This is a genomic window from Leptotrichia hongkongensis (assembly GCF_041538065.1).
Taxonomy (GTDB): Bacteria; Fusobacteriota; Fusobacteriia; order Fusobacteriales; family Leptotrichiaceae; genus Leptotrichia; species Leptotrichia hongkongensis.
The window spans coordinates 1-57671 of record NZ_JBGORW010000009.1; the positions used below are offsets into that span (position 1 = coordinate 1).

The 57671-nt window shown below is 29.0% G+C and carries 49 protein-coding genes and 1 other RNA gene (1 of these 50 running past the window's edge); 10 read left to right on the plus strand and 40 right to left on the minus strand.

Translation table 11 applies throughout. The annotated features are described in order from the left end of the window. Positions 1–259: 259 nt before the first annotated feature. From ACEG17_RS07610 to tpiA, 10 genes are all read right to left on the minus strand, one after another. Positions 260–904: a peptidylprolyl isomerase gene (locus ACEG17_RS07610; RefSeq protein ID WP_372583229.1), complete on the minus strand. Its 645-nt coding sequence runs from the start codon at positions 902–904 to the stop codon at positions 260–262. A 37-nt stretch (positions 905–941) separates the two neighbouring features. Continuing rightward, positions 942–1295: a hypothetical protein gene (locus tag ACEG17_RS07615; RefSeq protein ID WP_299572261.1), complete on the minus strand. Its 354-nt coding sequence runs from the start codon at positions 1293–1295 to the stop codon at positions 942–944. Between the two features lie 32 nt (positions 1296–1327). After that, positions 1328–2248 (minus strand): manganese-dependent inorganic pyrophosphatase, encoded by a 921-nt coding sequence (locus tag ACEG17_RS07620; protein WP_372583230.1) that lies wholly within the window; start codon positions 2246–2248, stop codon positions 1328–1330. Positions 2249–2340: 92 nt separating this feature from the next. After that, the gene (locus ACEG17_RS07625; protein ID WP_372583231.1) at positions 2341–5622 is read right to left on the minus strand and encodes a UvrD-helicase domain-containing protein; all 3282 of its coding nucleotides are present in this window, start codon (positions 5620–5622) and stop codon (positions 2341–2343) included. Further along, positions 5606–8482: a PD-(D/E)XK nuclease family protein gene (locus ACEG17_RS07630; RefSeq protein ID WP_372583232.1), complete on the minus strand. Its 2877-nt coding sequence runs from the start codon at positions 8480–8482 to the stop codon at positions 5606–5608. Before ACEG17_RS07630 ends, ACEG17_RS07625 begins: the two co-directional genes overlap by 17 nt. A gap of 803 nt (positions 8483–9285) precedes the next feature. Next, entirely contained in the window at positions 9286–12759 is a 3474-nt protein-coding gene (gene cas13a / locus ACEG17_RS07635; protein ID WP_372583233.1) for a type VI-A CRISPR-associated RNA-guided ribonuclease Cas13a, read from the minus strand. A gap of 29 nt (positions 12760–12788) precedes the next feature. Then, positions 12789–13205, minus strand: a complete 417-nt coding sequence (locus ACEG17_RS07640) for a type II toxin-antitoxin system HicB family antitoxin (protein WP_315289501.1) — start codon at positions 13203–13205, stop codon at positions 12789–12791. 472 nt (positions 13206–13677) lie between these two features. After that, positions 13678–13860 carry a type II toxin-antitoxin system HicA family toxin gene (locus tag ACEG17_RS07645; protein WP_372583234.1) on the minus strand — a complete coding sequence of 61 codons (183 nt, stop codon included), beginning with the start codon at positions 13858–13860 and terminating at the stop codon, positions 13678–13680. Positions 13861–14099: 239 nt separating this feature from the next. Next, positions 14100–14306 carry a preprotein translocase subunit SecG gene (gene secG / locus ACEG17_RS07650; protein WP_006804864.1) on the minus strand — a complete coding sequence of 69 codons (207 nt, stop codon included), beginning with the start codon at positions 14304–14306 and terminating at the stop codon, positions 14100–14102. A 63-nt stretch (positions 14307–14369) separates the two neighbouring features. Next, a complete protein-coding gene (gene tpiA, locus ACEG17_RS07655; protein WP_147006136.1) occupies positions 14370–15137 on the minus strand; it encodes a triose-phosphate isomerase in 768 nt (255 codons plus the stop codon). Positions 15138–15401: 264 nt separating this feature from the next. Between tpiA and ACEG17_RS07660 the strand changes: the two genes are divergently transcribed. The 3 genes from ACEG17_RS07660 (at position 15402) to ACEG17_RS07670 (ending at position 16893) form a co-directional block, all read left to right on the plus strand. After that, positions 15402–16079, plus strand: a complete 678-nt coding sequence (locus ACEG17_RS07660) for a Crp/Fnr family transcriptional regulator (protein WP_372583235.1) — start codon at positions 15402–15404, stop codon at positions 16077–16079. A gap of 97 nt (positions 16080–16176) precedes the next feature. After that, positions 16177–16379, plus strand: a non-coding RNA gene (gene ssrS / locus ACEG17_RS07665) — 6S RNA. Positions 16380–16401: 22 nt separating this feature from the next. Continuing rightward, positions 16402–16893 (plus strand): hypothetical protein, encoded by a 492-nt coding sequence (locus ACEG17_RS07670; protein ID WP_372583236.1) that lies wholly within the window; start codon positions 16402–16404, stop codon positions 16891–16893. Between the two features lie 417 nt (positions 16894–17310). On the opposite strand, the gene tgt is transcribed toward ACEG17_RS07670, so the two are convergent. The 16 genes from tgt to ACEG17_RS07750 form a co-directional block, all read right to left on the minus strand. Continuing rightward, complete coding sequence (gene tgt / locus ACEG17_RS07675) at positions 17311–18492, minus strand: tRNA guanosine(34) transglycosylase Tgt (protein WP_372583237.1); 1182 nt, start codon at positions 18490–18492, stop codon at positions 17311–17313. Positions 18493–18990: 498 nt separating this feature from the next. Further along, positions 18991–19752, minus strand: a complete 762-nt coding sequence (locus ACEG17_RS07680) for a TatD family hydrolase (RefSeq protein ID WP_372583238.1) — start codon at positions 19750–19752, stop codon at positions 18991–18993. A 71-nt stretch (positions 19753–19823) separates the two neighbouring features. Continuing rightward, positions 19824–20426, minus strand: coding sequence for a hypothetical protein (locus ACEG17_RS07685; protein WP_372583239.1), 603 nt, complete (start codon positions 20424–20426; stop codon positions 19824–19826). Between the two features lie 41 nt (positions 20427–20467). Further along, entirely contained in the window at positions 20468–20947 is a 480-nt protein-coding gene (locus tag ACEG17_RS07690) for an S-ribosylhomocysteine lyase (protein ID WP_372583240.1), read from the minus strand. Between the two features lie 49 nt (positions 20948–20996). Then, complete coding sequence (locus ACEG17_RS07695; protein WP_372583241.1) at positions 20997–21923, minus strand: D-alanine--D-alanine ligase; 927 nt, start codon at positions 21921–21923, stop codon at positions 20997–20999. Between the two features lie 254 nt (positions 21924–22177). Next, positions 22178–23116, minus strand: a complete 939-nt coding sequence (locus ACEG17_RS07700; protein WP_372583323.1) for an Hsp33 family molecular chaperone HslO — start codon at positions 23114–23116, stop codon at positions 22178–22180. Positions 23117–23343: 227 nt separating this feature from the next. Beyond that, a complete protein-coding gene (locus ACEG17_RS07705; protein WP_372583242.1) occupies positions 23344–23922 on the minus strand; it encodes a GNAT family N-acetyltransferase in 579 nt (192 codons plus the stop codon). Continuing rightward, on the minus strand, positions 23900–24085 hold the full coding sequence (locus tag ACEG17_RS07710) for a hypothetical protein (protein ID WP_372583243.1): 186 nt from the start codon (positions 24083–24085) through the stop codon (positions 23900–23902). Before ACEG17_RS07710 ends, ACEG17_RS07705 begins: the two co-directional genes overlap by 23 nt. Before the next feature lie 174 nt (positions 24086–24259). Then, a complete protein-coding gene (locus ACEG17_RS07715) occupies positions 24260–24904 on the minus strand; it encodes a DUF4878 domain-containing protein (RefSeq protein ID WP_372583244.1) in 645 nt (214 codons plus the stop codon). A gap of 132 nt (positions 24905–25036) precedes the next feature. Continuing rightward, positions 25037–26038 carry a UDP-3-O-(3-hydroxymyristoyl)glucosamine N-acyltransferase gene (gene lpxD, locus ACEG17_RS07720; RefSeq protein ID WP_147006147.1) on the minus strand — a complete coding sequence of 334 codons (1002 nt, stop codon included), beginning with the start codon at positions 26036–26038 and terminating at the stop codon, positions 25037–25039. A 97-nt stretch (positions 26039–26135) separates the two neighbouring features. Beyond that, positions 26136–28475, minus strand: a complete 2340-nt coding sequence (locus tag ACEG17_RS07725; protein WP_372583245.1) for a BamA/OMP85 family outer membrane protein — start codon at positions 28473–28475, stop codon at positions 26136–26138. A gap of 8 nt (positions 28476–28483) precedes the next feature. Further along, positions 28484–33088: a translocation/assembly module TamB domain-containing protein gene (locus tag ACEG17_RS07730; RefSeq protein WP_372583246.1), complete on the minus strand. Its 4605-nt coding sequence runs from the start codon at positions 33086–33088 to the stop codon at positions 28484–28486. Positions 33089–33345: 257 nt separating this feature from the next. Then, positions 33346–33762, minus strand: a complete 417-nt coding sequence (gene accB, locus ACEG17_RS07735; protein WP_299572705.1) for an acetyl-CoA carboxylase biotin carboxyl carrier protein — start codon at positions 33760–33762, stop codon at positions 33346–33348. 106 nt (positions 33763–33868) lie between these two features. Beyond that, the gene (locus ACEG17_RS07740; RefSeq protein ID WP_372583247.1) at positions 33869–34873 is read right to left on the minus strand and encodes a 5-oxoprolinase subunit C family protein; all 1005 of its coding nucleotides are present in this window, start codon (positions 34871–34873) and stop codon (positions 33869–33871) included. Next, a complete protein-coding gene (gene pxpB / locus ACEG17_RS07745; protein WP_372583248.1) occupies positions 34873–35619 on the minus strand; it encodes a 5-oxoprolinase subunit PxpB in 747 nt (248 codons plus the stop codon). Before pxpB ends, ACEG17_RS07740 begins: the two co-directional genes overlap by 1 nt. A 20-nt stretch (positions 35620–35639) precedes the next feature. After that, complete coding sequence (locus tag ACEG17_RS07750) at positions 35640–36860, minus strand: NRAMP family divalent metal transporter (RefSeq protein ID WP_382403038.1); 1221 nt, start codon at positions 36858–36860, stop codon at positions 35640–35642. Between the two features lie 455 nt (positions 36861–37315). On the opposite strand from ACEG17_RS07750, the gene ACEG17_RS07755 reads away from it, so the two are divergent. From ACEG17_RS07755 to ACEG17_RS07775, 5 genes are all read left to right on the plus strand, one after another. Next, positions 37316–38608 carry an OmpP1/FadL family transporter gene (locus tag ACEG17_RS07755; protein ID WP_372583249.1) on the plus strand — a complete coding sequence of 431 codons (1293 nt, stop codon included), beginning with the start codon at positions 37316–37318 and terminating at the stop codon, positions 38606–38608. A gap of 269 nt (positions 38609–38877) precedes the next feature. Then, positions 38878–39504, plus strand: coding sequence for a MotA/TolQ/ExbB proton channel family protein (locus ACEG17_RS07760; protein WP_372583250.1), 627 nt, complete (start codon positions 38878–38880; stop codon positions 39502–39504). Positions 39505–39628: 124 nt separating this feature from the next. Next, on the plus strand, positions 39629–40045 hold the full coding sequence (locus ACEG17_RS07765) for an ExbD/TolR family protein (protein WP_006804489.1): 417 nt from the start codon (positions 39629–39631) through the stop codon (positions 40043–40045). 46 nt (positions 40046–40091) lie between these two features. Beyond that, positions 40092–41090, plus strand: a complete 999-nt coding sequence (locus ACEG17_RS07770) for an energy transducer TonB (protein WP_372583251.1) — start codon at positions 40092–40094, stop codon at positions 41088–41090. A gap of 420 nt (positions 41091–41510) precedes the next feature. Beyond that, positions 41511–42587, plus strand: coding sequence for a M24 family metallopeptidase (locus ACEG17_RS07775; protein ID WP_372583252.1), 1077 nt, complete (start codon positions 41511–41513; stop codon positions 42585–42587). 356 nt (positions 42588–42943) lie between these two features. On the opposite strand, the gene ACEG17_RS07780 is transcribed toward ACEG17_RS07775, so the two are convergent. The 14 genes from ACEG17_RS07780 to ACEG17_RS07845 form a co-directional block, all read right to left on the minus strand. Further along, on the minus strand, positions 42944–43597 hold the full coding sequence (locus ACEG17_RS07780; protein ID WP_372583253.1) for a DUF4240 domain-containing protein: 654 nt from the start codon (positions 43595–43597) through the stop codon (positions 42944–42946). 121 nt (positions 43598–43718) lie between these two features. Further along, positions 43719–44327, minus strand: a complete 609-nt coding sequence (locus ACEG17_RS07785) for a DUF2278 family protein (RefSeq protein WP_372583254.1) — start codon at positions 44325–44327, stop codon at positions 43719–43721. 167 nt (positions 44328–44494) lie between these two features. Further along, positions 44495–45385 carry an immunity 49 family protein gene (locus tag ACEG17_RS07790; protein ID WP_372583255.1) on the minus strand — a complete coding sequence of 297 codons (891 nt, stop codon included), beginning with the start codon at positions 45383–45385 and terminating at the stop codon, positions 44495–44497. Positions 45386–45589: 204 nt separating this feature from the next. After that, positions 45590–46078 carry a hypothetical protein gene (locus ACEG17_RS07795; protein WP_372583256.1) on the minus strand — a complete coding sequence of 163 codons (489 nt, stop codon included), beginning with the start codon at positions 46076–46078 and terminating at the stop codon, positions 45590–45592. A 21-nt stretch (positions 46079–46099) separates the two neighbouring features. Further along, positions 46100–46222, minus strand: coding sequence for a hypothetical protein (locus ACEG17_RS07800; RefSeq protein ID WP_372583257.1), 123 nt, complete (start codon positions 46220–46222; stop codon positions 46100–46102). Between the two features lie 74 nt (positions 46223–46296). Beyond that, the gene (locus tag ACEG17_RS07805; protein ID WP_372583258.1) at positions 46297–46875 is read right to left on the minus strand and encodes a hypothetical protein; all 579 of its coding nucleotides are present in this window, start codon (positions 46873–46875) and stop codon (positions 46297–46299) included. Between the two features lie 230 nt (positions 46876–47105). After that, positions 47106–48473 carry a bifunctional folylpolyglutamate synthase/dihydrofolate synthase gene (locus tag ACEG17_RS07810; RefSeq protein WP_372583259.1) on the minus strand — a complete coding sequence of 456 codons (1368 nt, stop codon included), beginning with the start codon at positions 48471–48473 and terminating at the stop codon, positions 47106–47108. A gap of 170 nt (positions 48474–48643) precedes the next feature. Continuing rightward, positions 48644–48913 carry a 30S ribosomal protein S16 gene (gene rpsP, locus ACEG17_RS07815; RefSeq protein WP_006804498.1) on the minus strand — a complete coding sequence of 90 codons (270 nt, stop codon included), beginning with the start codon at positions 48911–48913 and terminating at the stop codon, positions 48644–48646. A gap of 163 nt (positions 48914–49076) precedes the next feature. Next, the gene (locus ACEG17_RS07820) at positions 49077–49571 is read right to left on the minus strand and encodes a DUF441 domain-containing protein (RefSeq protein WP_372583260.1); all 495 of its coding nucleotides are present in this window, start codon (positions 49569–49571) and stop codon (positions 49077–49079) included. 621 nt (positions 49572–50192) lie between these two features. Next, positions 50193–51119 (minus strand): transketolase family protein, encoded by a 927-nt coding sequence (locus tag ACEG17_RS07825; RefSeq protein WP_372583261.1) that lies wholly within the window; start codon positions 51117–51119, stop codon positions 50193–50195. 81 nt (positions 51120–51200) lie between these two features. Continuing rightward, the gene (locus ACEG17_RS07830) at positions 51201–52019 is read right to left on the minus strand and encodes a transketolase (RefSeq protein WP_372583262.1); all 819 of its coding nucleotides are present in this window, start codon (positions 52017–52019) and stop codon (positions 51201–51203) included. A gap of 45 nt (positions 52020–52064) precedes the next feature. Continuing rightward, the gene (locus tag ACEG17_RS07835; protein ID WP_372583263.1) at positions 52065–53393 is read right to left on the minus strand and encodes an MFS transporter; all 1329 of its coding nucleotides are present in this window, start codon (positions 53391–53393) and stop codon (positions 52065–52067) included. A gap of 31 nt (positions 53394–53424) precedes the next feature. Further along, positions 53425–54378 (minus strand): alpha/beta hydrolase, encoded by a 954-nt coding sequence (locus ACEG17_RS07840; RefSeq protein ID WP_299575646.1) that lies wholly within the window; start codon positions 54376–54378, stop codon positions 53425–53427. A gap of 187 nt (positions 54379–54565) precedes the next feature. Beyond that, positions 54566–56047: a nucleotidyltransferase family protein gene (locus ACEG17_RS07845; protein ID WP_372583264.1), complete on the minus strand. Its 1482-nt coding sequence runs from the start codon at positions 56045–56047 to the stop codon at positions 54566–54568. Positions 56048–56224: 177 nt separating this feature from the next. Here ACEG17_RS07845 and ACEG17_RS07850 point away from each other — a divergent pair, with 177 nt between their 5' ends. Together ACEG17_RS07850 and ACEG17_RS07855 are read left to right on the plus strand one after the other, a co-directional pair. After that, complete coding sequence (locus ACEG17_RS07850; protein ID WP_372583265.1) at positions 56225–56932, plus strand: type 1 glutamine amidotransferase; 708 nt, start codon at positions 56225–56227, stop codon at positions 56930–56932. Between the two features lie 122 nt (positions 56933–57054). After that, positions 57055–57671: the 5' portion of a 2'-5' RNA ligase family protein gene (locus ACEG17_RS07855; protein WP_372583266.1), read on the plus strand. It continues 37 nt past the right edge of the window; the window shows 617 of its 654 coding nt (coding positions 1–617); it begins with the start codon at positions 57055–57057; its stop codon lies beyond the right edge, outside the window.

A 57671-nucleotide genomic window follows, 5' to 3' on the forward strand; every position in this document is an offset into this window, starting at 1 on the left:
ATGAAAGGTTTCTCCTTAATGTGGTTTGGTAGATTTACATTATATCAGAAACCTTTCTTTTTTTGTATATGCTTGTCACATATGTATTATCTCACAACATTTTTTTAGATTTTTGATAATTTCTTTTTAGGGTGTATTGTATAATCAAGTGCAATATTTAAAAATACCTTGAAAATCCTTTTTTTGATTATGTTTTTATTTTTTGTTTGTGAATATTTTATAAAAAAACTCTCAATTTACTGAGAGTTTTATCTGTATTCTATTCATGATTTACTGGTTTTTCTAGCTTTCTTTCCCATTCGCTGACTTCTTCAGAGAAATAATCTAAAAATTTATCAACTTTTCTACCTTTAATATCAATATTTAATATTTTATCATCTTGCCTTATTGTCCTTAATACACCTAAATCTTCACGTGATTTTGTTCCACCTATAATTGTATGTTTCCCATTTAAGCTGCTCATTGCCTGCATCGTTATAAAAAATTGACTGCTATTTGTATTTGGTCCAGAATTTGCAAAAGCAAGCATACCTTCATTATCAAAATTTAGCCAGTCAGAAATTTCATCATTTAGAAAATATCCAGCTGTTCCAGTGCCGTTTCCAAGAGGATCTCCCCCCTGCACTAGTCCATTAGGAATAACTCTATGAAAAGTTAGTCCGTTGTAAAAATTATTTTTTGCAAGAAACACAAAATTTGCGACATTTTTAGGAGCTGCTTCAGGATATAAGTATACAGAAATATTTCCTTTTGTCGTTTCTATTACTGCTTCAAGTTGAAAATCTTTCATTATTTTCTCAAACTTTTTATCTCCTATTCTTTTTTTGGCCTTATTTGATTTTGCATTTACAACATTAACCATTAAAAGCATTAAAACACTAACCAATATCACTATTTTCTTCATTATTTTACCTCTTTTTTTAATTTTTTAAATTAGGCACTTAGTATAGCCTTTTTATATGCTCTATCATTTCTTCAATTTCCATTTTCCCATTGAAATCAAATTCCAAAATTCTGAAATCTATGTCCTCGATTTCCAAATTATATTTCAGAAGCTCCTTTTCTTCCATAATATTATCATAAATTACAAGAACAGAAAACTGATTTCCAAATCCATCAACTAATTCTAATGTATTAATTACTCTATTTTTTTTCATATTAAGAGAATTTCTTATTGCTTCATTCGCTATTTTTTTACTTCTGACTTCCTTATAAAGTTCAGAAATTATTGTAGGCAGCTTTATTGCAAATAATATTTTTAATTCTTCTCTTTTCCTAAATTTTACTATTGCCATTTTTAAAATCCTTATTTTTTATTTTTATAAATTTACCCTTGAATTGCTTTTGTTAATGGCGGAATAATTTGTTTCTTTCTTGAAACTACACCTTTCAAAGTTACTAAGTTGCTATCAACTTTTTCTCCAAACGCTTTTTCGATAATATCATTTCCATCTCCTGAAACTAGAGCCACAGAATCATTTGATAAAATATTTGTAATTGCAAACATAAAAAATTTTAAACCTTCTTTTGTAATAATATTATCAATTTCAGAAAGTAATTTTTCTTTTCTTTCCAAAACTTCTGCTTCATTTACAGTATTAACTTGTGCAACACCAATTTTTGAACCATCAATTTCAAAGATTTTCATATCCATGTTTAACAGTTCTGCTTCAGATTTATCTCCAAGTGCAGTTCCAGCCTTTAACATTTCAAGACCATACTCATCCGCATTTACTCCAGCGATTTCAGCCAGTTCCTTACCAGCCTTTATATCACATTCTGTACAAGTCGGAGATTTGAACAATAATGTATCTGAAATAATCGCACTTAGCATAAGTCCTGCAGTTTCCTTGCTTGGTACAAGATTATTTTCCTTAAATAATTTTAAGATAATTGTCGCAGTACATCCAACAGGCTCTAATCTTGCATATAAAGGCTCATCCACATTAAAGTTTGAAATTCTGTGATGATCAATTAGTTCCAGAACTTTTGCTTCTTCAAATCCTTCAGCAGTTTGAGTTCTCTCATTATGATCTACCAGTATTATTTCTTTCTCAGCCACATTTTCCACTAATTCAGGCTTTTCAACTTTAAAATAGTTCAAAGCATACTTGGTTTCTTCATTAATTTCTCCAAGTCTTGCAGCCTTAACATCTTTTCCCAATTTATTTTTCAATTCCGCATAAGCAATCGCTGAACAAATTGTATCTGTATCTGGATTTTTGTGTCCAAAAACTAATATTGACATATTTTTTCCTCCTAAATTTTAATCATTTCATATTATTATAACCTATTAATCTTATTTTTGAAATAGAAAAATTCGTTTTTTTTAAAAATTCCCTAAACTTCCAATAATTTCACATCAATTTCATAATCTGCTGAAACTTTTTTGCTTAAAATATCCCTATACTCATTAATCTGTTCCTGATATTTCTCATTCGTTTCAGGCTCAAATCCAGTTTTGTAATCATAAATATAGATTTTCTTATTTTCCTCATCAATGTTAATTCTATCAATGATACGCTTTCTTCCTTCAGAGTCGTAAATTTCAAATTCTGTATAAACTTTGTATTTCTCATTATAAATATCGCTGTTTTTTTCAATAAATTTTTCCATTCGGACAATTAATTCTTCTACAATCTTTTTCCCAAGCATATTTCCATATCGGCTTAAAAGTGCAGATTTTGCAATTAATTTATCATTTTTCAGATTATTTAAAATATGTTCAAAGTAATAGTGCATTGCAAGCCCTTTTTTACGTTTAAATTCCTTTTCCAAAGTTATACTTGATTTTTTTATTTTAAATTTATCATCAGAAAAATAAGTTTTTAATATTTTATTATTTATTTTATTTTCTTCCAATTTAGCATTTTCTTTTAAATTTTCAGAATTTGACACAATTTTTCTTTCTGTTTCAGTAATTTCTCCAATTCCAAATTCTGTGTTTTCATCGTAAACATCAATTAATTTCTTAATTAAATCATCTGAATAGCCATTTTTTGTTATATAAGCCTCAAAGTACAATAGCAGATTTTTTTTAGCACGTGTCAAAGCGACATAATCGGCATTTATTTCTTCCATCTTTTCTTTTTGGACATTTTTTTCAGCGATTATTCCGTATTCTTTTATATTTTTCACATTTTTAGCATATTTTGAAAATGTTATTAAAAAATTAGTTACATTTGTAAAATTTTCATCGTAATCAAAATATGTTTCAAAAGTTTTAAAATTATTTCCGCCAGTTTTTCCTTTTCGATAATAGATTATCGTGTCAAATTCCAATCCTTTGGATTTGTGAATCGTCATCAAATTTATGGCGTTTTCATCCGAACTGCTTATTTGCTTCAAATTATCCTTTTCATCTTCAATATGTACAACAAATTCGTAAAGGTTGTCAAATTCCTTTAGAATATTGAAAAATTGAAAAATATTTTTTATATCGCTGTTTGTTGAATAAAAACTTGTTACGCCAAAATCTTGAATAATTTTTTTTGAAAAGTTTTCTTTTGCATATTTATCATTCAAATTAATTGAAAGTTTGTAAAGTTCCTTTATTTTTTCCAAAATTTCAGAAAACAAAAGTCCATTTCTTTCCATAAAATTAATATTTTTATATTCCAGCAAATTTTGTTTTTTTTCAAAATTTTCCAAGTTTTCTACAAAATATTCAAAACTGTTTTTACTTTTCAAATTTTTACTAGATAACTTAATATTTTTTGTAATATATTTTTCAATTAATTCCTTATTTTCTACCAAATATTTTACGTGATCATTTAGGCAGCCAATCAAATCACTTCGCATAAATTCCAATAAATAAATAAAATTATGATAAACAAAAAATTTTATCAGCTTATACAGCGGTTTAACAGCTCTGTAATCCAGAATCGAAGAGTTGCTTTCAAGCGTAAACGGAATTTTTTCTTCATTTAATCTTGTTGTAATTTCTGAAAGTTCCCTATTTCCACGGCATATTATACAGCTTTTCCCAAAATTCTGAATTTTTCCTTCCTTCAAGTTTCGTATCATTTCCTCATACGCTTTTTCAGGCTTTTCCTCGTCTTCATTATATCTAGACTTTCTTTCCTGAAAATAATATCCAAAATATCCTCTCTGATAATCCTCGTCATCACGATACAACGAATTTGTATATTTCCAGTTTTCATTATAATTAGTAAAAATTTTATTCACATTTTCGATAATCTGCTTGTAGCTTCGATAGGATTTTTTCAGATTCTGAACATTTCCGCCAATTAAATTTTCTAAATTTTCAAAAAGTTCCTTTTCTCCGCCACGCCAATTATAAATACTCTGTTTTTCATCGCCAACACAAATAATATTTTTGGCACTTGAAAGTAGTAATTCTAAAATTTTCCACTGCAAAATACTCGTATCCTGAAACTCATCAATCATAATCGTATCAATCTGCCCACCGATAAGTTCCAGAAAATCCTCCGTAACTGTGCTGCTATTGTTATTATCAGTCTTCACAAATCCTAATTCCTTGTCAAAAATAAACTTATATGTATACGTGGAGATATCAGTGTGAGTAAATCTTTTTGTACTTAATTTCGTATGTTCTGCAATATCGAATATAATTTTTGCCAATTCCTTTATTTTTTTGTCAGTTGGCAATACTTCCTCATTAAAAATATAATTTGAAACTTTTTCTCGCAAAATATCCTGCTCTTCCTTCATTTCATCCAGTAGCTCCTTAACATCTTTCCCACGAGTTTTTCCACCATCCCAAATATTTCCTGTACCAAAAATATCATCAGATTTCTCTAATATTAACTCAATTTTTTTATGTTGAACACTAGATGTATCAAAACTATCTTGATTCAATTCCTCAAACTTTTTGAAAACATCAGTAAATTTCACACTTAATATTTCAGTAGCAGTTTTTCCTTTTATCTCAGCAATTTTTTTCACATTTTCAAAAATATTTTCAAAATTCTCTACAAAACTTCTACTTGATTTATTATTTTTTAAAATTAAATTTGCTTCCTTGTAGTTATCACCAGCCAGTAAAAATTTCTCCTGCATATCCAATAACGATTTCACAATTTTCACATAAGTTGAAATATTTTTTCTGTCTTTTTCCTCATTCAATATAAACTTAAATTTTTCAAAATAATAGCTATTTCCAATTATTTTTATCAAAATATCATTGTAAAACTCATCTTCTTCCTTGTCAATTATTTCATAATTGTAAATACCAAAATATGGAGCAATAGTATTTTTAAAAATTCTGTTTGTAAATCCGTCAATCGTGTAAATCCTGATTTCATCCTTATTTTTTATCATTTCAAAATATACATTTTGTAAATTTTCCTTTAGTATTTCGCTGGCAGAAAATCCATAAAGTTCTTTTAGACTGTCTTTCAATCCTATCCAGTCATATTTTTCAAACGCAATCTGATACAGAAAGTCGTAAATCCGCTCCTTAATTTCCGCAGTAGCCTTTTTCGTAAAAGTCATTACAACGATGTTTTTATAATTTACGCCTCTTATTAAGTTTGCAATATATTCCAGCGATAACCTATAAGTTTTTCCAGTTCCTGCACTTGCCTTCAAAATAATCTTATTTTGTTTATTATCATTTCCGTTATTTATTTTCATCATTTAATTCGTCCTCCCTTCTGCATACATCCTTAAACGTTTGATAAGTGTAATTTTGTACATCTTTTACATCGCCAATATCATAGTAGTCAGTTTCATAATATTTTTTTACAACTTCCCGAATATTCTTTTCACTCAGAAATTCCTCTTCCTTTTCTCTTGTATCCCCAATTATATCACCGTCCCAAACATCTACCACAAATCTCTCTATTTCTTGAACATTTTTTTCAGGCAGCATAACAGAATAATAATCCAGCTGTTTAAAAGCATTTACGACTTTCTCTTTCTTTTCCTCCCCTTTTTTATTTTTCAAAATACCAGATTTATAGTCATACAAAATCTCCTTGTTTTTCAATTTTATATGTAAATCAATCATTCCATTTATAAAAATATTTTCATAAATTTCCTTTTCAGATTTCAGTTTTATTCTTTCTTCTGAATAAATTTCGATTTCTTCTTCGTTTTCCAACGTTTTCATTAACTTTGTCAATATTTTTTCAACAGATTTTACAATTTCCTCAAACGAAACTTTTTTATAAAATTCGAGATATTCTTTCGGAATTTTGTATTCAAACGAATTTAGAATACTTTTCAATATTTTCCTAATTTCCTCGTTATTTATAACAAATTTTCCTTTCTCAAGCATCTCCTTGTTTTCCATCACAATTTTCTCATAAAGCCCGTGAATAATATTTCCAAACATCAGATTGTCAACTTTGTCCTCAATTTTTTCAACTTCTGTATTTCCAATCATTTTTTTCAAATAATATCCATATTCAAAGTTCTGCATCTCCTCAAACGAATAATACCCCAAACTCACTTTTTCAGCCTTAATTTTATCCAAATCCTTTTTCAGCTTCGATGGAATAAATTTTCCAATTTCTCTTGATTCCCAAGACTTTTCCACATTTTCCAAAAAGTATTTCTTAATAAAGTTCAGTTCATCATTCTCATCTATTTTATTTTTTTGTGCCTCTATTGCGTATTTTAACTTAATTTCCTCAACAACTCCAGCAGAATCTATATTTTCATCTAGATTTTTTACATAAGACAGATATACATTTTTTGATCCTAAAATATTTTGATAAAATTTGAAAATCTCAATTTGCTTTTCATCATCACTTACAGGAAGTCCCATTTTTGCACGTTGAATTTTTGTAAATAAATAATTGTTTATGTTTATTTTGGGAAATGTATCCTGAATATTAAGAAATATCAGATTTTCCTTTTGTGTTTCTGAAATTGCTGAAAATGAATTAATTGAATATCTTGAAACATTTTCACTGTCCTGCTCATCGGTTTCCTCAAGATTTAGGCTGATTGCCTTTTTATCCAAATATTTCAAAAACAATTTCAATAAACTTGCCGAAATCCCATTTTCATTAAAAAATCCTTTCCAGAGATTATCAAATGAAAAGTCTTCCAGCACTACCATTTCCGACAATGCCTCAAAATATTTATCTCTTACATTCTTATCCATTTCTCCGCTTCTCTCAAAAATCTTTTCGAGATAATTTCCATATTCTCCAAGCGTCTGATATTCAAAAATTTTTTCAATTTCATCAATAAAATTAATTATTCCAGCAGCTTCAACATCTTTTAGATTTCTAGAAAATTTTCCATTTTGATTTTCCAGAATTCTGAAAATTTCATTTTTTGACATATATCTATAATCTTGTTCCACAAATTCCATAAAAAAATCATACGACTTTTTTAAGCCAAAAATTCTTAGAAAATCGTCAGATTTAAATCCAGAATACAAATCTTTCATTCTAATTCTTAAATCATTCCCAAAATCTTTTTCATCTTTTTTTTCAATATTTTCAAATCTCTCATTATTTTCCAATTTTTTTTCAACAATTTTTACATTTTCCAAAATATTACAAATTAATTCTAATATTTTGTAAATCTTTGTTTTCTTCATTGTAAGTTCCAAATTTGAAGAAATCTTTTCCTGCCTTAAAAGCTGATAATCTTTTTTTCCATCTTCTCCATTCTCCTGCAAATCATAAATTTTATAATTTACTCTATTTTTGATTTTTTCATCATTTTCACTCTCATCCAGTTTTTTTACAAGCCCTAAAACCTGTGAAAATTTATTTTCATACTCAAAAATCTCAATATTTGTCGCAAATTTTTCCAAAAACTCATTTTTCTCAGGCAATGAAAAACTATCCTTTATTTTTAACTTTTCCTCATTAAAATCATTTTCCGAAAGCTGCAAAATATTTTCTACAGCAATCCCTCTGTTTTCAATTTCTCCAATTAACTCCTTTTCAAATGGAGTAATTTTAACTTTATTCACAAAGCAAATTTTAGAAAACTTCTTCAAAAAATTGTCCGAAATATTTTCCACATTTCTAAGCATATATGGTAAAATAAGCCCTTTCTGCTGCACAACTTTTTTCATCTCATTATCAATCTCAACCAAAGTTCCAAAAGTTTCAACTTGCCATTTCTCCAGCTCAATTTTTTCCAGATCAATCTTATATTCCTGCAATTCTGCAAATAAATTGTAGTAATTATAGGCAACATCAATAATATCATAATAGTTATTTACTTTCATATCCTTTTTCAGTTTCTCAGTCAAAGCATTGTAAAACAGCACAACCTGTTTTTCTTCTTTTACCACAATTTTATCAGTAACAAATACATTCTCATAAAAATCATAACTGTTCATCATCTTAAAATTTTGAAAAATTCCCAATTTCTGCTGCATTTCCTCATTCTGTAAAAATTCCCTTTTTATCTCAAAAAACGAAGCCGAATTTTCAAATACAAAAAGCGTATTTTCATTCTTTTCAAACTCTTTAAACAATATATTCTTTAAATCAGAGCCAATCCCTTTATAACTAATTTTCATAATATTCTTTCTCCTTAAATTGAAGATTTATTATTATTATAACATTTTTTCTAAAAAATTGTAAAAGCATACCAAAATCATCTAAAAAGTTAAAAAATCAATTTTTATAAACTTCTATATCTGTTTTTATTGTGCAACTTCTAAATTACAAAACTATTTTAGCACGTATTGAATACGTGAAAATACTTATTTAAAAAATTTTTTATTGAAAAGTTAAACAAAAAAGAGCTTTACAGCTCTTTATTAAAATCAATATTTTTATTTTGTTAACAAACTTAGACAACATTAAATTTAGAAACCTATATATTTCAGCACTTTTCATTTTTGGGGTACTCTAAATTTTAACATTGAGTGGGGTGGAAATTGGAAAATGGTTTTAGTCCCCTTCATTTTTGGGGTACTCTAAATCTAAACATAATATGATTGAGATTGATACTAAGTTTTAGTCCCCTTCATTTTTGGGGTACTCTAAATCAGTATACAGATGAATTATCTAAATATGTAAAGTTTTAGTCCCCTTCATTTTTGGGGTACTCTAAATCAATTGAACAAATTCAACGAGTTAACTAAAAAGTTTTAGTCCCCTTCATTTTTGGGGTACTCTAAATCCCATCGAATTATGGGATAATATTTTATATTTTATTTACTTGTTTATTTAGAGTGTGCCGGAAAAAATTAAATGTATTTTAATAGTTCCCTGACACACTCTAGCGATTTAGATTACCCCATTAATTTATTTTATCATATTTTTACTGTTATTCCAAAATTTTTTTCTTTTTTTGAACTAAACTACTTTATATTTTTTAGTTTTCAGATTTTTTTTCTTCCATTTTATACTCAAACATAACTTTCACAAGTTTACACAATTCTTTTGAATTTCTATTAGTCGTTAATTTCTCTTTTTCTAAATTTTTCAAATGTACAATTTTTTCCGATTCTAAAGTCTGAATTTCTATTTTCTTATCTGCTCCTATTTTAAATGTTGCTACAAAACCATATTCCTTTAATATATCCACTATTGATTTCATAATTGCATTTTTTAGTTTTCTATCATAAGAAAGCAATTTTCTTAAATTTTCCAGCACTTCTAAAAGTGAAACTTCAGCATTTGGAATATAATTAAAATGTGCTATATAATTTCTTATATACAAATCTTTTTTCTCTTTTTTTAATTCTTTTACTTTTTTATCAGAATAGATACTTATTTTTTCTGTATCGTCTTTATATAATTCTTTATAAAAATTTATATACTTTTCAACAATCTGCCCATTTTTATATTTTACATTCTTGCTATTATCAAAATTAAATATTTCTTCAATATACTGATTTTCAGGAAATTCACCTTTTAATCTAAATCTTAGATCCCTTTCCCAAATTGAAGTATATCCTACAAGCCTATGAAGTATTCTTAATAGTAAACTTTGCAATAAATTTAATTCATTAAATTCAACTTTATTTTTCAAATGAGTATATTGCTGTATATTTCTGATTGCTTTCTCGTATTTTTTATAATCTTCATCAGTAAATTTTTCATCTTTTCTAGGTCTTGCATATTTTCTATGTAAATTTTCCTGGGTTGTATGATTTTTTTCTATTTCATTTTTTTTATTACTGTAATTTTTTAATTCTTCTATACTTATTTTATACTTTGCCTCATTAGATATTTTCTCAAGTAAATTTAACATCCCATATTTTTTTATATTATAAAAAGCTCTATGCTTTATAATATTTTCTCCATCAAAATATATTTTATTTATGTCAAATTTCTTCAATTCTTTCCTATCTTTTACTTTATTTCCATTAAAATCTAAAAACTTCCCAATTTCATCCGCTTCTAATTCAAAATCTTCTGTTACTCTATGATTATCTAAGTTTAAAAGATTTATAAGTTCAAGTTGATCTGAAAAAGCTTCTTCTTTATTTGCACTCTGATATTTTTCAAGACTTCCTTTCAAATTAGTCAATTCTTTATGATTAAGCAATTTTAAAATTAGATAAAACATATTCAAACTTTCAGTGTATTTTAATATCTTTCCTAATTTTATCTCTCTTACAAATTCATTTATTTCATGTGGAATTTCTTTATTCCTATTATATTTTTCATAATTTTTTAAAATTTTATCATATTTTTCTTTATTATCTTTTTTTATTTTTATTTTAGAAAATATATCATTATTATCATTATTATTATTATTTTCTATATATTTTAAATTATTTTTATTCAAATAATCTATAAAACCTTTTAAAAATATTTGTTGTATAAAATCAATGTATGTATTTTTTTCTTCTTTATCCTGATTATTAATCATCTCCCTACTTTGTATAATAGCAAGATATTCTACTGGTACAGTTTTTTCTATATTTTCAAATTTTTGATATTTATAATGTCCTGTTTTTTGATTTCTTTGTTTATTTATTTTTATTACTTCATTAGTTATTTTAAAAAAAACTTTACTATTTTTAACAAATTTATTAAGAAATTCACCATAATAAATATTTTTCAAAAGATATATTTGAGCATCTTTTTCTTCTTTATCCTTAGGAACACTCCAAAAAAATTTTAAAGTATTTCTTAAATCTTCTATTTTATTATATAATTTCGTAAAAGAAGGAACAAAAGGAATATTCTTATTTACAAAATTAAATTTTGTATTTTTTAAATATTTAATTATCACATCCTTTTCATAATAATTAAATACATTTGCACTATTTAACTGCTTAAATATCTTCAATTTCAATTTTTTCTCATTTATTTCATCTTGAAACATTTTCTTTGAAATTTGAGAAGGAACTATATTTTTAAATGTAAATATATTTTTCCCTTCTAATTCCAAATTAAAATGCACAATCCCATGTCTAATACTACTAATAGCTTCATCAATATTTGAAAAAAAATCTTCAATTTCATTTTTGCTATCCATACTAAAATCATAACTATAGAACATTTTCAAATTTTTTTTCACTTCATTTTGTTTATTATTATCATATAATTTATCAATTTCTCCAGAAATATATTTTTCTTCGCCCTTCTTATTTTTTACAGTATTTCCTCTCATTCTGCCTGTAATATCATTCTCATTTTCAGTTTCAAGAATATTTCTCAATGAAAAGTATGCAGCAGAAGAAACCCCAATTATATTTCGCAAAAATGCTTCATTTTGTCTATTCCCAACAATAAAATTACTTGTCGCAATTTCTCCATCCTGTAAATAAAAATTGTATTTTCCACAATTTCTTACATAAGTATCCAATTTATTTAGTAATTTATTTTCTATTAATTTTTTTAAACTTTGATATTCAAATATTCTTTTCACTTTATCATTACTTATATTACTTGGTTTTTTATATACATAATTTTTCAGAAGTTTACTCATTTCAATTTCTACAAAATGACAAAAAACATATTTTATATTTTCATCATTAAGTTTCTCTTTATTCAAATAATATTTATAAAATACTTGAGATTTTTTCAATTCACTTACATTTGGAACTTTCTCAATTAATTCTTTCATATTATTTACATTCTGTATTTCTTCATAAATAATTTTTGAAAAATTTTCTTTATCATTTTTTCTTCCAATTATTTTGTGATAGCATTCCCTTATTTTATATTTTTCATGTTTTTTTGAATTTTCTATTAAAAAAAATAAATTCTCAATATCTTCTTTTTTATATAATTTATCAAATGCTTCTTGTATATTATTTATGTAATCATTACGCTTTGCTGAGTCTTTGTAATAATTGTAAAAAATGTTTCTTTTGCTTTTTCCTTCAACTTTTTTTATATTATTTTCATTAATTTTTTGATAATTAGCTTTATTTTCTTCAAGTGAATATTTTAAAGAATTTATCTTATCCAATTTTTTATCAATATCTTTTCTAAACATCTCTAATTCTTCAGAATTTATATCTTCATTTAACAGTATTTTTTTTAAAACCGAAAAACTATTTTTGTTTTTTAAATCATATTCTGAAATATCTTGTTCAGAATAATTTTTACTCTGTACTGCATTTTTTTCTCTCCTATCCTTTAAATACAGAATACCATCTTTTAAATGCAATACTTTATTTGAAAAAAATTCTTTTAAATTTTCTCTTCTTGTTCTATTTTCTTGTTCACTTGCATTATCAGGATTTTTTATATACGTATCCAGTCTTATACTTAAAAGCTCTGACAATCTCTCATCAGTCTTATTTTCTTCACTCGTACTTTTTACCAATTTTCCTTCTTTAATATATTTTTTATGTGAAATTCCATCAATTTTTGTGATTTTCATATACAAAAAACCTCCTAATATTTTCTTTACTACTCAATACCTAATTCTTTTTTCAATGCTTTTTGTAAAATTTGTGAAAAATTCAGATTTTTTTCCTGTGCCAATATATCTAACCAAACAGGAATTGTTAAAGTTTTCTTTTTAAGTGCATTTGTAACTTTTGCCACTTCATATACTGGATCAACAGAAATAATATATAAATACTGATTTTCTTTCAATTTTATATCTTCTACTCTTGAAGGTTCAGGAAAATTTTTTCTTACATCCAGCAAATCAGCCAGATGCAATCCCAATGTTTCCCTTAAATTAGAAACAGCTTTCTCCATATTATCTCCAAATGTAGCATAATAATTTATACTTCCATCTTCAAACTTATCAAAATCAACAAGACAACTATAATAAATTCCATCTTCCTTAGTTATCACTGCTGGATAAAATACATCCATTTTAATTATCTCCAATCTGTATCACGTGTTAAACACGTATTTAAAAATATTTATAAAATTTTTTAGCATCTCTGCTAAAATAAAACAATTTTTTCAAATTTTTCTATTCCTTAATCACTCATTGTTAGTGATTCTTTTTTACTTGGACAATTTTTCATTTAATTTCTTTAATTTTTTTAAAATCACATCTTTTTAATTCTCCTTACTTTCGGGGTGCTCTAAATCTTAACAGGTTGGTTAAATAGAGTAGAAAGAAAGTTTTAGTCCCCTTCATTTTTGGGGTGCTCTAAATCAAGGTAAAGACATGAAAAGAAAATTTATGCGTTTTAGTCCCCTTCATTTTTGGGGTGCTCTAAATCCCAGCAAATAAACGGAAAATCCTTTTTCAAAGTTTTAGTCCCCTTCATTTTTGGGGTGCTCTAAATCCCATCTAAATTATGGGATAATAATTTTTAGTGAAAGCAAGAAGGGACTAGAATTTAATCCCGACTTGTTTTTGAATACTTCTTAATGTTCCTACAGGTATATCTTTTGAATATGGTACTGTGACCACACCTTTCACACCTGGAATCACCCATTGATAATGACTTCCTTTTATACGTACAACTTTTCCGCCTAATTTTCTAAATCTTTTTTCGATTTTTCTATATGACATAAATATCATTCCTTTCTAAAATAACGTTAATAATAACTTCTAATAGAAAGTATTTGAAAATTAGGGAGAGTTGAAAAGTTTTACAAAAAATCATTTTCAACTTACAAATTCATTATAACACGTATTCAATACATTGTCAATAACTTTTAAAAATTTTTTTAGAAAAAAATCACAGCCAATATTTTTAACTGTGATTTTAATATTTTTATAAAAAATCCAAAAAATTTACTTTTAAAAAATTATCTCACAATTTGGAATAAGATTGCAACAACTAGAAATAATGTTGCGACTATTTCAGTAAATTTTTCAATTCCTTCTTTTTCTTCATCCAAGATGTTAGCAGAACTTTTTGCTAAACCTTGGCTTCTGTCTGGCTGTAGTAAAATTACGCTTATCATGATGATTGATAAAATTACTAGAGCTATAATTAATAAATTTTCTAACACGTTATTAGTTCCTCCTATAATTTACAAAACAAGAGAATAAGCAATTAATTTTTTTCAAAATAATTATTTAGCTGCTGCATCTCCGGCTTTTATTATTACAGCGAATTTTTCAGGAATTAAACTTGCTCCTCCTACTAATCCACCGTCAATATCTGTTTGAGCGATTAAGTCAGCTGCATTTGCATCGTTCATTGATCCACCATATTGAACTGTTACGTTTTCTGCAACTTCTTTTCCGTATAAATCAGTTAATAATCCTCTGATGAATGCGTGAACTTCTTGAGCTTGTTCTGGAGTAGCAGTTTTACCTGTTCCAATTGCCCATACTGGTTCATAAGCTAGTACAACATTTGCCATTTCAGCAGCTGTTACATCTTTTAATCCACCAGTAATTTGAGTTTTTACAACATCATTAGTAGTTCCAGCTTCTCTTTCTTCCAATTTTTCTCCGATACATAAGATTGGTTTTAAATCGTGAGCCAATGCTGATTTTACTTTTTCATTGATGATTTCATCAGTTTCATGGTAATATTCTCTTCTTTCAGAATGTCCTAAAATTACATATTCTACACCTAAATCTTTTAACATCAATGGTGAAACTTCTCCAGTATATGCTCCGCTTTCTTTAGCGTTCATATTTTCAGCAGCAATTTTAATGTTGCTTCCTGCAGTTTCTCTAGTTGCTGTTTCTAATGCAGTAAATGGTGCTCCAATTACGATTCCTGCATTTTTTACGTCTGCTACTAAAGGTTTTAATTCATTGAAGAATTGTGCAGCCTCTTTTGCAGTTTTGTTCATTTTCCAGTTTCCAGCTACTATTACTTTTCTCATAGTTTCTCCTCCATTATTTATTTAATATTTTACATTTTCTTTTATTTTATCACATATTGCTTTTTTTATCAATGCCAATACACTGTTTTTTTCTCTATCTTTATGCTAAAACTATCTTAAATCCTAAATTTGAAATTAAGTAACTTTATTATACAATTGAAATTTTTCTTGAAATAATTAATTAAAAATGATAATATATACAAAATATTTTATATTCAAATTATTATAATGCAATATACAAAAATATAGAATAGAAGGTACCCTATGAAAATAGAAGATTTGTCGCTTTTTTTAACCAATGTATCACTCTTTAAAGGATTAAATCCTCAAGAAATTTCAGATTGCTTAAGAAAAGTTGACTTTAAAATAAAAGACTATAAAAAAAACGAGATAGTTTTTTTTCGTGGAGATATTTTAAAAAAAGTGATTATTATTATAAATGGAACAACACATGGAGAAATGCAAAAATTTAATGGAGATACAATCGTTATCAATCAGATGAAATCTGGTGAAGTTCTAGCTTCTGCATTCTTGTTTGGAAATGATAATATCTTTCCAGTTGATTTGGTAACATTGGAAAATTCCAAATTTCTTTTATTTGACAAGGAAAAATATTTAAATTTAATACAATCAGATAAAAGGCTATTACTTAACTTTATAAATGAAATTTCTAACAAAAGCCAGCTATTATCCAAACGTATATGGTTTAATTTCACACACAAGACTATTGAAGAAAAAATTCTTAGTTACATAAATGAAAATGCAAAAAACAATAAAATAAAATTTTTACCAAGCATCTCAGCTCTAGCAAAAAAATTTGAAGTAACAAGACCTGCTTTGTCAAGAGAAATTTCAAACTTATGCAAAAAAAAGATTTTAACAAAAATAGAAAACAATATTTACTCAATAAATTTTTCTAATTTTTCCAAAAAGAATGTTTGACATTTTTTCACATAACAGTTATAATATTGAAGAAATAGCATTACAATAAAATTGTAATAAATTCAAATATCTAATATAATACATTAAAATAAAAATTAGATTTCTGATCTATACGCCACTAACAACGAATTTTTGGGCTTTACTCTTTTTTAATGGGGTTATCCCTTTATAAATAGTCTCAGGAAAATCACGACTGCTTTATGTTTTGTACGGATTCTGTACTATTTATAAATATGACTACCACCTGTAACATTTTACAGGCAACCAAAAATTAAGTTAGAACGGTAGATCGGATTTTTTTATAAAATCTAGAAAGGAAAATATGAAAAATACAAAATTAATACAGGACTTTAAATATAAATCTAAACAAATCCTATTTGGCTTACTTGGTGCAATTTTGTTTTCTTTTATAGGAATTATCATTTACTACATTGCTTTTTATTTTAATAAAAATTTTATTTCACTAATTTTTAGCATTTCCATCCCAATTACATCCTATATCGGATATATGTTTTTTTCATATAAATTCAATGGATTCGCAGGATTTGGTGCTGATGATTTCTCGTTTTTTGACGCATTTTCATTATTTATAGTTACATTTTTGATTGTTTATTTAGTAAATACTTTTGATATTACAAATATGCTTTACAAGGAATATCATAATGAATTTGGATATTTTGAACTTTTTGCAAAATGTTTTCCACGACTGGTTGATTTGGAATGGATAAGTTTTAGAGTTGTTGTGAGTGAAATATTTGTTATGCTTTTTACTCTTTCAAATTATTTTCGGGGAGGTTTCTTCTTTATTCCATAATCATAGTAAAACTGCTTTAAAACTAAACTCAAAAGGCTATGATTATTTTACTCAAACCCTAAATCTATATAATTTTTAGCAGTTTAATTTTAAATAGGTTTGAGTATCTGTTAAACTCCGTTTAAAAATAGGAATAAATTTTTATAATAAAGTTATTTAATATCTAATTCATAATCACTCAATTAAATTGTTTTTTATTATTTTTTAGATATCTTGATTAATAAATATTTTTTCATATTACTATGTTTTTTCTTTTTCTTTTCGTAGGATTGCTCATTGCCGCAAATCCTACAACCTATGGCTAGACTACGATTTTTATTAGAAAAGTTTGTAATATTTTGTTATTTAAATGGGAGTTAGTATTAAATCTAAAAATAAAAAAAATTGCAAGGTTATTATTCCCTGCATTTTTTTATTTTATATCGATTTTGGCTTTATCCATTCACTTTCTTTTCCCATGGCATAGTTTTTCAGCACTTCTTCTTTATATTCCTTAAATCTTCCATCAATAATTGCCTCACGTGCGTTATCCATAAGTTTTAGCAAAAAATACAAATTATGATATGTTGCAAGCCTTTGTCCTAAAATTTCTCCAGCCTTGAATAAATGTCTTATATACGCTCTCGTATAATTTTTGCAGGCATAACAGTCACAACCTTCATCAAGTGGTCTGTCATCTCTTGAATAAATCGCATTTTTTATAACAAGACGTCCATACTTCGTAAATACAGTACCATGTCTACCAATTCTTGTAGGCTGAACGCAATCCATCATGTCAATTCCATGCTCCACAGCTTCAAGCATATCCACAGGCTCTCCCACTCCCATTAAATAACGTGGTTTATTTTCAGGCAGTTTTGGCGTGCTATATTTTAAAATTCTATACATATCCTCACGTGGCTCTCCTACCGCAAGCCCCCCTAAAGCATACCCAGCAAATCCATAGTCATATTCATACAGTTCTTCAAAACTTTTATCCCGTAAATCCTCATAAATTCCGCCTTGCACAATTGCAAAAAGCCCCTGCTTATCCTTATTTCTATTTGCTTCGATACAACGCTTAGCCCATCTCGTAGTTCTTTCAATGGATGGTATCAAATATTCACGTGTTGAAAGTCCTGGCGGGCATTCATCCAGCACCATCATAATATCGCTTCCTAGATTATTTTGAATCGAAATAGATTTTTCAGGCGATAAAAAATGTTTTGATCCATCTAAATGCGAACGAAAATGAACCCCTTCCTCTTTTATCTTTCTCAAATCTCCAAGACTAAACACTTGAAATCCGCCACTATCAGTAAGTATTGGCTTATCCCATCTCATAAATTTATGAAGACCGCCAAAATCATTTACCAGCTCATCTCCAGGACGTAAATACAAATGATACGTATTTCCTAAAATAATTTGAGAATTAATCTCTTCCAATTCCTCTCTAGTCATAGCCTTCACAGTTGCCTGTGTACCAACTGGCATAAATACTGGTGTTTTTATCTCTCCATGTGGTGTTTTTATAACTCCAGCACGTGCATTTCCATCTTTTTTTTCTAATTTATATTCTATTGGATTTTTAAAATCTTTATTTTCTTTTTCAATACACATTTTGTCTCCTACATTTAATTTTTAATACTATTTCCCATTTAAATAGCGAATATTTAATAAATTTTGAATTACATACTATTTAGTAAAGAATTAAAATTTTTTGTCCTTAACATAGTTTCCATTTTATAATGGGATTTAGTATTAGATTATTTTATTTAATATTAGTTTTTACTATTTTTGTTTGTTATGTTTTTTCTTTTTTTCGCAGGATTGCTCATTGCGGCAAATCCTTATCTTGCAGTAAAGGCTTATCCTAATAATTAAAATTGTGGCAAGATTGCTACGCAATACCTATGGCTAGACTACGACTTTTATTTACCCAACTCCAAAACTCCTCCTTACAGTCGTCAGACAATCGTAGCTGAACAAATAAAAGCTCCGTCGGTTTATTAAAACACAAAAATTATATTTTAATTATTTCAAAATACTAAGTTTTTATCCTTTGTTGGAAAAGTTTGTAATAAATTCATTATTTAAATAGGGATAATATAAATTCCATTATATTCCATAGATTTTCCTAGCATTTTCAGTAGTTATCTTAATAACTTCCTCTACCGAAATTTCCTTAATTCTAGCCACTTCTTCTGCTACATATTTTGTATAAATTGGCTCATTCCGTTTCCCTCGAAAAGGCACAGGTGTCAAATACGGACAATCTGTTTCCAGAACAATTTTTTCCAAAGGCAATTCCTTCACAAGCTCCTTTGTCTTTTTATTATTTTTAAACGTCAAAGTACCACCAATTCCCAAGTAATACCTATCTAAAAACGGTTTTGCCGCTTCTAAAGAACCTGGATAACAATGCAAAATTCCGCCAACATTTTTATAATCCTTCAAAACATCAAGCGTATCCTGCAAAGCTTCTCTTGTATGGATAACAACTGGTTTTTTTACCCTTTCTGCAAGTTCCATCTGCTTTCTAAATCCAGCAACCTGAACATCCTTCGGATCTTCCATCCAGTGATAATCCAGCCCAATTTCCCCAATTGCGACAACTTTTTTTTCAGTCAATGCCAATCTTTCCAGTTCTTTTTCTACTTCATCATTATATTTTTTTATATCCACAGGATGAACTCCAATTACTGCATTCACAAATGAATATCTATTCGCAAGTTCAATGCTTTTAAGTGAACTTTCCAAATCAAACCCAATGCTTACAATCCCTTCCAACTCATCTTCAATCCTTTTCATCACATCATCAAAATCATTTTCAAACTGTTTATCATAAATGTGCGTATGCGTATCAATTATTTTACTCATTTTAACAAGATAAAGTTATTCCAAAATTTCAGAATAACTTCATTTCCTTTCTAAATTTAATTTTTTTGATTTTACTGTTTTACAATCTTATCAAATATCCATTCATTATTTACTTTTTTCAAACTTATTGTTGCATTTTGATAAGTGAATATTTTTGTAGTCTTAACTTTTTCTATTGTAAAATCACTCATTAGTTGGAATAATGTTGAAACCCACTCAGGTTTTATATTTTTCTCTGGTGTAGTTTTTAAAATTTCTATTGGTTTCCCAGTTTTTTCTTTAAACCTCTTAGAAACTACTCTCATCATTTCATCTTCACTAAAGTTTCTACTATCTAATTCAGGAATCTTTATTTCAAGATCTAAATTAACTATGTCACTTGAAATATATTCAATTTTTTTTATGGAATATTGCGTATCATAAACAAGCTGTTTTGCCATCCCATCAGTTAACGCTATTCCAAGTCTTTGACTGCTTTGTGTAGTTAATTCTGCCTCTCTAATACCCGCAGCTTTCTGTTTTTCTACAAATTTTTCAAAAGCCTTTTCTATCCCTGCATTATTTTTCTCAATTTCTGACTGTTGAATTTTCACATTTGGATTAACTTCCACTTTGTAAGTTGCTGAAAATCCAAGACTTGCTGTTAGTAAAAATAATATAAATATTTTTTTCATAAATCTCCTTTTTATACAAAAAATTCAAACAATTTCAATTCCTACTCAGGATAATTTAAATTTTCTTCTCCCAAATTCTCCAACGTTTCCTCCAAATATTTCTTAGCCTCAAAGTTAGCCATCGGCAAGTTTTGATCCAAGTAATTTCCACATTCTATAGCAGTCGCTCCTGGGATTGCTCCTTTAAATTCTGCCATAAATTTGTAAAGTTCTTTCATTAAGTCAATAATGTCCTTTGATTCCAATTTTCCTTTTAAGATAAGATAAAATCCTGTTCTGCATCCCATAGGCCCAAAATATACGATTTCATCTTTCCAAGTTGGATGATTTCTCAAAAATGTTGCTCCCAAATGCTCCATTGTATGAAGTTCAGCAATATTTATTACTGGCTCTCTATTTGGTAATTTCATTCTTATATCAAAACTTGTCAAATAATTTCCATTAACTTCGTCTATTCTTGACACATAAATTCCTCTGTTTAATCTGATGTGATCTACTGTAAAACTTGCTATTCTTTCCATTTTTTCCACTTCCCTTTTGTATTTTTATTTTTTAAAATTTTTAATCCTTTTATCTTTCCACTTTTATTGAAGATTGTATTAACAAGTCCAATGTCTGTGAATAATCATAACCTTTTGAAGCTGTGCTTTTTGGCAATAAGCTGGCAGATGTCATTCCTGGCGATGTGTTTACTTCCATAAAATATGGTGTTTCTTCATTTACCACCATAAAGTCTATTCTTGCAAATCCTTCACATTTTAGCCCATAATAACTGTCTTTTGCAAACTTATTAATTTCAGCCTGCACTTTTTCAGGAAATTCAAATACATATTCATTTGCTCCACCTTTTGCATATTTTGATTCATAGTCAAAGTAATCTCCTGCAAGAGCCTCAATTCTTAGTGTCGGAAAAACTTCCCCACCAATCACAGGTACGCTTATTTCCACACCATGCAGAACTTCCTCAATCAATGCCTCCTTATCCATTCCAAAAACAAGTTCCAGCCCTTTTTCAAGTTCTTCCTGATTTTCCACAAAACTTACTCCAATACTTGAACCACCGTTATTTGGCTTTACTACAACACGATTTCCCAATTCTTTTTTTATTGTTTCAAAGTCAACAGTTTCACCTACACGTACACTTTTCCATTTTGCAATTCTAACTCCATATCCAGCCACAATTCTTTTTGAAAATTCCTTATCCATGCAGACTGCACTTGACATCACTCCAGGCCCGCTATAAGCCACTCCCAGACTTTGCAAAATCGCCTGTATTCTCCCATCTTCTCCAAATACACCGTGTAAAGCGATATAAACAAAATCCAGATTCAAGTCTTTTACTTTCTCAAAAACTTCCTTTTCTGAATCAATCACAATATCAAAAACCTCATATTTATCTCTATTCAAGTTTGCTACAATTTCACTTCCTGTCTTTAAAGAAACTTCCCTTTCAGTTGAAACTCCCCCACGTATTACTCCTACTCTTAATTTTGACATTTTCTCTTCCTTTCCAGTTTTTTTATTATAATAAATCTTCTTCATAATCAAATAACTGTTTGCTTTTTATAAAAATTTAAAATTTCTAACAACTACAATGTTTTTATAAATCTAATTTTTATCATTTTTCTCCAATATTTTTACGATAAAACTTTGATATTTTAGATTAAAAACACTGTATTCAGTTTGATTTCTGCATTATTAATTCTACAATTACCTAAAACAGTATAAACATAATTCCAAGCAAATCTATTTTATAAATTTTTAAAATCTTCTTTTCCAAAATCATATTTTTTACCGCAAAAATGGCATTCTACTTGAATTTTGCCTTCCTCTTCCAGAATTTTATCAATTTCTTCTTTTCCAAGCGTGATTAATCCCTTGTAAAACTTCTCTTTAGTGCAATTACATTTATACTCCAGCTCTGATTTTTCCAAAATTTCAAAATCTTCCACATAAACCTTTTTATGTGCACCATCAACATCAGTTTCTTCCTCAAATACAGAAATATCTTCATAAAGCAGTTCTACAATCTGCTCAAGACTCATTCCGCCTTCCAGAAGTTCAGTAATCGTCCTAATTTGCTGTAATTTATTTTCCAGTTTATCAATAAATCCGTCTTCCACACCTGGCAACAGCTGTATCAAATAACCTCCAGCCCTTTTTACTTCTCCATTTTCATCCAGTTTTACACCAAGTGCAACGACTGATTTTATCTGCTCTGATAAAAGAAAATAATGAGCAATTATATCTGCAATATCCTCTTCATTTATTTTTGTAACGCCAGAAAACGGATCACGCAGCCCCAAGTCCTTTATAACTTGCATTGTTCCATTTCCAATAAATCTCACTTGCCCAGTCTCATCTTTTATAAAATTTCCATTTTCGTCAATTATCTGATGAAATTTATCTTCAGGATTTCCAATATAACCTTTTACTTCCCCTTTCATATTCCCAGTCGCAAGCATATTTCCATAAGGTCCATCTCCATTTACTTTAACTGTCACTAAATCCTTCTCATTTTTCAAATCTTTCCCCATCATAGCTGTCGCTGTCAATAGTTTCCCAAAAATAGTTGTCGCTATCGGATCAAGTCCATGAATCTTCTTTGCCTCTTTTACAATCTCTGTCGTATCACAGACAAAAAATCTTGCACATTTGCTTGTCCCTCTAATTATTTCTGATTTTCCCATATTTTCTAACATCCTTCTTTATTTCAAAATTATAATTATTCCTACTCAAATCTAAATTCACTTAATTTTTATCAATTCAATCTCAATTTGATTAAAATTTATTTTTAAAAATTACATTATTAGAATATCATATTCTATACAAAAAAACAAGATAATTCATTTTCAAACCCAATAGAAAACAAAAAAATACCACCGTCTAAATCAACAATAGTATTTCTTATTCTCAATCAATTTTTCCTAACCAATTTCATCATCATAACAACCAATCCATCTTTAGAAATAAAATTATCTATCTTCTCAAAGCCAAATTTTTTATAAAAATCTATAAGTTTCTCTGAATTTTTACATTCTAACCATACATACCTAGCTGTCATAATTTTTTTTACTTCCAATAGTAAATAAAATGCCAAAGTAAGTAAATCTACACCTTTCACTTGAATTTCTTTCGGTAAATCATAATTTTTGCCTAATTGCCCTATTAAGTAACTATTTACAACTAAATGTCCATTTTCAAGTGTTTGTCCACTTTGCAACAATCTTTTCCTTTTACTGTTGCTTAATTTCTCTATTCTTTCTTTTGGTAAAATCAAACTTTTATTTGATAATGATAAATATCCAACTAATTTTTTATCATCAAATAACAAATGAGTTGTAGAAATAGACTTTTTTTCAATTTCTATTGCTTTATTATGTAAAAATTTTTCCACATCGTTATTTGTCAAACTTTTAAAACTATTCAAAAATTTATTTTTTATATTTTCTTCAGTATCATATCTCAACATTTCACTTAGTGTTATTATTTTCATCTATTAACCCCAATAATTCCTTTATTTCCCTTTCATCTGTTATTCTCTCCACTTTCACATCTGTTAAATTCGGTTTTCTGTCATTCTCTAACGCCTTTATTAAACCATCTATCTCCTCATCAGTCTTAAATTCTGGAAATCTAAAAAAACTCGATGTAGCCATTATAATTCCTCCCTTTTTTATTTTCTTACACTACAATTATACAATAAAAATATTTAAAAATCAATTTATTTTAATTTTTTTTTAATCAATATAAGAAATTTTTGTAAATAAAAAACAATCAAACTCACTTATAAAAGTAAAAGAATGATTGTTTCATTTAATAATTAAATTATTTTATTTATTTTGATTTCTAAGTTCTTCTGGTTTTTGTGATAATCCAGTTGATGGCCCTGTTTCTGGTAATTCTACTGCTGTTTCTTGCTCAGTTCCACCAAGTGTGTTTAAATTTGATAATGTTGTGTTTAATTTACCAAGTAAAACATCGATATTTTCTGCTGTTAAAACAATTTTTTCTCCATTTGCTGTTTTTTTAACTACAAATTTTGTAACATTTTTTGATTTTGGTTTTTCTTTTGCTTCAAGTTCTTCCTTAAATCTGTCTTCAACTGATAATGAATGTGTTCCATTGCTTGTAAAAGTCTCTTGTGTCATTTTTTTGAAAACTTGTAAGAATATTTTTTCAACATCTACATTTGTAACTTCAACAGTTACGATAGTAGTTTCATTATCTTGTTTTTCTGATTTAACTATTTTATATTCAAGATTTTTTAATAATGTCTTGAAAAGCAGTTCTTGAATTTTAGTATTGTATTTTATATCCAAATTTTCCTCAAAGCTGTCGTCTATTGCATATTTTGCCGCTTCTTTCATTTTTTCAGCCTTTACGCTATTAATAAATTTTGAAACTGTCGCATCAGGCCCTGATCCACAGCTAACTATACATAAAAGCATAAAAATCCCTAATAGTATTTTTTTCATCTATAACTCCCTTCTCTCTCTATTTATAATATTTTTTTATTATCTGTTATTTATTCTACATCATTTGAATTAATAAGTCAAGGAAGTTTTGAAATTTTGATAAGCGGTCAATAAATAAATTTAATTACCGTTCTATTTCCCAAATTCCTTTTCCAACTTTTTCATTCTCTTTACAAGTTCAGGCACTTTTCCCATGGCCATTTTCACTCTTAAATCTTCCATATGCTCACGAAGTGGATAACCAGACATCTGCTTTCCATCCGGCACATCATTAGTAACCCCAGATTTTGCTGCAATTACTACATTACTTCCAATTTTAAGATGTCCTGCCACTCCAACTTGCCCTGCAAGAGTCGAATTGTCTCCCACTTCTACACTTCCAGAAATACCAGTTTGAGCCACAATCAGACAGTTTTCACCAATAATGTCATTATGTGCAATGTGAACAAGATTATCAATTTTTGTACCTTTTTTTATAATTGTATCTCCAATTGCACCTCTGTCAACGCACGAATTTGCTCCAATTTCAACTTCCTCTCCTAATATTACGTGTCCAATTTGCTCAATTTTCACATTGTTTCCATTAATTTTTACAAATCCAAACCCGTCAGATCCTATCACAGCTCCCGGCTGCAAAATTGTACCTCTTCCGACTTTTGTAAATTCTCTTATAGTAACATTTGAATAAATTATGCAGTCATCTCCAATTTCAGTTCCTTCAAAAATCGATACATTTGGATAAATAACAACATTTTTTCCAATTTTTACATTGTGTCCAATATAAGTATTTATTTTTGAGACATTTGCAGTTTCATCAATTTTTGCAGAATTTTCTATCTGATTTTCAAATGGCTGCAATTTAGGCTTGAAATAATTCAGCAGTATTGGCATCAATTCTCTCGGATTACTTTTTACAACAATAAAGGTCTTATTTGCAGGTAAATTTGGCAAATCAGGAACAATTACAGCACCTGCATTACATTTATCCATATTTTTCAGCATTTTCTCATCCGCTGCAAATGTTAATTCCTTTTCATTTGAATGAAAAAATGGAGCAAGCCTTGTAAAATTTAATTCATCGTTTCCTCTGATTTCTCCGTTTATTAATTTTGCAATTTCTTTAATATTATACATTCTGGATCTCTCCTTTTTTATTTTTTATAAAATTATAGGGATGAAATTAATCACCCCTTATAATTATTTAAGTTTATATTTTTATTAGCTCAAAAAACTAGAATGATTGTCCAAAGCTAAAGTAGAACTTACCTTTATCTTTTTTCTCACCTTTTTTCTCAGGATCCATTGGCCAACCATAGTCAAATCTTAATGGACCAATTGGTGTATTCAATCTTACCCCAATTCCGTACCCTTTTTTAAGATCTTTGAAGTCATGAGCATCTTTTCTATTTGGTTTATAGATTTTCTTACCAGTACGAGGATCTCTTGACTCATTTTGCCAAGCATTTCCTATATCAAAGAACGCTACTAGTTGTAATGTATCATTAATTTTTGTTCTATTTTCGATTGTCGCATGGAATTTATCAAATCCATCAAATGCACTATAGTCATACCCACGTACAGATTCAGCTCCACCTATACTAAATCTTAGTGCTTCTGGAGTACCACTTCCTGTTGTTCCCCAAGCTGCTCTATACGCCATTACATTCTTATCACCAAAGAATGTTGGATGGTAGGCTCTTAAATCTACTTCAAACTGATCATACTTTCTAGGATCTTTTATAAGTTCTCCTCTTTCGTACGCCATTGTTCCATAGAATCCTTTTGTAGGACTAAATTTATTGTCTCTTGTGTCATAAGTTAATATTGGTCCCATTGCGAATAATTTATATTTATCATTTACTTTCTTATTAGCAAATAATTCTTTATAATTATCGAATCTTGCAATAAATCTTACATCAATATCGCTATTCAACCCTTTACCAATTTGCCAACGTGTTCCAATTTTTCTAACTTTTTCTACTTCATCAGCATCAGCATTATCATCTACAGATTGAGTCCAGTAAAACGATCCTCCAAGCTGAACTCTTTCAGTTCCTTTTAACCAAGGATCAAACCAGTTAAGCTCAAATGTCTTGTCTCCTTTGTTTGAAGCAGAAAGAGTAGCAGAAGCAGACTGTCCTCTTCCTAAGAAATTATCATCAGATAATTTAAGTTCTCCTACTAATCCAACAGATGTTCCATAAGAAATACTTCCATTAATTGTAGTAGTTGGACGTTCTTCTACAAGTAATTTTACAACTCTTGCATTTGGATCATTTTCTTTCCCTTCAAACACTGGAGTAATTTCAGTAAACATACCTGTTCTATAAAGCTCACTTATTGTAGATTTTATATTTTTAGTTTGGAAAACTTGTCCTGGTTTTATTTCCATATATCTTTCAAATACATAAGGTTTTGTTCTTAAAGTAGAACGTTTTGCAGATTGTCTTTCATTATCATTTTTTGAAGGAGCTTTCTGAACTTCTACAGAATCAACAATTCCTTCTGTTAAACCTATATTTACATTTCCTTCATTTGAAACATTTATCGTTTCAATTCTTGCAAGAGAATATCCATCTTTGTTATATAACTTAATTACTCCGTTTTCATCAGGATTCAATAAGTTTCCATTTAAGATTTCGCCTTTTTTTACACCCAATGCTTTTTCCAATTCTGAATTTTTGTAAAGTGTATTACCTTCAAAATTTATACTTTGAATAATTGGATTTTCCTGAACTTCGTAAACTATTGAAACAGTATTATCGGTTTTTCTATCAATTTTTGGATCAACTTTTGCAAAATATCCTGAATTAAATATTTTTTGTGCTCCTTCAAGTGCTTTTTGAGGTATAAAAATATCTCCAGGTTTTACTGGCAAGTCTTTCAAATATTCTTCCTTGCTACGTATTTTTGTTCCTTCAATATCTACACTTGATATTGTGTATTCTGTTTCTTTTTTCATTTCTTCCTGAACTTTTTGTCTTTCCAGAATTGCTGCCGCATTTTCAGCTTCTGCAACTTCAACTACTATATTTACAGAATTCCCCTGAATCTTTGGATAAACATTTGCTTCTGTTATATATCCTAATCTTTTAAGTGACAAGTAAATATCACTCAAGCTTTTATTCGAATAATTATCTCCAGGTTTTACTGGAATTTGTGATAACAGATATTCAGAAGATATTTCTTTTGTTTGTGAAATTTGAATTGAACCAACTTTTAAATCGTCTCTTGTTTCAGCTTGAGTTTCAAATATATTATTTTTTCCTTTTGCCTGACGAATCGAAGTTCTTTTACTCTTTATCTTCTTACCTTTCTCATCTCCTATTTCATTACCAATTTCTACCTCTTCAGGAATATATTGAATCTTATTAACATCTGAAATTTGGTCTTCGTTGTCTTCTTCCTCTTCCACTTTATTGGCTGTACTATTTTTTCCATTATCTGCCAATTCTTTTGTTTCAGTTATTCTGCTTTTTTCTTCAGCCTGCGTTACCTTATTTACAGATACAAATAAAGTTACCGCAATAATCAAAGCATAAATCTTACTTTTCAATTTTTGGTTTGACATTTTTCCTCCTATTTTTTTAATGTTTCAAGTTTTTTCTTTCTAAATATTTTTCTTAAAATATCTCCGAACGTATCAGCTCTTGTTGAAAAATCAATTCCAAAATAATAATTTATTCTTGATCCATTATTCATATTCGTACTTACTCTGCTTTTGTTTATACTTTCTCCTCCAACTCTTAAGTCTAAGCCATTTGTAACATTATAGCTCAACCAGGCGTTGTAACCAATTGGATCTTTTTCCTCAGAATTTGAACTCTGATATGGAAATTTGACTGATGCATTCCAAAATAGTTTATCCTTATATAAATTATCCTGTATTGTAAGTGTAGTTGCTGCACTATATTTTCCTGTTTTATTTGATTGTTTAAGATTTGTTGAAACAGAAAATTTAGATACTTTCAGTATATCTCTAATTTTACCAGTTACTGACGAAAAAATCAACTCATTTAATGCAGTATTTACCAAAGAGCCTGCAACGACTAATCCATCAGCTGAATTTTCATCATTTTTTTCACCTGGTTTTTTAGGGCTATTTCCAACTACAGTATTAAATGCAAGTTGTGATATTATTTCTTCCCTAGTTTTTCCAGAAGATGATGAAAATTTAATTTCAGGAGAATTTATATTTCCGCTTACATTTATATCTATTCTATCTCCATTTACTATTGTACTCGCATCAAATATTACAAAAGGATTTGATATAGAGGATGCTGTACCGTTAGTCGATGGAGTAAATCTTATTTCTGCACCATCTATTTTAAAATCATTTCCGTTTACAGAAAATGAACCTCTTGTAATCATATATTCTCCATCTATTCCGATTTCCTTATTAGTATATGTGATTTCAGAAGCTCCTTTTACAGTTCCTTCTATATTTCTTACAATACTTACGTTAGGAATATTTATTTTCACATGGTTTCCTGTCCGTACGTTTAGATTAACTGTATACTGCTTTAATATTTTGTCAATTACTTCTTCGACAATTCCTTCTACAATTGTTTTTTCTTGCTGTTTTTTAGCTTTTTGTTCTGCCGAAGCAGTTTTTGTTTCAGAATCCGTTCCACCGAAATTTGGCAATTCTCGAATTTCTGCATTATCAACGACAAAATTTCCAAATAGTCTATTTTCAGTAAACACTGCATCTCCAGTAAGTGCAAAGTCTATCCCTTTTCCATAATGAAGTCCAACATTATTAAGATTGGCATTTAATTCAAATTTTCCAAGTTCCAGCCTCTTCGTCTTCATAAAATCAGCAGGAATTGTTGGAACATCCAAATCTCCTGTTACTTTAAAAGTTCCACCATTATATCCACCATCTAACCGATTTACAACAAGTTTATTATTTTTCAAATCAATATTAGCATTTACATTGTCAACAAGTGTTAATTTATCTTTTGTCTTATAGTTAAATTTATCTAATAAAATATGCCCTGTTGTAGATTCACTTGAAATAACCGCATCTATGTTTGCAATCCCACTTGCTTGTTCTACATCTTTATTAAGTCCTAAAAAATCAAGGTTAAAATCTTTTGCTAGCATAGAAACATTATATTTTATTGGTGAAAATTGAACATATCCATTTACAAGAAGCGGATTATCTTCATATTCTAAATAAAATTGACCGATATTCAAGTTTTTTTCATTAGCCTGTAAATCAATGTCAACATTTTTTACTGGGAATCCACTAAGTTTAATTTCATCCGATTTTATCTGAACTCCTGTTACAAAATTTTCAAAACTTCCGCGATACATAAATCCGAAGTCAATGTCTCCGCTATATCCTTTATCCTTTAAATCTTGTACAGAATCTAGTGAAAACTTCTGTTTCTCTATCCTATAATCAATATCTACATTTGCTAGATCAAATTTAGTATTTGTCTCAAACAATGTTTCCTGGTTATCCCCAATAAATTTAAGTTTCTGCAAATTAAACGTTCCATATTTGAATAATTTATCTATATCTCCATTAGAATATTCAAGTTCTGCAACAACATGTGGAATTCTATAAGTTTTAAAGCTCATATTACCAAGAATTACCTGTCCTGCCAAATTAAAGTTGTTCAAATCACCCTTTAAACTAAGATCTGATCTTGTTCCAAATGTTAAATCCTTCATTTTTAAAAGTTTTGGAATATCAGGCTCATTTAAGCTAATCCCAATGTCTGAAATACCAGTCTTCAAATCATAAGTTCCATATAGGCTGTTTTCACGTAAAGTTACATTATCAAAATTTACAACTCCGTCTTTTATGCTAATTTTTGCATTTGTATCACCTACATAGTTTGAATTTATTGACGTTATCGCAGATGGCATTGTTATTGCTCCTGAAGGTTTATCTACTGTTCCTGATAAATTTGCATCCAATGTTCCAACTTTTAAATTAATTTTTGGTCCAGAAGTATTGTAAAGCACATAATCTTTCAATCCAGCATTTATGTCCATTTTACCAGTTTTTATATTAAACTTACCGCTGGCATTTAAATTTTCATTCTGAATACTTGTGATATTTACAATATTGTCTTTTATTCTCAGATTTCCACTTACATTTTTAAGCCTCTGGTAACCAAACCATAATTCATCTACATTTGTATTAATTGTTATATCCAAATTCGCTAAATCATTGATTTTACCACTAGCATTTAATTTTTCATATTCTCCTAGATATTCTCCATAAGGGCTGTAAAGATTGTATGTTCCAGAAATTTTATTTCCGTTTCCACTAATTTTTGCTGTAAGTGTTGCTGGCAATTTTGCCTTATCCAATCCTTTGAAATTATAGCCATTTGCTCTTAACAATTTTGCAATATCTACATTTTTAGGTAATTTTAATGAATAAGAATGTTTCATATCTGAAGTTGTAATTCCTGAGATATTTACCGTTCCGCCACCTTTTATTCCAGCTGTTCCACTAATACTGTAATTTCCATTATGTATTCTTATTTTAGCATTTACAGTGTTTACAAACGGCATTGACAAATCTTTTATTTTCGCATTAATATGTCCGGAACGCAGCACATTTTTTTCATTAAATTTTACAACTAAGTTGTCTACATCAGGATTTATTGTGTAGTTTTTCCCACCATAATTTACAGTGAAATAACTATTACTTCTAGCATTTACCACTACTGTCTGTGCTTTAGGATTTACAACATAATTTCCATTCAGTGCTTTTGACCTTACTGTTCCTGTTATAATGTTCTTAGCAGAAATTTGGGCATTTCCAGTAATTGTCTTGATGTTAAAATCTGACCCTAGATTATTTAAGACATAATCCCCTGTTCCAGTTTTCTTTTTCAAGTCATACACAAATTTTCCAATTTTAACATCTTCATTAACTCTGAATCCTGAAAATTCCTGATCAAACAAAAATGCAGTATCAGTCAAAGTTAGTTTTTCATCAGCAATTTTCATATTAGTTTTTATATTTTGAAAATTATAATTTGAAATTTTTATATTATCTGAAGAAAATTTACCATTAAGTGTAGTTTTTTTGTTTTTGGTATCAGCATTTACTTCAAGATTTCCTGTAACCAATCCTTCAGCCTTAATTTTTGAATCCTTGATTATTTTATACCGTGCAACTTGTTCAAAAGGAAGTTTATCTGTAACTAATTTTAAATTTAATTTCTGATTCTGCACAAGATAAGTTAATGCTATAGTTACTGGACTCTCATTTAATTTAGTATCGGCATTAACCGTAATCCTGTCTTTCTTCAAATCAATTAAAGCGTTTACATTATCAATATCGCCATCTAAATCTACATATCTTAGTTTACCATTTTTAATTTTGAGACTTCCTAATGCTTGTGTTGTTTTCTTGATTTTATCATTTTCTAACTTTAATACACCAGTAAGCAGTCCACCTTTTGCCTTAATCATTTCAAGCGGCACATATTGTCCCAGCTCTTCAGTTATGCCAACATTCTCAAAACTAAAGTTAAGCCTGAATTCCTTTCTTCTTTCATCACTGTTTTTTATTTTATCAAACATTGAATAAATCGACTGTTTAGACTTCAGAAGCTGTTTTAATTCAATTTTTACAGCCTCAACTGTTCCATCTTGATTTTTATTTCCAGAACCTTTTGCAACAAGTGAAAAACCTCTTGACTTAGCAGTTTCGAGTCTTCCATTCACTTTTGTCAATCTTTTTGATATTTTTTTATCAAAACTTGTATCTGTATAATTCAAAGTTGCATTATGAATGTGAAGTTTTCCAATTCTGCTTGTCGGATCATATGTTTGTTTCTTTTTAGGATCTTTTTTTATTACATAAAAAATATTAAAATCATTATTTTTTCTACGTTCCAGATTTACAGTCCCGTTATAAACATCAATTCTATTAAGCCGAGTTGGCATAAGCAAACTAATTCCAGCTGTAGTTCTTTTACCATCGATAACAACATTTCCAGCAATATCTTTAACCTTTAAATTGTCAATCTGAATTTTGTTAAATCCTATCAGCTTAACATCTTTAAATTCAACATTCAGTCCACTACTTTTCAAGATTGAAGTCAACATGCTATTAAAATTTTTAGTTGAAATATATAACTTTAATCCAAATAAAGACATCAAAAGAAAAATAAATACAATTAAAGATTTCTTTATGTATTTCATCTCACGTTTTTTCTACCTCCTCTTCTATTATTTTGAAAAGGATAATTATTTTCATTGTCCTAGTTTTCTATTCTAATTTTCTTTCATCATTTTGTATCCAAAAGAAAATATCCTTTTTATTTTATCACAATTTTGCATAAAAATCTATTATTATATGTGTTTTTTTCACTTAGAGTTCTATTATTCATTATTTTTGCTCTGCTCATAAAAAAAATAAGTATTTTCAACAATAAAAGTCAAAAATACTTAAATAATTTTTATATTTTTTTTACTCTGAACAATGGCTGTCCATATTCGACTTTTTGCTCATTGCTTACTAATACCGCTTCTATTTCACAGTCAAAGTCGCAGTTTATTTCATTCATCAGTTTCATTGCTTCTACAATACAAACTGGCTGCCCTTTTTTTACTGTATCTCCTACACGCACGAATGCAGGAGTTTCTGGAGAAGCCGCTGAATAGAAAGTTCCTACAATTGGTGAAGTGATAAAACTTTCTTCATCCGGTTCTTCCACAATTTCTGTTTTTCTTTCTATATTTTTTTGAACATTCTGAATTTCTGAATTATTTTCACGCTTTAAATTGATTTTTAAATTGCCTTCTTCTACAGTAATCTCTTTAAGCGTTGATTTTTCTATGATTTCTACTAATTTTTCAATTTGTTCTAAATCCATCTTAATTTTCCTTTCTGAAAAATATATTCAATTTTTCCTCAAAACCAAATTATAAAAATTAATAATTTAGAAAATTGAGTTAAAATAGCCTTACTTTTATAATAACTTATTCAAATAACGTCTTAAGCCTTTTGGACACAAATCTCACATCTAGCACTTCCTTGCAAGGTGCATGAATTTTTTTTCTAAACTGAGTAAATTCATTCATTTCTTCAATCAAAAGATTTTGTGCTTCTTCAACACTGATTGCTTTAAAACGAATTTTATGGTCTGCTTTTCTTTGCACTAATTTTGGCAAATCTACTGTTGCAACTGTGGCTATTTTGGGATATCCTCCTGTTGTCTGCCTGTCTGCCAGCAAAATAATAGGTTTTCCATGTGCAGGAACCTGTATAGCTCCCAATGCTATTCCGTCCGATATTATGTCAGCCGACTCTTTATGAGCAATATAAGGCCCTTCTATCCGGCATCCCATTCTGTCAAAGTCGTTTGTAATTGTAAATTCGCTGTTTAAAAAAGTTTTTTTACCTTCGTTTGTAAACAGATTATCTTGCGGTCCCATTATTACACGGATTACCTCATCTTCCTGATTAAATTCATCTAAATCAAGTGTTCTTGAAAGGAAATATGGTAAATACCGTCTTCTTATCCTAAAAGAAATATAATCCCCTTCTTTTAAATTACGTCCTTTAAAACCACCGATTCCGCACTTTATATTCGTAGAACGGCTTCCCATTATTACAGGGATATTTAAGTAGCACGAAAAAGCTATATAACCTCTCACACCTGTTCTTGCACCTTGAAATTCAAGCACATCGCCTTTATTAATATAAATTGCAGTATACATTGGAGCTGGTTTTTTATTGATTAATGGCTGAAAATCTCCACCCGTTATTGCAATTATTGTTTCGCTTGTAAATTCAAGCGTGGGACCAATCATTGTAAATTCAAGCACAGCTTCATTTTCAGGATTGTCAATAAGCATGTTCGCAATTTTAAAGGAACGCACATCCATAACTCCAGATGTTCCAAAACCTTGACTTTGATATCCTGTTCTACCTATATCCTGAACAGTTGTCAAAAGCCCTCCCTTTAACACACGAAATCCCATTATTCCACCTCCTCTTTATGCACAATGCATTCATATTTATTTTCTTCCACTTCTTTTTCAATTTTTTCAAATTCTGCTTCTGAAATTGGTACAAAACGTATATAATCTCCTGCTTCAAATAAAACAGGAACTTTTCTGTCAGAATCATACGTTTTTACTGGTGTCTTTCCAATCAATTGCCATCCTCCTGGTGATTCCAGCGGATAAATTCCAGTTTGAGCACCTCCAATTCCCACACTTCCAGCAGGGATTTTTATTCTTGGATTATCCAATCTTGGTGTATGAATCCTTTCATCAAGTCCACCTAGATACGAAAATCCTGGTAAAAATCCAAGCATATAAATCAAATAATCCTTTGAACTATGAATTTTTATAACTTCTTCAATTGAAAGACCTGCATTTTTAGCAACAAATTCCAAATCCGGCCCGTATTCTCCGCCATAACAGACTGGAATTTCATATACTTTTTTAGTTTTTGACTTCATATCCAAATTTAATTTCATTATTTTATTCACTCTATTCAATAACTTTCCATAACTAATAACACGTGGATCATAATGAATAAGGAGCGAGCAGAATGCGGGTATCATATCCATCACCCCTTCTATATGCTGTTCCTTTATAAGATGTGCGAGTGAAGTAATTTTTCCATTTATCTCAGGCGATATAGTTTTTGGGAATTCAATTAAAATTGCCGAATCTCCTTCAGGAAGTATTTTTATGCCTTCCGACTGTTTCCCTGTCATTCTTATACCTTCTTTCTGTTTTAACTAAATAATTTTGTCAAGCTTCCCAGTGACACTACTCCTAAATAAGCTGTAATTAACACAACTATTATTCCCAGTATCAGCAATACTTTCGGATGTCTGTAATTTTCACCCATAATTGATTTATTTTGCGAAGCAACTAAGCAAATTCCTAAAGTTACTGGTAAAATTAATCCATTTAATGAACCTGCTAAAATTAATAATGTAGCAGGATTCCCCGCAATTGCCATAATAATTGTAGAAACAACAATAAATCCTATTATTACCCATTTTTCATGTTTTTCAATATTCTTGTTAAATGTTTTTAAAAAGGACACTGAAGTATATGCTGCACCAACGATAGAAGTGATTGCTGCACTCAACAGAACCAGACCAAAAAATCTATATCCAATTTCTCCGGCTCCTTGACGAAACGCATCTGCCGCAGGATTTTCAGCTGCCAAAGACACTCCTTTAACTACCACTCCTAATATTGCCAAAAATAGCAGAACTCTCACAAGAGTTGCAATTCCTATTCCCATAATTGAGCTTCTATTGATTTCATCTAGATTTTCTTCTTTTGTAATTTTTGCATCAATTAGTCTGTGTGCCCCTGAAAAAGTAATATATCCTCCAACAGTACCACCAAGAAGGGTCAAAATTGCAGGAATTAAGTTTGAAATACTTTCACTTGGTAAAAAAGTATCTTTAACAGCAAGCCCAATTGGCGGTTTTACAATTAAGATAACAATAAATATTACGATTATCATACATCCACCAAGCACTTTTGTAAGTGTATCCATAGCCTTTGCCGCATTCTTTAATAAGAATATTGTTATTGCAACGCCGCCAGAAATAAAATATCCCGCCATTTTAGGAATACCTAGCAATGTATTAAATCCCAATGCGCTTCCACCAACATTTCCAATATTAAATACAAGTCCACCTAAAGCTACAAGAAATGCTACAAAATATCCAAGTCCTGGCAAAAGTTTATTTGCTATATCCTGTCCACGCATCTCACTTACACAAAGCACACGCCATACATTAAGCTGAACAATCATAGAAAGCAAAACTGATATTAGCACTACAAATCCAAAGTTTGCCTTATAGCTATTTGTAAACTTGGCAGTTTGTACTAAAAATCCAGGCCCAATTGCAGATGTTGCCATAATAAAAGCCGCCCCTAGTAATACACTTGTGTTTTTGCTTTTTTGCATTTTCACATTTTCTCCACTCATAATTCTTACCACCTTTTCTAAAATTTTTTAAATATTCAAGACTAAAACCTACGAATCTTTTAACAATTTCATACACAGTTTACTGGACATTTTAAACTGCTATTATTTAATTGATAAAATTCTTTCACTAAATTTTGGTCACAGAATATTTGGTATAATATGTTACAATTATAGTATATAAATTATATATTGTCAAAGGTTTAATAATATATTTTTTATATGCTTGATTGGCTTTTTATAATACTTAATTTTTCTTTATATAAAACTTTAATTTATTTAGCTAAGTTGTTTATTATAAAAATTTATACAATAAATAATTTTGTAATCAAAATAAATTTGTTGACTTTTTATATAACGCGTGTTATATTATGATGTACTTAGATTTTTATTATTAAATTTATTTAACTTACATCTTTAAATATGATAAAATTATATATATAACAAGGAGGAATCATATGAAATTAAAAATAGTTATTATGTCGATTTTGACTGCCATTTTTGCAAATGCTGCAAGTATTGACTATTTGTCAAACAATTCGGCTTCATATTTTCAAAATCCATCTCAAACAGGAAAAATTTCTGTAGAAGGTATATTTTATAACCCTGCGGGAACTGCTTTTTTAGATGATGGAACTTATCTTAATGCAAACCTTCAAAACTCAATGGTTGATGAATCAATGACATTAAATGGAAAAAAATTAAGATCTCACAGATATGCAGGTGCACCATCATTCAATGTTTTGTACAAAAAAGATAATTATTCACTTTTTGGAAATTTAAGTGTTATCGCTGGTGGAGCCACTCTTCGTTATAATAATGGAGTTGCTGGAATCGAACTTGCTGGAGAAACATTTAACAATATTACAGGTGGAAGACTTAGAGCAAAGGTTGTAAAAAACCGTTTTACTGGGCAAAATCGTTACTATCAATTAATGCTTGGTGGAGCTTATAAATTTAATGACACATTCTCAATGTCAGGTGGCCTTAAATATGTTTATGCCCATAGAAAATTAGATGGAGAAGCACAATATGAATACAATACTTTAGTTGGTTCAGCAATTGGTCTTAACAAAAATTATCTGTCAATGAATTCAAAACGTGATGCAAAAGGTATTGGCGGAATTATAGGATTTGATTACAAGCCTACTGATACTTTAAATTTTGCAATAAGATACGAAACACCTGTAAAATTAAAATTTAAGTCAAAAGCACAGGAAGATAACAAGATGATGTTAAGAGGACGTCCTTTAGGAATTTCATTCTTTTATCCTGAATATGCAGATGGATTCCAGTCAAGACGTGACTTGCCAGGAGTCTTAGCATTAGGAGTTTCAAAGGATATTAACAAATGGACTTTGTCAAGCGGATACACACACTACTTCAATAAATCTGCGAAAATGGATAGATTTAAATATAACGATGGATATGAAATAAACTTTGGAGTAGATTATAGAATTAATGAAAAATTTACTTGGCATGCTGGATTTAACTATGCAGATACAGGAGCAAAAAGAGAATCATTCTCTGATGTGGAGTATGCAATAAACTCACAAATCTACGCAACAGGACTTACATATAAGCCAACAGAGTCTTCAGAATGGAAATTTGGAATTGCTCACGTAAGCTACAATTCAGCTAACGGAAAACGTGAACAAACTTCACTTCCTAGAATCTCCATTGATAAATCAAAAGTAAAATATGACAAAAACGTAAACGTATTCACATTGGGATACACACACAAATTCTAATAATTTTAAAAAGCTTTCTCTAAAATAAAGACAAATATATAAATTCTAGCCTGAAACAAGAATAAAGAGCTAGACTATAACTACAACCAATCCATTTTTTAGGTGGATTGGCTATAGAACTCTAAAACAGCCATTAAACTATCAATTTTGGGCTGTTTTTTTATTATTTTTTATTCTACAAATAACTTTTTTAGCAATATTTGACACAAAAATATTTTTATAGTAAAATAATTTTATATCAAAAATAATAAAAGAAAGAAGGACGAATTATGTTAAAATACCTTTTTGACGGCGGAATATTTATGTGGGTAATTTTACTTGCCTCAATATCTGGACTTGCTGTTATTATTGAAAAAATGTATACTTTTCTATCAAAAGAAAAAAAATTGTCAGAAAATGAGAAAAATCAGCTTTATAAAGCACTTAGAACTGGAAATAAGGAAGAAATTTTAAAACTTTGTAAAGATAAGACTGATTCTGTTTCTAAAAGTGTGACAAAAATTGTTTCTAATATGGATATTAACTTTGATGAGCTTGATAATTCACATAGACAGGTTATCGAGGGTATCATAAGTGAAAGTATTTTAGAGCAGACTACTGAACTCGAAAAAGGTATGAGTTTATTGGGAACAGTTGTAAATGCTGCTCCTCAACTGGGACTTCTGGGAACTGTTACAGGAATGATTGCAGCCTTTTCAGCCCTTACCCGAAATGGTACAAGCACAGCAAAAATAGTGGCTGGTGGAATTTCAGAAGCACTTTACACAACTGCGTTTGGATTAATAGTTGCAATACCTGCATTAGTCTTTTATAATTATTTTAACAGACGGATTGATGTTATTGTGGCGGAAATGGAAAGAGCGGCATTGCAGTTTTTGAGTCGAGTAAAAGATTGATTTTTACAACCTTTTATTCTAATCTTAGATTTAAAATCCAAACTAATTTTATCTGATTTAGATTAGTTTAACTTCAAACAAATTATAAGTAAAATTTACAAATCAAATTTCTTAGGAGAAAAATATGAAATTTTCTAACAGACGAAAACGTCAAAATGTTGATATATCAATGTTAAACTTAATTGATGTAATTTTTATGCTGCTAATATTTTTTATGCTTGCAACTACATTTAACAATTATTCCCAATTTCAGCTGTCAGTTCCCAAAACATCAGCACAGCTTGAAAAAAAGGAAGATACAAAAATAGAAGTAATCGTAAATAAAGACAAAAAATACTTCTTAAAAATAGATGACAAAACTAGGGAACTTTCCCAAAATGAAATAGCTTCCGAATTTTCAAAATTACCAAAGGAAGCATTAAAAAATATAACTTTAACTGCCGACGAACATTTGGAATATAAGGACATTGTGGATACGATGAGTATTTTAAAAAATATGAACATAGAAAATATAAGTTTAAATATTCAAAATAAAAATTAAAACTATATAAAATTAGATATTTAAAGAAAACGAATGAAGGTGAAAAATGAAATATTACATAATTTCAGCTGCAATAAACTTGGGAATACTCCTTATTCCAATTGCAACTCCAGTTTTAAAACAGAAACTTGAAGAAAAAAAAGAAAAGCAGACTATTGTTGTTGACTTAAAAAACAGCATTTTAGAAGAAAATAAGACAAAAAGCACAGCTGATACGGATAGCAATGAGGAAAGTAACGGAACGTCTGGGTTACAAAAGGGAAATCTACCAAATAAAAACAATGCAATTTCCGAAGCTAAAAACATAGAACCAAGTAAACAGCCTAAAAATCCAAAACAGCCCGAACTTTCACCATCACAACCAATACAGCCAAAACAACCACAGCAAACATTACCACAACCTCCCAAAGTACCCCAAGAGACCATACCAAAAGAACAACCAAAACCTACATCACACCCAATTATCCCACCAGTTACCTCCACCCCTAAAAATGCTACACAACCAGTAATTTCACAATCCACAGGAAATTCTGCCAGCACAAAACCAGTACAAAACACCATAACTGCTTCAAACTCCACTATTTCCAGTAATTCTGGACATAAAAACACTCTCTCAAATTCAGGAGTTTCACATGGAAACAAAAATGGAAATACTGCTAACGGAAGCTCTACAGGTAACAAAAACGGAAATGGAACAGGAACAAGCGGAAATTCAACTAGTTCTGGAAATGGAAACGATAAAAAGTCTGGAAATACACGAGGTGGTGGATGTCATGAAGGTACTGATTTTTCAGTTTCATACAGAGAAACATTGGAAATGCCACAAGGCAGTCAACGTTTAAACAGAGAATTTAATGTTGTTGTAAATGTTACAGTAAAATTTACTAGAGGTGGCGGCATCTCAGTAATTTCAGCTTCAGGAGCAAGTTCTATTTTTCTAAATGAAGCCAAAAGAGCCGCTAAAGGAATAAGAATAAATTTCAAAACTAACAATTGCTCATCTGGAGTAATAACAAAACCATTTAGATTTAGAAAAACTCACTAAATATATTTCAAGCAAAATTTCGTTAGAAGAAAAATAGCTGTTTGAGCTTTTGAAATAAACTTTAAGTTAAATAAAATTAATTGGATTAAAATAATTTGTATTCAAAAGCGAGTTCTATTTTTCTTTTATAAGAAAGTTTTGCGTAAAGTGGGGTAGTTCGTAGAACGTTTCGCCATTAATCTCTAAGTAGTAGTAAACTATACATGTAAAAATAATTTTTATTGCGAAAAACGGCATGGCGTCTGATGCCCTTACGTTAAAAAATATAAAAATTATAAATTAAAGAAATAATTATTAATCAAACTAAAAATAGAAAATTAAACTTTTTCTTAATATCATTTATAAAAATAAATAGAAAAAATTTTGAATTTGTGTTACACTTTAAAAGTAAAAAAATTTTAATAAAAAAGAGGAAAAAACATGGAAAAAAGAACTGAAAAATTATCAAGAATTTTAAATGAACTGAATATTGATGGATTGTTTATTACAGATTTGTATAACCTTCGATATTTTACTGGGTTTACTGGGACGACTGGAGTCGCTCTTGCGACAAAAAACGGAAATTTTTTCTTTTCGGATTTTAGATACAAGACACAAGCGACTAAACAAGTTAGTGAAATGGGATTTGAATTTGTGGAAGTTTCACGTGGTTCACTTCAGACAGTTGGAGAATATATAAAAAAATTTGGGCTAAAAAATGTGGGATTTGAAGATGTGAATGTCTCATTTTCTCTTTATCAAACGATAAAAGACATTTTCAAAGTGGAATTAGTGCCAGTTGGAAATAAACTTGTAATGGAAAGAATGGTAAAATCAGAAGAAGAAATTGCACTTATTAAAAAAGCTGTAGAAATTAGTGATGTGGCTTTTTCAGAAGCTTTAAAAATTATAAAGGAAGGCGTTTCTGAAAAGGAAGTTTCTTCATATATGGAATACATTCAAAGAAAATTAGGTGCTGATGACCGTTCATTTACTACAATTTTTGCCAGCGGATACCGTTCAGCTATGCCACACGGAGTAGCTTCTGACAAAAAGATTCAAAAGGAAGAATTTATTACAATGGATTTTGGGGCATATTATGAAGGATATGTATCAGATATGACAAGAACTGTTTACTATGGAGACAATATTTCTGATAGACACGTAGAAATTTATAATACTGTTCTAGAAGCACAAATATTGGGTGTCAATACTATAAAAGAAGGAATAATGTCAGATGATGTTGACAAAGCTGTTAGAAACTTTTTAACTGAAAAAGGATACGGCGAATATTTTGGACATGGACTGGGACACGGAATCGGTGCTGAAATTCACGAATTACCTTACTTATCAAGTGCTTCACACATTGAACTAAAAGAAAACATGGTTGTAACTTCTGAACCAGGACTTTATTTTGACGGATGGGGCGGAGTTAGAATTGAAGATGACGTTGTAGTTAAAAAAGATGGTAGAGAAATATTAAATAAAAGTAATAAAGAATTAATTATTTTACGTTAATTTTATTTTCCATTTACGTAACGAATTTATTACAAACTTTTTCAATAAAGGATAAAAAATTAATATTTAAAGATAATTTTAATAAACCGACGGAGCTTTTATTTGTTCAGCTACGACTGTCTGACGACTGGAAGGAGGAGTTTCGGAGTTGGACAAATAAAAGTCGTAGTCTAGCCATAGGTTATTGCGTAGCAATCTTGCCATAATTTTAATTATCAGGATAAATCTTTATTGCAAGGTAAGGTTTTGCGGCAATGAGCAATCCTGCGAAAATAAATAAAGAAAAGACATATAAAATACTAAATCTCATTAGAGAAGAGGGAATGTCCCATAAATTAAGGCACTCCCTTATTTTTTTAAAAATACATTTTTTTAAATAATGTTGGACACACTTCTTTCATACTGTTTGGAAATTTTGCACACCAGTGAAATATTATTTTTGGATACTTTTTGTTAATATAGCCTATTTTTCTTTTATAATTATTCAATTTTTTATTATAATTATCAATAAAATTATCTTGAAAAATAGTTTTACTATTAACTTTGTAACTTTCCTTGTTTAAAATATTGTGCGAGCAGTTTTTTCTTGAAAAAGCATAGGCTGGAATAAAAGCAAAGTTTTCATTTTCAAAATAATTTGTCATAAATTTTGCTTCAAAAGATATGTTTATATATTTTGATAAATTATCCTGATTTTTTATAATTGAATGATATATTTTTTCTCCCTGCGAAATCAACCATAGCCTAAAAAAATCAAAACTCCAGCTCGCTGTGTCGCCGTTTACAAGATACGAGGCACACCACAACTTTTCATTATAACTTTCACGCATTAATTCAAATGTAATTATTTCAAAATCAAAAATTTCCTCATCTGTTTTTTTTGATAGAATATCTATTAAATAGTCTACAAACTCATTATTATTTTTGGCTTTTTTATGCGATATGGAAATGTATTTCCAAAACTCTTCACGTTTCATTTTAAGTTTTGTAGCAAAATTTCTTATAGACATCTTTGTCACACCTCTTTTCTTTTCTATCTTTTATATTTCCCCATATTTTATTAATTATTTTTATAAAAATTTATTTTAAAATCAACCTCATAAATTCCGTCTAATTTTTATTAATCTGACTCTAAACACTTTCAGGCATATTCAAACTTTGAGTAATAAATGCAATAAATACAGCTGTAATCTTATTATCTCGTCTATTTCTAAAAAACAGCCCTCCATCAGAATACGAAGCATCATTTTTCCTAAAATTATCCACACTTCCCTGATTCATATGAATATCATGCAACCCTTTCCCATTCGCATAAAGCCTTCCAAACGCAATCACTTCATAATCATCATTATTCATAGCCTGCACAACATTCTTTTCAATAATCCCAGTCAAGTAAATACTTGTTACATCAAACCCCTTCATCTGTATCATCTTTTCGTGTGGAAAAAGTTTCATTCTAATATAATCCAGATATAAATCCTTGTGACATTCTGTAATGGCATTTTTTTGCAATAGCATTTTACGGACAATTCTCTTTCGGCAATTATAATTCTCATCATAATAAACCTTCAAATTGGAAGAAACTATCTCATTCATCTTCTCATAAATACTCCCAATATTAACCGCCAAATCATATCTTTTCCCCTCATCATCCATCGCCACAATATGATAATGTGCCCTTTTATCAAAGTCGTACCATTTATCTATAACTTTTCCTCGAAACATCACATATTTTTCCATATTTTCCTCTTTACTGCATATCTGAACTTTTACTTTTTCTCATTATAAGTATAACATATTTTTTATGAAAGAAAAGGGATTGGGAATTTTATTAAATAAATTTTTTAAAATTACAAACAAAAAAAATAATCGCTGTCTTTTACAACAACGATTATAATTTTTTTTATTTAATTAACTGGTATAACTATTGAATAATCTTCTGTCCATTCTGTCCATTTTTCAGGTGTCAATGTTACCAAATCTATTTTTTTCATAAAATCGTATGGTTCTTCATAACTTTGTAGTGAGGTATTATCAATTAAATTTTTAGGAGCCGTTTTATCATTAATTCCTAAGTCAAATCCATGTAATAATGCTATTTTAGAATACATTAATACATAAATATTCAAATAAAAACTATAATTAATATCTGTATCAAAAAGAATTTTTTTAGCTATTTTAGGTTCTAATAATTTATGTATTGCTCGTTTCATTTTTTCTGTATTTTTATTTACTAATGCTTCAAAAAACATAAAATCATATTTTGTATATGCATAATAACTTTTATTTAATGGTTCTTCCAAATATTTTTTGCTTCTTTTTTCTACTTCTTCAAAATCTCCTAATAGTGCTAAAATAGTTGTTTTTGATAAAAAAGAATTTCGATGTAAATATTTTGATTTTATATAGGTGTTCTCTTTTGAATTAAAATCATTTGAAGTTATATAGTTTAAATTATTTTTTAAAAAACTTATCCATTCTTTATTATTTGACATAATTAATCCAAATAAACTATAGCTAGCCTTATAAAGTTTTGATTCTTTAGAAGTTCCTAAAATTTTTAATTTTTCTGAAATATGGCAGTTTAACCTAAAAGAATTTAAATTATTTTCTATCAATAAATTTTTTGAAGCAAGTACTTTATACTCTGATGATAATGTTCTCATACAGGATAATTGATTTCCCTTTTTACTTTTAATGTAATCTATACATCTTTTTTCCATTTCAAAATCAAATTTATAATCAGATAAAATTTCATAATTTTCTTTGAACTTTTGTTCATCAATTAAAATATTCATTTGTATTCTCCTCTCTAAAATTTATTGGGTAAAAAGTTGTTTTAAAAATCCAAATTATATGCGATATAGAAAAAATAACCGCTGTCTTTTTCAACAACGATTATTTAAGAGAATATTTGAAAATAGAAAACTCAGTATTGTATTGAAAACTTAATATAAAAAAAATTGATTTTCAAATTATTTGTTCAAAATTTGGGGTATACTCTAATATTTTTTTAAAATTTCATTCGCTTCATCTGCAACATAAAGTTTTATTTTTTTAATTTGACCATTATAACTAATTTTTAGTATATCATCCATATCACAAGTATTTCCTTTTGAATCTTTACTATCAACACAATCAAAATTGTTAAATATTTCAAAACTTATTTCTGTATTTTTTCTCTTTAATTTTATTTCAATTCCTTTCATATCCTTAAGATCGCTAGATACTTGCTCTTGAAACGGAGAAACATCGTAATTTTTTCCTGTAAAAATTTCATTTATTATCTCCTTTTCCTTACCTTCTATTTTTTGATTTTCTAAATATATTTCCGTATCTTTTTCATTAATATATTCTAAAATTTTATCTTTAATATTTTTAACATCAACATCTTCTTTAAAAGCACCTAAACTTATTAACATAATCAAAATAAATAAAAAACTAAAAATCCAAATAAATATAAAAATTTTTGTAAATGAACTATTATTCATTTTGTGATAGCCCTCCACTCATTAGATGAATTTGGTAATAGATTTTGTGCTATCAGGAACTTTTATTGTTTTTGAATCATTAATTTTACTTAACTTTAATTGACTTTTTATTGCATTTTCTATTCCTTTTTTATTTTTTTTCATATTTTTATCCTTTCCTTACCATAACTCTATCTAAAAAACTATGGAAAACTATCCTAGTATAACTCAGATATTTCCTACAAATTTTCCATAAAATCTTTATAAAATTTTTCTAAAATAGAAGAATCATCGTCTTTAACAGATAGATATATGTATATGTCTTCAGATATTTTCTTTATTAACAGCAGTTTCTCAGATTTTTTATTTTTTATTTTATAAGTTGAAACACCTTTACTTATTGATATTAGTTCACTAATATATCTTTGGCTTTCTTTTCCGTTATAGACTTGCTTTATGTCATAATCATTATCGACATAAATAGGAAATCCAATATTATTTATTTTATCATAAAAATATTTATAATTACTATATTTTTTTAAAATAAATCCATCAGGAACATTTACAGATAATCCTTTTTGTATCTCGAGTTTATGTCTTTTTCTTAAATTTAACGAATTAATATATTCTTTAAATCTATTCGGTTCTTTTTCTTCATAAATTTTTATTCCAAACTCTTTATCTTTAGTTTCTCTTATGTTATTGCATCCATTTTCTCCACAAAGAGCAACCGCTGTCCCTATCAGTGCAGAAGTTATACAAGAATTTAGACAAAATATTGAAACTATTCCTAATAATGCTAATCTTAATTTTCTCATCTTAATTACCTACCCTATTTCTCAAGTTATTTAAAATATCTTTCATTTCTTTTGGATTGTCATTTCCCTTTTTAGGTTCAAAAATCCTATTTTACTATATATTTTTTTATTATATCATATTTCTACACATCCGTACATTCTAGCCCTTAACTTTTCAAATCTTTCATTGTGTGTTTATTTTTTAATGTCGTGTGAAACAATTCTATACAGGCATTAAATAATTCCCTTTTCTACTGTAAAAAATGCTCATCTCTTTTTCCACAAAGTTTCTTAAATTTCGCAATTTCATAAAAAGAGCCACAAACCACTATCGCCTTATACTGACTATTCTTTTCCAAGACCATTTCTTTTGCTTGATTATAGGCATCTAAAATATTGTCTTCAAAAATAATATTATTTGTCAAAATATTTGCATTTTCCAGATTTTTCTTTATTTCATTGGCAGAAAGTCCGTAAGTAACCTCTTTTAGAGAAGTTATAAAAATTTTGTAATTTTTTTCCAAAATTTTCTCAAAAATATTTGCAATGTCCTTTGTTCCAAGTATCGAAAGAATAAAAATTACTTCATCGTTTTTAAAAAGTTCATTCAAACTTTCTACAAGAACTCTTACAGAATCATCATTATGAGCCACATCCAGTATTGTAGCTGGATTTTGTGAAAAAATCTCAAACCGTCCAGCCAACGAAATTTCATCAAGCCCTTTCTGAATAATTTCGTCGCTGATACCATAAATTTTAGCAACTTCATAAGCAATCAAAAAATTATTTGCCTGAAATTTTCCAAAAAGTGGCAATATAAATGTTTTTCCCAAATTATGTTTATTTTTTTTATCTTCAATATTTTCAAATTCTTCCAAATTTTCACTTTCCAAAATATTCACAATTGTCTTATAATTTTTAGTATCCAGTTCGACTTTTAAATTCTGATACTTTTTCAAGACATTTACCAAATTATCAGTTTCTTTTTTTACTGCATTCTCCAATTCAGCCAAATTCTGGGCGTAAATGCACAGTTGCCCATCCTTTATAATACCAGCTTTTCTGTCTGCAATTTTGTCAAGAGAATTTCCCAAAAGACTGACGTGATCAAAACTCACATTTGTTATAGCCGCAATTGTCGAGTTTATGACATTTGTAGCGTCGTATCTTCCGCCAAGACCAGTTTCTAGAAATATAAAGTCAGGATTTTTTGCCTCAAAATAAAGTAAAGCCATAAAAGTCGTTATCTCAAAAAAATTTATCTGCAACGAATTTTTTTCCAAAATATCCATAACAACTTCATAATACTTCACAACATCCTCATCAGAAATCATCTCTTTATCCACCAAAATTCTCTCATTAAACCGTAAAATATGCGGTGAAGTAAACTTTGCAACAGAATATCCCGCTGCGAAAAAAATACCCTCTAAAAATGTGGCTGTCGAACCTTTCCCATTCGTTCCTGCAATATGAATAATTTTCTTATTTTTACACGGCTCTCCCAGCAACTCATAAATTTTTTTCAGTTTTTCATTATTTTGATTTAAAGATTCGTCAGTTATCCTCTTATCAATCGTTCTCATATTAAAAATTTTTTCCAGAACTTCGTCTATTTTCATTATCTAATTTTTCCTTTCACTCTAGCATTATATCTTATTAAAAAATCAAATCTTTTTAACAACGAGAAGAATTCCTTCTTATGAAAAGTGTATAATTCAAAATTTATAATAAATTTTCTTAAATTTAGGTAAACAAAAAGACACCAATACAAGTGCCTTTTTATAAATAACTATTTTTTCTTAGTTTCTTGGAATTTTGCCCAGATTCCTGCTTTTGTTAAAATGCTTTTAACAGTTTCAGTCGGTTGAGCTCCGTGTGATAAGTATTTTAAGATTTCTTCCTCTTTTAATACTACTTGTTTTCCTTCTTCAGCAAGTGGATTGAATGTTCCTAAGTAAGCAACTGCTTTTCCATCTCTTTTTGATAAAGCTTCCATAGCTGCTATTCTATAAAAAGGAACTTTTTTTCTTCCTAATCTAGTTAATCTTAATTTTAACATTAAATTTTACCTCCATTTATTTAATAACTTGAAAATTTATTATTTTAAGTATGTTATGATTATACTAAAATTTTGACAAGTTGTCAAGTTTTTTTTCCTTACAAAATATGAATAGAAAATTACAAACTTAAATTAATCAAAAACAATTAATTAGAATATTCTATTATTTCCTAAAAAACAATTCGATTATTCTTAAAATGCAAAATGTAATTCCGCCAGCAATAACTGGCCCTGCCGCAATCCCTTTGAAAAAAACAATTCCCATTATCGTTCCAAGTACAAGGGCTACTGTAATTTCAGGCTGTCCTTCAAGAAGTCCTACTCCCTTGGAAGATAAAATCGAAACAGAGATTCCGCTTATAATCGCAACCCAGCCAATCGGTGTTTTAAAAGCACTTAGCAAATGTGAAAACCCTATTTCTCCTGTCGCAATTGGAATCAATATGGCGATAGTAATTATCAAAACTCCCCAATTTATCCCTTCTTTTCTAAATTGTGCCATCATATTTCCAACATTAATTCCTCTTATCTTGTAAAATTCAGTAATATTAAATATTGACTTCAAAATTAATACAAAAATCGTTGCCTGAACAATAGACTTATTTTGTGTAATTATTCCAATTAATAAAATTATTCCTAAAAAAATAAAACTTTCCAAATTCTTCTCCTTTAAATTATAATTTTTTATTAAACAATAATAGACATTTAACTTTCTCAATTTTATGAAAATAAAAATGAAAAAATATTTATTAATCAAAATATCTAAAAAATTATTCCTATTTTTAAACGGTATTTGGTATTATACTATTCTCCGTTTGAATGGTGAATATTTCTAGTCTCTAATGTGCTTTAGTATAAGATTATTTTGTTTAATAATGGTTTTTACTGTTTTTATTATGTTTTTTCTTTATTTATTTCTGCAGGATTGCTCATTGCCGCAAATCCTGCACCTATGGCTAGACTACGACTTTTATTTGCTCAACTCCGAAACTCCTCCTTTCAGTCGTCAAACAGTCGTAGCTGAGCAAATAAAAGCTCCGTCGATTTATTAAAGCAAAAAAATATTTTAATTATTTTAAAATACTAAGTTTTAATCCTTCATTGGAAAAGTTTATAACAAATTCGTTATTTAAATGGGATTTAGTATTAGTTTTCAACAACATAAAAGATACCCCAATTCAACATCAAGGTATCTTTTTTGCTATTTTTAATCCTAAAAAATAATTCTATTTTTACGAATTTATTCCATCACAGGATTGTTGAATTAATAATTAATTTTTTACATATTTTTCAAAACAATTTCCGCAATATCCTTCGCTCTAAGCCCATAATTCGTAAGCATAGTCTCTCCATCTGCACTTTGTCCAAAAACATCCTGTATTCCATGTTTTACAACTTTTGTCGGATGAACTTCTGATAAATATTCTGAAACTGCACTTCCAAGTCCTCCTATTACAGAATGCTCTTCACTTGTTACAATGAATTTACATTCTTTTGCCGCTTTTAGAACTGTTTCTGTGTCTAACGGCTTTATCGTAGAAACATTTACCACTCTTACTTTTATCCCTTTTTCTTCCAGTAATTTCGCCGCCTCAAGAGCTTCTGATACCATAAGGCCAGTCGCTAATATTGCTACATCGTTTCCTTCTCTCAAAGTTGCAGCTTTTCCTATTTCAAATTTATAGTTTTCATCAAATAATACCGGTATATTCAGTCTTCCAAGTCTTACATACACAGGCCCTTCATATTCAGCCACTGCAAAGACCATTTTTTCTGTTTCTACTGCATCTGCTGGCGATAGCACTACCATTCCTGGAATTGCACGCATTAATGCCACATCCTCAACTGACTGGTGTGAACCTCCATCCTCTCCTAACGAAACTCCTGCGTGAGTTGGACAAATCTTGACATTTAAATGCGGATACGCCACCGAGTTTCTAACCTGGTCAAAGGCACGTCCAGCTGCAAAATGTGCAAAAGTTGAGGCAAACGGTATTTTCCCAGTCGTTGCAATACCTGCCGCTGTTCCAATCATATCAGCCTCTGCAATCCCAACATTTATATGTCTTTCTGGAAACTCTTTTTTAAAATATGCAGTCATTGTTGATTTTGACAAGTCTGCTTCCAGTACCACCACATCTTTATTTACTTTTCCCAATTTAACTAACGCTTCTCCATAAGCCACTCTAGTTGATTTTTTTTCCATTCTCATATTCTCCTATTTTTATATTAATATTTAGTTATTTTTAAAAGTTTATAATATCCTGTTAGCACAGCAATTTTAATCTTAACTCAATTCTTCCATTGCCTTCTTGTATTCTTCATCATTTGGAGCAGCCCCGTGGAATCCAGCGTTATTTTCCATAAACGAAACACCTTTTCCTTTTACAGTGTTCGCAACAATAACTGTCGGCTGTCCTTTAACTGTTCTTGCTGTGTCAAGAGCATTTATGATTTCTTCATAATTGTGTCCGTCAATCTCGATTACATTCCATTTGAATGCCTTGAACTTTTCTCCAATCGGAGCAACATCCATTACATCCGAAACTTTTCCATCAATTTGCAAGTTGTTATAGTCAACTATCGCAACTAAATTGTCAAGCTTGTAATGTGCCGCAGTCATAGCCGCTTCCCAAATTTGCCCTTCCTGAAGCTCTCCATCTCCTAAGATTGTATAAACTCTGTAGTCATTATTGTAAATTTTTCCACTCAAAGCCATTCCGTTTGCTGCAGACAGTCCTTGCCCAAGTGAACCTGTTGACATTTCAACTCCAGCCAGTTTTTTCATGTCAGGATGTCCCTGAAGCGGAGAGTGCCATTTTCTAAGTGTTGGAATAAGGCTCTTTCCTTCATCTCCTAAAAATCCTTTTTCAATCAAGGCTGCATACAGTGCAGGAGCAGCATGTCCCTTACTAAGAACTAATCTGTCTCTGTTTTCCATTTTTGGATTTTTTGGGTCAATATTCATTTCCTTCCAGTAAAGCACAGCCAGAATATCAGCAATCGAAAGTGAACCTCCCGGATGTCCTGATTTTGCCCTGTAAATCATCTCAATAATATCTTTTCTCAATATTTTTGCCTCTTTTTGCAAATCTTCAATTTTCATAAAAACCTCCATTTTTTATTTATAAATATTAATAATTAACTAAAATTAATCCTCTTTTTTCAAATTATAGAAAAACAGCGAAACGCCAAACAACGCTAATGCTACGACAAGTGTCACTTTAACTCCAACTTCAGTTGCACCTTTCACGCCATTCTGAACATTCTGATTCCCTAAAACAAGTAAAGTTGACTGAACAACTTGCTGCACTAGAAACGCCAATTTTAAAAACATTCCCTGTATTCCAAACATAAAGCCTTCTAAACTTACTTTTTTGGTTTCTGACAGTTTTGCAGAAATTTCACTAAGCATTGCCTGTGGGAAAATAAATGCTGCACCACTTAATCCTGTTCCACAAATTACAAAAAGTAAATATGCAAAAATTGAATTATTTTTATTAATAAACAATAGACCAAAAGTACCGATTATCAAAAGCAGCATATCCACAATCAATATTTTCTTGTACGAATATTTTTTCCCAAACTTATTTGTAATTGGAAAAAATAGCCCCGCCATTCCAAACAGCACAACTGATATTACAGTCAAATATTTAATATCCTTTTGCATTACAGCACTCAAATAATATGTCAAATCTCCACGAAGTATGTTAAATCCGCAAAAGAAAAAGAAATATCCTAAAAAATATAAAATAATTTCCTTATCCTTCAAATGTGAAATTGATTTCATAAACCCTAGCGATTCAGTCTTAGGACGATTTTGTGTGAGCTGCTTTTCCTTTAGAAAAAATATACACGCATAAATCCCCAAAACTGACAATATTGTAATCAAAATTACTGTTTTACGTATTCCAACTTCTGTATTCAGCACTCCATTTACCATTCCCAATTTTGAAATCAAAATACCCGGTAGAACCATCGCAACCCCAGTAAATATAAGCCTAAACGTTGACTGCATTGTAGAAAGATTAAGCCTTTCTTCCTTGTTTGAAGCCAAATCTGGAATTAGAGCGTTATACGGTGCTGCGACTAAAGTATATGCCGTAAAATACAGTCCTCCAACAACTGATAAATAAATAAGCGTTGTCATCTGCGAACTTTTAATCGGATAAAAATACATAACCGTAAGAATCCCAAGTGGCAAGCCTCCAACTAGCATAAATATTGATCTTTTCCCAAACCGTGATTTTGAATTATCAGATAAAAATCCTACAACAGGATCTGATATTGCATCAATAATCCTCGCAAAAATAAATGCTAGAACTAAATACTGCGGCTTCAACAACGGAACTAAATTTTTTTCCGTTTCAGGTGGCAAATAATAATATGACAACCATTGATTATAAATCTGGTCAATCATAAAATATGAAACCCCAAGCCCGTAAATTATGTAACTTTTTTTCGTTAATCTTGAACTCATTAAATCTTCTACCTTTCTGTTTTTTATAACTTTAATTTGTTAAAAACTCTTTTACCGCCTCAACGTATTCATCTTTACACTCAGGATCAGCATAAATTCTTGTGTGTGAACCTTTTTCAAAAACTTTTAGTTTGATATTTTCATTTTGTGCAAGTTCGTTATACTCTTCCATAAGCATTCCGTAAGTTGTAGCCTTGTCATTTTTAGACTGAATTATCAAAGTAGGTATTCTTTTTAGTAAGTATGATAATTTCAGCTTATCAAGATGACTTCCAACTCTTAAATTAAAAATTCTTACAATAACACTTACAATAAATTTTGGAACACGACGTTTTTTTGCATCTTCCTTAATTCTCTTTCTTATATTGGAAATCGAACTGTCCAAAATCAGCTTATCAATCACAATCCCTTTTTTTCTAAGTGCCTTCACGTACATTTTGGAAGCAATTGCAGACCCCATACCCCCTTGCGAAAATCCATATAATGTAAAATTGTTCTTTCCAAATCTTTCATTCAGCATTTCCATTGTGTGAAAAATATCCTGTCCAAAGCAGTATCCCATCTTAGTTTTAGCCACATCAGACTTTCCAGAGTTTCTCAAATCTGGAATAAAAAAATTATACTCCTTGTCAAGTCCAATATTTTTAAACATTTCCAAATATTGTAACGAAGCCAGCCTGTTTACACCACGACCATGTGAAATAATCATCGTTTTTGTAGCTTCCTTATTTTCAATAAGCCACCCATAAAGCTGTATTTTCCCTGACTTATACTCAATTTCCTTAAAATTATACCCATAATCATAAGGATTTGCCTTATTATCCTCAATATTATACTTCTGTCTCAATTTTTTACTGTTATACACCTCTTCAAATGTAACTCTCGGATATTTCTCAATCTGATTAATAAAATACCGTATTGACATATATGCTATCACAAAGAAAAATATCATAAACAGCACATTAATTGTTATTAATAATCCCATTCCTATAATCCTCTCCTATTCTTTTTATTTTTTATTTATAAAATTCATTAATATAATATTTTTAAACTCTCATCTTTGTATTATTTTTGACAAGCTGCATTTACTCTTCGCTGTATAAAAACTGTTGTTATTCATTTTTATAACTTTTCACTTTTAAATTTTCTTATAATTTATTTGTTAAAATAATTCAATCTAAACAGACAATTGGATTTAATTTCTCTTTTTTCCCTAAAATTAATTCTTTTATCAAAAATCCATTTTTTTCAACTTGTATTTTTTCCAAAAAATTTTCTTGATTTTCCAAGCTTTCTGTATTTTCATCCCTTTTATCAAATTTTTCAATATCTTTCCAATTTACAAAAACATCTTTTTTCTGAAAATCATTTTTCGCATCAAAGTTTTCAATTTTATTATTTTTACGAATTTCTTTCAAATATTCCTGACCTTTTTTATTAAAGCCTAAAATTCTTACATAGTTTATTTCAAAATCCATCATTTTAGCTTTTATATTTAGTAAAATATTCAAAATAATCCGTTCTACACGTTTATTTGATAAATTTCTAGATTTTGAATTTTTCAAAAATTCTATATATTTTTGCGAATTCAGCATTGTTCCATGTATTCTAGCATAAATTTCTTCAGTTATATCATATATTTCCATTATTTTTTCTTTTTTTTCTGTCAAAATCTTATATTTCACAATTTTAAAGATTTCTTCTTTTATTTTATCCCCACTAAATCTGTTATTTATCTTCCATTCCAAATTTTTAAAAATAATGTCAAATGATTTTTCTGGTAAAAATTTCTGAATCTCTTCTAGTTTCAAAAAGACTCTTTCTTCTGTTTTTACATTTTTCAAACTTTCTAAACCTATTTTTCCCCTAATATTTTGCTTTTTCTCAAAATTATAATTTTTTTTAACAATTTCTTTTGAATTTTCTACTCTTACATCTTTTAAAAAATCATATTTTTTTTTAGCAATAAAATTTTTTATTTTTTCAAAATCAAATTTTTCCTTAGAAAATTCATCCAAAATCTTCTCCAATTCATTTCTCAAAAATGAAGCACTAGCAAATTCTTCCCTATCCTTAGAAACTTTCTCTTCGTTATATTCTGAAATTTCTCTTTTTATAATATACGGTTTTATTTTAAGATTACTATTTTCTATTTCACGCATATATTCTAGAGCTAGAATATTATTTGACTTCACAATTCCATCTAGATTATATTCCTTTAATGCCAGTCTTTGAGAAGTGCTGTAGCTGTTGCCTTTTTTCATATATTTCATAAGCTTGTCCTTATAATCCTGCCTTTTCTGCAGTTCAAGCACCTTTTGCAAAATATCAATATTTTCCTCTTCCGCTCCAAAAACCTGAATATCTATCCCCAAATAATCCAAAATTTTTGTTGCCATTCTTGAAAAAATCTCAGCATTCTGAATCGAATAATAAAGTGGCAACTCCACAACCAAATCAACTCCGCATCCTAAGCTAACCTGTGTTTTCTCCCACTTATCCAAAAACGAAATTTCTCCCCGCTGAACAAAATCTCCACTTATCACTACCACAATCAAGACATCTTCACCAAATATCTCTTTAATTTTCCTGATTTGATACAAATGTCCATTGTGAAATGGATTATATTCAGCTACAATTCCTATTTTTAACAATTTTCTCTCCTAAAAACTTTTCTCACATTACAAGTATTATACCATATATCAAGATGATTTTTATAAGTTTTTTCAATTTTATTATAAAATTTCTTTAAATTTACACTTTAAAATTACTCTATTGAAATATCTTATGGAAAATTATATAATAAACTCAAAAACTAAAGGAGAACACCAATGAAAATACACTTTATATTACACGAAGCATTTGAAGCGCCAGGAGCTTATCTTGCTTGGACAGCACTTTCTGGACACGATATTTCCACAACAAAAGTATATCAATATGAAAAGTTACCTGAAAATGCAGATTCATTTGATTTTTTAATTGTGATGGGCGGACCGCAGAGTCCTATTGGAGATAACAGCGAATTTCCATATTTTGATGCAAAAGCTGAAATTGAATTAATCAGAAAGGCTATAAAGGCAGATAAATTTGTAGTTGGAATATGTCTTGGTGCTCAATTACTAGGAGAAGCATTTGGTGGCAAAACAGAAAAAAGCCCTTTCCGTGAAATAGGAAATTTTCCAATTGAACTAACAAAAGATGGACTGGAAGATGACAACATAAAACATTTTGGAAAACAAGCTACTGTAGGGCATTGGCATAGCGATATGCCAGGATTAACAGATACTGCAAAAGTCTTGGCAGCAAGTAAAGGGTGTCCACGACAGATTATAAAATATAGCGAAAAACATTATGGCTTTCAATGCCATCTCGAATTTACAAAAGCTCTAACTGAATTATTAATAGATTCAGATAAAACTCTTGAGCAGGATAGCCAAACTTTACCTTTTGTTCAATCTCCCCAAACTATACGTAACAATAACTACGATGAAATGAATAATCTTCTTTATGAATTTTTAGATAAACTTACAAAAAAATAAAATAAACGTATTGAAATCAGTCAAATTTAGACTAAAATATTGTTTAAATCTTGTTTTTAAAATATTTTAAGGTATAATTGTAGTAAAAGTAATTTGAAACAAAAAATTTAGGAGGTTTTATTATGAAAAAATTATTTTTTTCAATTTTTTTAATGTTTTGTATCAACGTTTTTTCCAATGTAAACTATAATGTTTTTGTAATTATGGATAACAATGCAACTAAAAATGTGGAAAACATTTCAAAAGGACTTAAAGATGAAGGAATCGAAAGCCTTTATTCCAAAGGATATGCAGTCCATCTGACACTTTATCTTACAGAATACAAACCTGAAGCACTAAAAACAATAAAGGATACTGTCAACAAAATTGCAAATCAGACAAAGCCTTTTGATATAGAATTTTACAGATTAAGAAAAACTGGCGGAAACTGGTTTATGCTTGATGCTCAAAACAATGAAGCTATACAACAGCTTGCAGATGAAATAACAGTTAGCTTAAACAAATATCGTGCAAAGGACGCAAAAGTTCCTGACTGGGCAAAATCTATTCCTGAAAAAGTAAAATCCTTTAATTTGTACGGCTCTCCAAACGTATTTACAAGTTTTGATCCGCACATAACTTTACTTACTCCAGAGGATTCAGCAAAAATAGATGCATTTACTTCAAAATATGATTTTAAACCTTTTAAATCTAAAGTTATTGGTATCGGAATCGCCCAAGTTGACGATTTAGGACAAGC

Bases quoted from the DNA above. Each gene is read 5' to 3' on its own strand.
- ACEG17_RS07610 (WP_372583229.1), bottom strand. From the start codon at position 904: ATGAAGAAAATAGTGATATTGGTTAGTGTTTTAATGCTTTTAATGGTT.
- ACEG17_RS07615 (WP_299572261.1), bottom strand. From the start codon at position 1,295: ATGGCAATAGTAAAATTTAGGAAAAGAGAAGAATTAAAAATATTATTT.
- ACEG17_RS07620 (WP_372583230.1), bottom strand. From the start codon at position 2,248: ATGTCAATATTAGTTTTTGGACACAAAAATCCAGATACAGATACAATT.
- ACEG17_RS07625 (WP_372583231.1), bottom strand. From the start codon at position 5,622: ATGATGAAAATAAATAACGGAAATGATAATAAACAAAATAAGATTATT.
- ACEG17_RS07630 (WP_372583232.1), bottom strand. From the start codon at position 8,482: ATGAAAATTAGTTATAAAGGGATTGGCTCTGATTTAAAGAATATATTG.
- cas13a (WP_372583233.1), bottom strand. From the start codon at position 12,759: ATGAAAATCACAAAAATTGATGGAATTTCACATAAAAAATATATTAAA.
- ACEG17_RS07640 (WP_315289501.1), bottom strand. From the start codon at position 13,205: ATGGATGTATTTTATCCAGCAGTGATAACTAAGGAAGATGGAATTTAT.
- ACEG17_RS07645 (WP_372583234.1), bottom strand. From the start codon at position 13,860: ATGTCATATAGAAAAATCGAAAAAAGATTTAGAAAATTAGGCGGAAAA.
- tpiA (WP_147006136.1), bottom strand. From the start codon at position 15,137: ATGAGAAAAGTAATAGTAGCTGGAAACTGGAAAATGAACAAAACTGCA.
- ACEG17_RS07660 (WP_372583235.1), top strand. From the start codon at position 15,402: ATGAAAATAGAAGATTTGTCGCTTTTTTTAACCAATGTATCACTCTTT.
- ACEG17_RS07670 (WP_372583236.1), top strand. From the start codon at position 16,402: ATGAAAAATACAAAATTAATACAGGACTTTAAATATAAATCTAAACAA.
- tgt (WP_372583237.1), bottom strand. From the start codon at position 18,492: ATGTGTATTGAAAAAGAAAATAAAGATTTTAAAAATCCAATAGAATAT.
- ACEG17_RS07680 (WP_372583238.1), bottom strand. From the start codon at position 19,752: ATGAGTAAAATAATTGATACGCATACGCACATTTATGATAAACAGTTT.
- ACEG17_RS07685 (WP_372583239.1), bottom strand. From the start codon at position 20,426: ATGAAAAAAATATTTATATTATTTTTACTAACAGCAAGTCTTGGATTT.
- ACEG17_RS07690 (WP_372583240.1), bottom strand. From the start codon at position 20,947: ATGGAAAGAATAGCAAGTTTTACAGTAGATCACATCAGATTAAACAGA.
- ACEG17_RS07695 (WP_372583241.1), bottom strand. From the start codon at position 21,923: ATGTCAAAATTAAGAGTAGGAGTAATACGTGGGGGAGTTTCAACTGAA.
- ACEG17_RS07700 (WP_372583323.1), bottom strand. From the start codon at position 23,116: ATGGGAAAATCAGAAATAATTAGAGGGACAAGCAAATGTGCAAGATTT.
- ACEG17_RS07705 (WP_372583242.1), bottom strand. From the start codon at position 23,922: ATGAAAATAATAACACTAAGTGAAATGTTGAGATATGATACTGAAGAA.
- ACEG17_RS07710 (WP_372583243.1), bottom strand. From the start codon at position 24,085: ATGGCTACATCGAGTTTTTTTAGATTTCCAGAATTTAAGACTGATGAG.
- ACEG17_RS07715 (WP_372583244.1), bottom strand. From the start codon at position 24,904: ATGAAAAAAATACTATTAGGGATTTTTATGCTTTTATGTATAGTTAGC.
- lpxD (WP_147006147.1), bottom strand. From the start codon at position 26,038: ATGTATAATATTAAAGAAATTGCAAAATTAATAAACGGAGAAATCAGA.
- ACEG17_RS07725 (WP_372583245.1), bottom strand. From the start codon at position 28,475: ATGTCAAACCAAAAATTGAAAAGTAAGATTTATGCTTTGATTATTGCG.
- ACEG17_RS07730 (WP_372583246.1), bottom strand. From the start codon at position 33,088: ATGAAATACATAAAGAAATCTTTAATTGTATTTATTTTTCTTTTGATG.
- accB (WP_299572705.1), bottom strand. From the start codon at position 33,762: ATGGATTTAGAACAAATTGAAAAATTAGTAGAAATCATAGAAAAATCA.
- ACEG17_RS07740 (WP_372583247.1), bottom strand. From the start codon at position 34,873: ATGGGATTTCGTGTGTTAAAGGGAGGGCTTTTGACAACTGTTCAGGAT.
- pxpB (WP_372583248.1), bottom strand. From the start codon at position 35,619: ATGACAGGGAAACAGTCGGAAGGCATAAAAATACTTCCTGAAGGAGAT.
- ACEG17_RS07750 (WP_382403038.1), bottom strand. From the start codon at position 36,860: ATGAGTGGAGAAAATGTGAAAATGCAAAAAAGCAAAAACACAAGTGTA.
- ACEG17_RS07755 (WP_372583249.1), top strand. From the start codon at position 37,316: ATGAAATTAAAAATAGTTATTATGTCGATTTTGACTGCCATTTTTGCA.
- ACEG17_RS07760 (WP_372583250.1), top strand. From the start codon at position 38,878: ATGTTAAAATACCTTTTTGACGGCGGAATATTTATGTGGGTAATTTTA.
- ACEG17_RS07765 (WP_006804489.1), top strand. From the start codon at position 39,629: ATGAAATTTTCTAACAGACGAAAACGTCAAAATGTTGATATATCAATG.
- ACEG17_RS07770 (WP_372583251.1), top strand. From the start codon at position 40,092: ATGAAATATTACATAATTTCAGCTGCAATAAACTTGGGAATACTCCTT.
- ACEG17_RS07775 (WP_372583252.1), top strand. From the start codon at position 41,511: ATGGAAAAAAGAACTGAAAAATTATCAAGAATTTTAAATGAACTGAAT.
- ACEG17_RS07780 (WP_372583253.1), bottom strand. From the start codon at position 43,597: ATGTCTATAAGAAATTTTGCTACAAAACTTAAAATGAAACGTGAAGAG.
- ACEG17_RS07785 (WP_372583254.1), bottom strand. From the start codon at position 44,327: ATGGAAAAATATGTGATGTTTCGAGGAAAAGTTATAGATAAATGGTAC.
- ACEG17_RS07790 (WP_372583255.1), bottom strand. From the start codon at position 45,385: ATGAATATTTTAATTGATGAACAAAAGTTCAAAGAAAATTATGAAATT.
- ACEG17_RS07795 (WP_372583256.1), bottom strand. From the start codon at position 46,078: ATGAATAATAGTTCATTTACAAAAATTTTTATATTTATTTGGATTTTT.
- ACEG17_RS07800 (WP_372583257.1), bottom strand. From the start codon at position 46,222: ATGAAAAAAAATAAAAAAGGAATAGAAAATGCAATAAAAAGTCAATTA.
- ACEG17_RS07805 (WP_372583258.1), bottom strand. From the start codon at position 46,875: ATGAGAAAATTAAGATTAGCATTATTAGGAATAGTTTCAATATTTTGT.
- ACEG17_RS07810 (WP_372583259.1), bottom strand. From the start codon at position 48,473: ATGAAAATAGACGAAGTTCTGGAAAAAATTTTTAATATGAGAACGATT.
- rpsP (WP_006804498.1), bottom strand. From the start codon at position 48,913: ATGTTAAAATTAAGATTAACTAGATTAGGAAGAAAAAAAGTTCCTTTT.
- ACEG17_RS07825 (WP_372583261.1), bottom strand. From the start codon at position 51,119: ATGGAAAAAAAATCAACTAGAGTGGCTTATGGAGAAGCGTTAGTTAAA.
- ACEG17_RS07830 (WP_372583262.1), bottom strand. From the start codon at position 52,019: ATGAAAATTGAAGATTTGCAAAAAGAGGCAAAAATATTGAGAAAAGAT.
- ACEG17_RS07835 (WP_372583263.1), bottom strand. From the start codon at position 53,393: ATGAGTTCAAGATTAACGAAAAAAAGTTACATAATTTACGGGCTTGGG.
- ACEG17_RS07840 (WP_299575646.1), bottom strand. From the start codon at position 54,378: ATGGGATTATTAATAACAATTAATGTGCTGTTTATGATATTTTTCTTT.
- ACEG17_RS07850 (WP_372583265.1), top strand. From the start codon at position 56,225: ATGAAAATACACTTTATATTACACGAAGCATTTGAAGCGCCAGGAGCT.